We start from the raw sequence: 57,671 nt of genomic DNA on the forward strand, positions 1-57,671 counted from the left end.
ATTCATCGGGGGATGTGGTGGTGGCGGGTTGGCGTTGGATGATGGGGGTTGATGTTGATGTGGATGGAGTGGATGATGTTGGTGGAAGCGCTGGAGCGGATGCTGGTGCCGGCACTGGCGCTGGCGCGAAGAATTGATCGCGGCTGTTTTCCTGCGGCAGGAAGAACGGTGGTGCGGGGGCATTCCGGTGTGTGGGCGCGGTATTTTCTCTGACGGGTGTGGTCATGGGGTTATGATGGGGTGTTGGATAAATTTACGGAAAATTTCGGGTAAAAGGCGCAGTTGCCCTTCCAGTTCACCCATAAGCGGTGTACACTATAATTGTAACCAGACCAGGCGGCGGCTTTTGGAATTTTCGTGTTTAAGCGTGACCAGTGTATTCCCGGCTTCATCATAGTCCGCAATATCCAGGTAAGCAGGAAAGTGCTCGCCCCTGCCTGTACCCTTCCTGAATATATAAGAGCGCGGTGGAAATAAATCCGTTCCTTTTAGTGGAAAATAGAATGCGTCGCAATTATCCGTATCTCTGATGGTATTCAATTTTTTTCCTTTTTTTATATTTTCTTCATTTTCCGGATCATCGTTGAAGAGCACAGCCGGACGGGAGATGGAGTTGATGAACAACGAAACATTGAACTCTTTGCCAAAATCTTTCAGTCTTGATATGCCCGGCCTGCTTCCATGACAAAATCCAAGCCTCATATCATTATACAGATAGTGTTTTTTGGGTAATATGTAGCGGCTGCTCAGCTTACCACTATTGTCGTAATTGAGCATCACAAGCTCACAAAGCTCACTGTCGTGCTCATGAATGGTGCTACTTCCTATTTTGGAAGTAGTCCTATGCTCAATAACTTCTTCAAAAATAATTGTATAGCTTCCATCTTTCCTTATTCTCAGCTGTTGGGGTGAAAGCTTCAAATGGGCCTTCCTGCCAAAGTGTTCCTGGTAAAGCGGCTCAAGACCGTCCACCCGGATGAGCGTATCAGATTCAACCTTCCCCGTTGCAGCATCGATCGTTAGGAGGCAGGTTTTGGAACGGCTCCTGAAAGCCCGTTCGTAGAAATAGATCAGCTTGTTGGTAACCGGATTGTAGTGAAATACTCCATTCCATTGCTCCTCCTTGTTTTTCCATCCTTCCAATCCATGAATAATAGCCTCATCGCTGCCCGGAGCCAGTTCCGCCAGCACGATGTCCGACTCTTTTCCGCCGCTGGAACGTGTATTCTCGGCTTCAGCCAGTACAAATAATTTGCCCGCAGTACTCACTGCCATATCTTCATAACGCATGTATTTGAACTTGCCATTCTGCGGCGACTTGAAAAAGCTATGTGCTATTTCCTTATGCTGGTCATTAAATAATGCCAACTCAATGCGTTTGTTCCGGTCTTCCACAAAGCTGTTCATTGTGGCGACCGCATAGAATTTTTCATCAGGGCTGATGTCAAAATAAAAACCAGGCGACGGAACATTTCCGAACAGGCGGGCTGCCGCTGCATTTTTCGGTTCCTTGCCCCGTTCACCAATTTTCTCCATGTTCGTCATCTCGCCTGTTTCACTATTATATACCACCCTGTACAAAAATGGCGTATCGTTTTTCGTTACCTCGAAAGTTACCAACAGATCAGCGCCCAATTTATTGCAAGTCATCAGCTCGGAATCTTTATCAGAAAGCGCCGCAGGCTTTAATGGCTTTGTTGCGATGCGCTTATACGCCGTATTATAAAATTCCAGCTGGAAACCTTTCTTATCTGATGATAGCTCATAAACAAACGCGGTGTGCCCGTTGCTTAGCAGGAAAATTCCGGCCTGGCCTTTTCCACCTCCAATCCGGGAGCCTTCCGCAAGTTGCTTGAATTGTGCGGAAGCGGTGGATACATATGCGAGAAGGGTGATGAGGATGAACAATTGCTTCATGGAAATAGGGATTTGCGGATCAAATTATATATAATTATTCATATATACGGGAAAAATTCGGATTTTGAGTATGCTTTGCTGAAATCTCGATCTATACAGTGATTTGGATTTTGTCGGAATACTTTTGATGATCAGCGGTCCAGTCACAGCTTTCAGCATGGAATTTGGGCCACCTTTAGATAATAAAATATTGGGGTATGCTCAAAAGGAAAAGGCAACAAAAATATCTTATTAAAAGGTGGCTGGAAATACGGCGTCAGTTGTATGTCTTTGTCGGCTCCGGAGACCAGGAAGCGCTGCACAGGTTGCGTGTGGAAATTAAAAAAATAAGAGCATTCACAAAATTTGCGGAATCACATGAAGAGAAGAGTGCTGCAGCGCAGCTGGAAAAAGTAAGGAAAATATTCCGCCGGGCAGGGCTTATCCGGGAAGCCGGCATCCACCTTCAGATGATGAAGCAGTTCAATATTGACCACCCTGCGTTTAAGAACGAAGAGCTGCGTATTATTGATCAGGAATCCGGGAAGTTCCGGCTGCGCCTGACCCGTTATGATAAGCAGATCAGGCATGCCATCACATATCTTCTAAAAGCATTACACCCCATCCGGAATAGAGCTGTCAAACATTGGCTCCGCCGGCAGCTGAAGGCCACAGCCAAGATCATTGTTGCACCATCCACGGATAAGCTTCATCTTGCCCGCAAGAAAATAAAAAACGTAATATATGTTCATGGTATGCTCCACAAACGATTGGTGCTCATGTTGGGGATAAACACGTCCTATCTGGATCAGTTGCAGGAGGCCATCGGTAAATGGCATGATACGGCGATCGCTGTTAAATTGTTAATCTCCCAGAATGCGGGAAACAAAGCAACAATTAACAAGCTGGAAAGGGAACGGGATAAAGCGGGCGCCGCTATTCATATGATCAGTGACGGTTTTTGGAGGAAGGTCTTTATGGCGTCACATTGATACACCGCCGAAACACGATTTTTTCTGATGAAATTTGTATCGTAAAAAACGGTTGAACTACATAAATAAAACAGATCTGACTATGAGTAAAGTTAAAGTCGCGGCATTTTCAGTTTCCCTGGATGGATTTGGTGCGGGCATCAAGCAAGATATAACTGATCCTCTGGGAGTAGGCGGTGAGGAACTTCATAACTGGATCTTTCCGACAAAAATGTTTCGGAAGATGGGACGTAAATATGGCGGCACTGAAGGCCCGGATAATGCATTCGTGGAGAAGTCCTTCGAGAACGTTGGTGCCTGGATTATGGGACGAAACATGTTTGGCCCCATCCGTGGGAAGTGGCCGGATGATGAATGGAAAGGATGGTGGGGTGAGGAACCTCCTTACCATGTTCCGGTGTTTGTTTTGACGCATCACGCGAGAAAACCAGTGGCTATGAAAAGAGGAACAACGTTTCATTTTGTTACCGATGGCATCGGATCTGCGTTGGAAGAAGCTAAAAAGGCGGCGAACGGAAAAGACATCCGTATCGGCGGTGGTGTTTCAACTATAAAGCAGTATTTACAGGCAGGCTATATCGACGAGTTACATTTAGCATTCCCGCCCATCTTTTTAGGTTCGGGGGAACATTTATTTTCAGGAATTGATATGATAGCGCTTGGCTATAATCAGATGCAAAGCGTGGTTGGGGAAAACGCAACACACATCATCATAAGAAAGGAAGGCAACAATTTGATGCGTACAAGTGAATTTTTTGTATTAAAAGATATCAAAAAGTACAAAGAAAATAGCTTTTCAGATAAAGCCCTTATCTGATAGATACTTTAGTTTTGAAAAATATTATATTGAATGATAACCAAAACGCCTTAACGATGAAGCGCTGCTTATGCCTCTCCGTATGTTTTTATTTTCAGTTTGCATCTAAGCCTGTCCCTGCGACCGGAATAAGCCTTTCTTTAGGTTAGACCTCCCTTTCATTAAACATATATTTTTTCCAGGCATTTACAGCACCAGTTGCTTAATTAATATCTTTTTTTATATGTGCAGAAAAACATTTCTAACCATAATCTCGCTATTGATCCTGACATCAGTTGGTTTTGGACAAGCTGTAAAAAAAGCTGATAAAGGTTTGATGGGGCACCGGTATCTGACATTTAACACGGTGATCAGGGTCAATCAGATCGAAGTTTCAAGAACCAGAAATGTGGGAGCGGATGAGCGGCCCATGCACACACCTGCCAAGGTGAAAGCTTTTCGGCGTGCAGTAGCCGAAGGTTTTGCGGGTGGGAAAATGACCTGGGCATTCAGCTGGCTGGCACTGAATGATACCAGCGCAAATTACAGGGAGATCAGAAAGTTGGTGATCAGCTATCATCATAAGTATGGCGACGAAATCACTTTTATCCCGGGCGCTTATTTTGCCAATGCCTACAACACAGCAGCGCAAGTCAATAAGGATATTCATGATGCGTTAGATCTGATAACCGGGATGGTGGGTAACGGCTACAGGCCCAGGAGTATTGTAGCTGGTTTCATGTCTTCGGAAAATCAACAATATCTGGCGGAAAAGGAGAATATTCATGTTTGTCAGGGAAACATATGGAGCCAGTTCAGCATTGACAATCAGGATGGTGATGGATCTGTATCCTACCCCTTCTATCCTTCCAAAGAACATTTTTGCAAACCTGCTCAAAATGAGTCCGATTTCATCGACTGTGTAAACCTGGATGGCTGGTCTGTTGATTTTCTTGCCGGGAGGAGAGCCGGCTTTGCTGATGGTTTCAATAGCAGACTGAGCGTAGGTCCTATCGAGACCATTGGTAAATACGGAGCTGAAACTGGATTGAAGCAGATGATGCATGTCACTTCGGTTCATTTTGATGAAGGATTTAATCTGAATAAGTTCGCATGGGTTACCAACTGCTGGGAGTTATCGCTGCCCTATGATACTGAGTATCTTAAAATGTGGCTAAGCCAGATCAAAAGACGTTGGCCGGACACCCAATTAATAACACAAGGAGAGTTTGGTTTGATCTGGCGGGAACACTACAAGCGCAACGATTTCAATTACCGTTTTGTAGAAAAGGGCTCTGGCATTGGCGGCTCTGACGCAGATAAGGAAATCAGGTGGTTTATGAATAAAGATTTTCGATTGGCTTTGCTACGAACGGCCGGCGATCCGGGATCGGAAAAGGTGATTGACTTCACAAATTATACTCTCACGGCAAAGGAGCCGGGGGAAATGACCCGTAAATGGAGCCTGCTGGGTGACATCAATCAAAAACAGACACGCCCGCAAGATAAGCCGATACCGTTTGATTCGCTGCCGAAGGGAGCACGGTCATTGATTTTACGGCACTATCCGAACTTGAATAGCGCAACTAATAGCGACCTGTAAAATGATTAATCTGAAAGCAGGCGTGTTAGTAGCACCGAGTAAAAAAAAACGTTTGATGCAGGATTTGCTGGATTTTGTGGCCTAACGGAACAATTTAATGACTGGAATGGCATTTCAGGATTTTAAACGTTCCTTAACTATATGAGGCTGTCGTTTCAAGAGAGTAGCAACGGCATCAATATTATTAGATTGCTTAAATACTCTTTTCATTAGGTCGATTTCTGTAGCAGTCCAAGGGTCGTAAGCTCGTGGATAATTTTTTCTGATTTCCAATTCTTGTGATGTAAATTTTGCGTTTGTTCTTTTAGGGAGAGAATCGATAAGTGGCGCTTCCTTAGCTATTAGTTGGTCGATTTCATCTTGTGACAATTTGGGGGCATAATGTTTTTGCGAATCTTCTCCTGTTGTTCGTATATCACTAAGCTCCGCTCGGTCTTCCGAGGCAAGATAAAAATGCCACTCGTTTTGTCCCGAAGCTGATAGAGAATGCGCACATTGAGGTATTAATTTAAGCATTCCTGCATGTTTTAACTTATTAAGAAAACGTCTTAAAAATAGCCCATTGTGTCTGTCTGCTTTTATTAATCCTCTTCTAACTAAAAAGCTATAAATATCAGGTGTTCTTGCATCTTTTTGGCCTGTTGATAGGAGATATTCCTGTATCGCTCTGCTTATTCGACGAGCTTTTTGGATTTCTTCATGGGTTAAATTCATATAAGCAGGGTATGGATATCCAATATAATGAAAAAATGCGATAATCTCAACTGTTTGGATGTCCAATGGAGATAAAACAATCCCTGCATTCCTTCTCCAGGGCCTACCGTCCATGGACGTTCTGTGGTAATCGTAATGATTTCCCACACGTCTGCATCAATCCATTTCTTTATTATTTCACAGGCAATAACGCCCTCATGAGGATATGAACTATTTTCATCGAAACATTGGGTGATTATTTGAGGCAATAAAAAAGGCCGCCTGATGGCGACCTTTTTGTTTTCTGTACCGCGTACGGGAGTCGAACCCGTCATTCCTCCGTGAAAGGGAGGCGTCTTAGCCGATTGACCAACGCGGCATATGGTCATTTTTGGGATTGCAAAGGTAATCGAAATCCACACAATTCCAAATTTTTCCAACACAATTGTCAGTCAGGGCGGTTCAGGTTCCCCCAGTCAGACATGCTTTCAATCACCTGCTCGGCGGACATTCCCTTTTCCGTCAGTTCATATTCCACCCGCGGCGGCACCTCCGCATATACGATCCGCCTCACCAGGCCATCCGCCTCCATCTCGCGCAGCTGTGCTACCAGCATGCGTTCGGACACGCCCTCCACGGCCCGCAGCAGCTCGCTGTACCGCATCCGGCCCTGCAGCAGCCGGAACAGGATCGCGGGCTTCCAGCGGCCGCCCAGCACAGATAATGTATAGGCCATCCCGCAGCCGCGGACGATGGCTGCCTCGTTCATCGCATTTGTAGACCTCTCTTTACGCATATCTTACGTTTTTGTTAGTACTTAACAATTTAAGCAGTACATGCAAAAATAATACTTCCATCCTACATTTGCCATATGAAAAATCTCAGCAACAAAACAGCCCTGGTAACAGGAGGGAGCCGCGGCATAGGAGCGGCCATCGCCAAAAGACTGGCTAAAGAAGGCGCAAATGTAGCCATCACTTACAGTGCATCAAAAGAAAAAGCCCACGAAGTGCTGAAAGCCATTGAAGCCTGCGGCGTAAAAGGCATCGCCATCCAGGCGGACAGCGCGGATGCAAGTGCCCTGAAGGCCGCCGTAGATCAAACGGCGAAAGAATTCAACGGGCTCAATATTCTCGTGAACAACGCCGGCGTGGCATCCTACAAACCCATGGAAGAATTTTCCCTGGAGGAGTATGATCATGCCATGAACGTCAATGTAAAAGGCGTGTTCGTAGGCTCGCAGGCGGCTTTAAAATATCTCGGAGAAGGTGGCCGCATCATCAATATCGGCACCTGCATGGTGGATAAAGTGGCTTTCCCCGGCGCCACGGTGTACAGCATGAGCAAAACAGCGCTCGTGGGGCTTACGAAAGCACTGGCCCGTGAAGTAGGCAAGAAAGGCATCACGGTGAACCTGGTGCACCCCGGTCCCATTAACACCGATATGAACCCGGCAGACGGTCCCTCCGCCGATTTTCAGCGGACTTTACTGGCGGTGGACGATTTCGGCGAAACCGAAGATATTGCCGCTATGGTGGCATTTCTCGCCGGCGAACAGGCAAAAAACATCACCGGCACAGGCATCACGATCGACGGCGGAACGAACATTTAACAAAATAAATAGCGCCATAACCGGATATTTTGGGTATCATTATGTACAATGCCAACTGGTACAAAAGTGTATGAGACGCATTCATACCTGCTAAACTACCTGCGACGTTATACTGATTATGCCTAAAGTTTCCTTCAACAACAAGAACGCGCTTTTCTTTCCTTCGCTGAAAGCATCGGTGGAAGAGTATTTCAGGGAGAATGACCTGAAAAAAACCGGCAATCTTCACCTGCACATCAAAACGATCGTGCTGATTCCTGCCGCCATCCTGATCTATGTAAGCCTGCTGGTATTTCCGCTGCACGTGGTGCCGGCCATTTTTCTGAGCGCCCTGCTGGGCTTTACCCTGGCCTGTATCGGCTTCAACGTGATGCACGATGCCTGTCACGGCAGCTACTCCACCAAAGGATGGGTGAACGATACGCTCGGCCTTACTTTGAACGCACTGGGCGGCAACGCCTTCATCTGGAAACAGAAACATAACATCATCCATCATACGTATACGAATGTGGACGGGCTGGACGATGACATCGCCAAAAGCCCGCTGATGCGTCAGTGCAGCAGCCAGCAATGGGTGCCGATGCACCGGCTGCAACATTTTTACGTGGTGCTGGTATACGGGATCTCGTCCTTCGCATGGGTGTTCATCATGGATTTCGTGAAATACCTGAGCAGCAAGGTGTACAGAACGCCGCTGCAGCGCATGAAGTTCTCCGATCATTTCGTGTTCTGGATGAGCAAGGTATTATACGTGGCCTTTTATATTGTGCTGCCCATCCTGATCGTGGGCCCGCAGGCCTGGGTGATCGGTTTTGTAGCCATGCACCTGGTAATGGGATTCACACTGGCGATCGTGTTCCAGTTGGCGCATGTGGTGGAAGAAACGGAGTTTGAAGCAGTGGGGGAAGATGATAGAATAGTCGAAAACGAATGGGCGATCCACCAGATAAAGACCACCGCGAATTTTTCGCCGGATGATAAGGTGGTTTCCTGGTTCGTAGGCGGCCTCAACTACCAGGTGGAGCATCACCTGTTCCCGCGGATCAGCCACGTGCACTATCCCGCGCTAAGCAAGATCGTGGAGGAAAAATGCAGGGAGTTCAACCTGCCGTACAACAGCCTGCCTACCATGGGCGCGGCCGTGCGCTCCCATTTCCGCTTTATGCGGATGCTGGGCATGAAGCCTGAGGTGGTGCCGGCGTAGACGGGTGGCCTTAACATGTATTTAACGCCGATTTGCATTTTTCATCCTGAAATTGCAGACGATTGTTAAATCAGCCACTTTTCTCCGGTTTAGCTTTCGACAGCTTTCTTCGTATTACAGACCAGCTTTACATAACAAAAAGGCGCTCCTCCACCCGGAAAGAGCGCCTTTTTCATGCCCATCCCCCAAAAAAATCTTCCACACCTGTGTCTGCCCCGTACCATCGATCAAAATAAATCCCCCATTTTAGCACCATCATTATTAGAATAACAAACTCATTCACAAATTATTAACACCGGCAGAAAGGCGAATGAAGTATCTAACATCTTCAAAAACCTCCCATCTATGGATAAGCTACATCAACTGGTCGTTCAGCAACTTGGCCCGCGCTCGCTGCAGAATGATGCAAACGTGCTCGCTGCTTACCTCCGGCAGATTCAGGAGCAAAGGCAGCTGATGACCCGCGCGCTGCTCGACGCCACCTGCTCCAACGACGATAAAGACGGGAAAAGGATCATGGTGCGCCAGCACCAGGCGGCGCTCACACGTTTGCTGGACAGCATCTATTATTACATCAGCATACACCGGTCCACTTCCTGGCAGCGGCCGCAACAGGAGCCGGACCTTATCATGGACTTTTATCTGCAGGTGGAGGAAAACCTGCAGGACGTGATGATTGGGCTGGAACAGCACTTTTCCGAATTTATGGAGATGGACAAACCATTACCTTTCAGTTATGCCGTTCTCGCCCGCAAGCAGCTGGCCCTGCGGCTGAAGGAAGTAGACTGGCTGGCCCGTGCACCGGCGCTGGAACACGCCCTCGTGGCGCTGATCTTCCGGCCGGTGCGGGAACTGATCAACAATGCAAACGACCGCATCACCTTTCGCGAGCTGTTCTATCACCGGGACCTGCTCAGCCAGCTGGTGCAGCTCACCACGCTGGACCTTGTGCCGGTAGACCGTTTTTCCTGGCAGGTGCATTACATCCTGCAGCACATGAATTTCAATACGCTCGAATATTACCTTTATTGCACGGAACGCATCCGCACAAAGCTGCAGCAATATAAAAAGCTGACGGACCGCATCGCCTGCCTGAAATGGTTCATCAGGGAAGTGAAAGGTATTCCACCGGGAATGAACGGATCAGGGCTGGATATGACGCAGCCACCTGTCAGCAGGCAATTGCTCCGCTGGCTGGAAGACGAGAAGCAATACCTGCAGGAGCTGCACGCCGCCAGCAGGGAAGCGCGCATTCTTACCAATCTCACGCTCCCGCAGTTGACGTTGCTGGTGCGGCTGTTCGTTGACGAGGGCATCATTGCCAGCACTTCCACGGAACAGGTGCTGCGGTTTGTAGCCAGTGTGCTCACGGCTAACCAGGCCGGCGCCGCCACCGGCGATAACTTCGAAGCACGCTACCATCATCCCGCGCTTGCCACCATTCAGTCCTGCAAAGCCACCATCGCGCGGCTGGCAGCCCGTTTGCAGGAATACGAGATCAGCCTTCATGCATATGCTGGTTAACGAACTATTTACAAAATCCCAATGTAAAATCTCATCCGATGAAACAAGATTTTATCGCCATCCAGGAGGCGTTGTTTGAACAGCTCGCCCTGCATGAAACCCAAACGCCCAACCTGCTGGAGCGGACCAAAAGAGGCGCGCAGATAGTCGGCAAAGTGCTGGCGCAGCTGAAAGCGCATGTGCTGGAAAATGATTTTGAAAGCAAGGAAGAAGAGATCACATTTTACAAAATCATCTTCCCCAACATCCACAGCCAGAATGTTTACTACAGCCGTCTCTTCCGCATTGAAGCGGACAGTCCCCGTAAAGTACCGGCGGAATACAAGCGTTTCCTGGAGCAGGAGAACGAGCGCATCAACCTGTTTTTTGAAGAGCACGGCGCGTTGTTCATCTACCATCGCAGCAAAGCCAGTGATATGGATGAAGTGTATTTCCTGCGTAACAGTCTTTATAACAATAACTATCCGGATGACCTGGATGGCATGCTGGACACACGTTTCTGCAATCCCAATTCCATCCGGCTCGGTGAGCTGATGGGGCTCGAGCGCGTAAAGGAATACCTGGAAAAGGCGATGGAAAAAGCAGATGCCGCGCTGGAAGAAAGCAGGAGAGCGCTCAAACCGCAACTGGTATGGACCGCCCGGAAGGCGGACCTGGCGGAGCTTGGATATGCCATCTATGCGTCCAAAGCGCTGAACCACGGGCGCGCGGAGCTGAAGCAGATATTCGCATGGCTGGAAGCTTCTTTCAGCATCTCGCTGGGTAACCCCTACAGTATTTTCCGGGATCTGCGCGTGCGCAAAGGAGAGCGGGCCCGCTTTTCAGAAGTGATGAAATCAGCGCTTGAAAAGCTGATGGAAGAGATGGATGAGGATACTTCCCGCGCATTCAACGGTGGCAAAGCGCCGCGTCATCCATGACCTTTGCTTTTGCAGGAGAGGATTTTTAGCAATATCTTCGGTTTTTGCTAAAAAATCTGCTTCATGAAATATCTTGTATTTGCCGGCCTCATTCTGACGGCCGCAGCATGTAACCAGAGAAAATCTTCACAGTACACGGAGGCCGCCCAACCCGGCGCCAAAGACCTGCACACTTTATCCAACGCGGACAGCATCCACCTGCAGCACCTTCACCTTGATATTGCGGTGGATTTCAACGCGCACACCATCAGCGGCCTTGCTGCGTGGACTATCAGCAACAAGTCCGGCGCCACCGTGCTGCACCTGGATACCCGCGGCCTGTCGATTGACAGCGTGACGGTAGACGGCAGGAAAGCAGATCACAGCCTGGATGCCGCCGCGCCCATGCTTGGCAGCCGCCTTAACATCCCTGTGGAAGCAGATTCCAGGCTGGTCAATATCTGGTATAAAACCGGCAGCAATGCTACCGCCCTGCAATGGCTGGAACCTTCGCAGACCCTCGGCAAACAACATCCTTTCCTCTACACCCAATCCGAATCCATCTACGCCCGCACCTGGATTCCCTGTGCGGACGGCCCCGGCATCCGCTTTACGTACGATGCCCGCGTCACTGTACCGAAAGGACTGATGGCCCTGATGAGCGCCGAAAATACGCAGCAGCGCAGCGACAGCGGCATCTATCATTTTAAAATGGAACAACCCGTGCCAGCCTACCTGATGGCGCTGGCGGTGGGCGATATCGGTTTTAAAGCGATCGACGCCCGCACCGGCGTGTACGCGGAACCGGCCATGCTGGAGAAAGCGCACAACGAATTTGCGGAAGTGGGAAAGATGGTGACCACTGCAGAAGGATTGTACGGCCCTTACCGCTGGGGCAGGTACGATGTGCTCGTGCTGCCGCCGGGATTCCCGCTGGGCGGCATGGAAAACCCCCGCCTTACATTCGCCACGCCCACGATCATCGCGGGTGACCGCTCGCTGGTAAGCCTCATTGCGCACGAGCTGGCGCACAGCTGGAGCGGCAACCTGGTAACGAACGCTACCTGGGAAGATTTCTGGCTGAATGAAGGATTCACCGTATACTTCGAGCGCCGCATCATGGAAGCGATGATGGGCGCGGATTACGCAGATATGTTATGGGAGCTTGGCTACCAGGACCTGGAAGGCACCGTGACCGAACTCGGCACGGACAGTCGCGATACCTGGCTGAAGCTCGATCTCAAAGGCCGTGATCCCGACGAAGGACTGACGGACATCGCTTATGAAAAAGGCGCGCACTTCCTGCGGCGCATCGAAGAAACCGCCGGCCGCGCAAAGATCGATACGTTCCTGCGTCATTATTTTGATTCGCATGCATTCCAGACCATGAACACCGAACAGTTCCTGCAATACCTCAACGCAAAGCTGCTCAACGGCGATACCACCAAAGTGAATGTGAACGAATGGGTATACGGCCCCGGCATCCCGGAAGATTGTCCCCGTGCGAAACAAAAGCTCTTTTCAAAAGTAGATGAAGCGCGCAAACAGTTCCTCGAAAACGGCCAGTTGCCGAACGCGGAATGGTCTTCCCACGAGTGGCTGCACTTCCTGCGCAAAATGCCGCGGCCATTGACCATGCAGCAGATGACGGCGCTGGACAATGCTTTCCATTTCACACAGACCGGCAACAGCGAAGTGGCGGACCTCTGGTTCATCATGGCCGTGGCGGCGGAGTATACACCGGCGTATCCGGCCATGGAACAGTTCCTCAGTCAGGTAGGCCGCAGGAAATTCCTCACGCCGCTTTACACAGAAATGATGAAAACACCCAAAGGCCGTGAAATGGCCATCCGCATTTACGGAAAATATAAACAGAACTATCATCCGCTGGCACAGGAATCGCTGGGCAAGCTGATCAAATAAAACGGGGGGCGTGATGCAGATGAATTTGATGGGCAGATTTTTTGTTACATCTTCGTTACATGAACAGTCCATCCGCATCACGCCCGTTGTTGTTTCTGCGGTCACTCCAGGCAGCTTTCAAGGCGCTGTCCGCTTCCGATCCCTTACGGCTGGCCGGGGCCACGGCGTTTTTCACCACCTTCGCGCTTCCCGCCATCCTGATCATCATCCTCTCGGCTTTACGCCTGGTATTCATTCCAAGGAATATCAGCCGGCAACTGTTCACGCAACTGGAAGAGCTGGTCGGCCGCGAAACCACGCAGGACCTGATCCATACGCTGCGGGCGTTCCGCAGCATTGCGGAAAACTGGCTGATCGCTATCGGCGGGTTTATCTTTCTTTTGTTTGTGGCAACCACTTTGTTCAAGGTGATCAAGGATTCACTGAACCAGGTATGGGCCATCCGTTCCGTTCGCCGCCGGAGCTTTAAAAGCATCATGCGCTCCCGTTTACGCGGTGTGCTGGTGATACTTTTCACCGGCTTCCTCTTCATCCTCGGCCTTTTCTTCGAAACCGCGCTCGCCTTTTTGGGAAAATATATCCAGCAACTGGTGCCCGAACTGGTCACCTATTACCGCAGCGCATTCAGCTATCTCATTACTATCGTCACAGCTACTTTGTGGTTTGCCCTGGTATTTTACCTGTTGCCGGACGGCAGGCCGCGCTGGAAGATACTGTTCACCGGGGCATTGGTAACCAGCATCCTGTTCAATATCGGCAAGCTGGTGCTGCGCTGGCTGCTCACCTATAGCAATATCAACAGCATATACGGCGCTTCCGCGTCTATTGTGCTGTTGTTGCTGTTCGTGTTTTATTGTTCGCTGATCTTTTATTTCGGTGCGTCGTTCACGAATGTGTGGGCGGATGCGAACGGTGTGCCGGTGGAGCCGTTGCCGTATGCGAAGAAGTACAGGATTGCGGATGTAAAGGAGGAGGAATAAAAGATGAAATTAAAATCTACTGCTCATTTAATCGTGGCATAATAATTCGACCCGCTACGGTATGTTATACAGATTCTTCAAATCTTAAAATGTATCGTATGAAGGCGGCCGTTTTTCACAAAGCAGGAGATATACAGGTAGACACCGTAGACGATCCGGTCATCCAGGACAGCCGGGACGTGATCCTGAAAGTTACTTCCACCGCTATATGCGGGTCCGATCTGCACATCCTCAGCGGCGCCGTGCCGCAGGCTTCGAACCTCATTATGGGGCATGAGTTCATGGGCATTGTGGAAGAAGTGGGACAAAATATCACCCACCTGAAAAAAGGCGACAGGGTAGTAGTGCCATTTCCTATCGCCTGCGGCTCCTGTTTCTTCTGCACGCACGGTGCTTCCGTGAACTGCGAAAACTCCAATCATAAACATTATGGTCCCAATGGCGACATGCTGGATGAGAAAGGCGGCGCCCTCTTCGGGTACACGGACCTGTACGGCGGCTACGCGGGCGGTCAGGCGGAATATGTGCGCGTGCCTTATGCGGATGTTAGTCCGCGTAAAGTGCCGGACCATCTGACGGATGAACAGGCCCTTTTCCTGACGGACATATTCCCGACGGGATGGACGGCCATCGACTGGGCACAGCTGAAAGGCGGGGAGGTGGTGGCCATCTTCGGATCGGGACCGGTGGGCCTCATGGCGCAAAAGGCCGCCTGGCTGAACGGCGCTTCACGGGTATTTGCGATCGATCCGCTGGATTACCGGCTGGAAAAGGCCCGGCTCGTCAATAACGTGGAAACCATCAACCCGCATGATACAGATCCTGTAGAAGTGATCCGTGCCGCCACGGCAGGCCGCGGAGCGGATGTATGCGTGGATGCCGTAGGCTTTGAGCCGGAGCGCTCCTTTATGGATAAAGTGAAGGCCACCATCAATTTTGAAAAAGGTTCCATCAGCGTACTGGAAATGTGCTTCAAGGCGGTGAGAAGAAGCGGCACCGTCACCATCATGGGCGTGTACGGCAGCCCGTATGACAACTTCCCCGTTTTCCGGATGTTCGATAAAGGAATTACCATCCGGCAGGGACAGGCGCCGGTATTGAATTACATCGATAAGCTGATAGAGCTGGTCAGCACCGGCAAAGTAGTGCTGGACGATATTATCTCCCATTCGCTTCCGCTCAGCGAAGCGGCGCATGCTTACAAGATTTTTGACAAGAAGGAAGACGATTGTGTGAAAGTGGTATTGAAGCCATAGCTGGATTGAGAGGCCGGCAGGGAGGGTTTCAATGCCTTCCCTGCTCTGTTGCCAGTGTGGATACCCCCACCTTTTCCAAAGCCCTGTCCGCCGGCCCCGTCAATACATTTCCATCCACATCGTACCGCGCGCCGTGGCAGGGGCAGTCCCACGACCGCTCCGCGCTGTTCCATTTCACATCGCAACGCATATGCGTACACACCGGGTGAATGGCATGCACCTCCCCGCTTTCGCTTTTGTAGACCGCCAGCTTCTGATCTTCATATTTCACTACCTTGCCTTCGCCCGGCGCGAGGGCGGAAAGTCCGGGTATGTTTTCGGCCGGCAGGAATTTTTCCGCGAATTGTTTTACCACGTCCGCATTATGTTTGATAAAATTGGTAAACCCCGCCACCGGCTTGATGCGGTTGGGATCAAACAATTCCGTGTAAGGCGAAGGTTCCTGCAGGATCAGCTGCCGCAGCAATAACGCGGCCACGCTGCTGTATACCATGCCGTTGCCGCTATATCCGGTGGCAACAAATATATGTTCCTGTTCGCCAGGAAGGTGGCCGATGTAAGGCAGGCCGTCCGCCGGCTCAAAGTATTGTGAAGACCAGCGGTAGCAAACTTCGCGGACCGGGAAATGCTGGCGGACGATGGATTCCAGCTCGCGGAAACATCGTCCGGTTTCCTCTTCATGTCCTGTTTTATGGTCCATTCCCCCGGCTACCAGGTATTTTTGTCCATCTACCACCTGCGTGCGGTAGTAGTTGTAAGGATCATGCATGTCGTACGCAAGATCTTCCGGGTATTGATCGTTCTCGAGCGTAACCGCCATGGCGTAGCTCCGCCAGGGCGCGCAACGGAGGTGCAGCAGGTTGATGCCCGGTGGAATGTGTGTCGCGTAAACAATATCTACAGCGCTGAAGCGGCCTTTGATGGTGATCACTTCCATGCGGTCGTTCTTTTCTATTGCCTGCACGGGGCATTCCTGCACGATGGCGCCGCCGAGTTCTTCGAACACGCGGGCAAGGCCATGCACATAGAGAGTGGGGTTGAATTTCGCCTGCCCCTTTGCCTGCATCGCTTTGGTGAAAGGTATGGGCACGGGGATGCCGGTAGTATACCGCACGTCCAGTCCCGCCGCTTCCGAAGCCTTCCTGATATCTTCCAGCTCCCGCTCCTGCTTTTCATCCTGTGCAAACAGGAAAGCGTCCGCTTCCATGAAGTCGCAATCGATCAGGTAGCGTTTGCAATTCGTATTGATCAGTTCAATCGCCTCCTTCGTGGCGCGGGCCACGAGGGCGGCATTTTCTTCCCCGAAGTTTTTGCTGATAGTGGTGTATGGCGTGTCCAGCAAGGTGTTCAGGTGAGCCGTGGTGCCGCCGGTAGTGCCAAAGCAGAGATTACGGGCTTCCAGCACCAGGCATTTTTTCCCGGCCTCCTGCAGCAGCAGCGCAGTGCTGATGCCGGTGATGCCGCCGCCGATAACGATCACATCGTAATGGTGGTCCGCAACATCCCTGTCGCTTTTATAGATGCCGGTATGGTCCTGCCAGAGACTCGTGCAGTTTCCGTCGCGATGTATCATATGGGAAATTTTAATACATGGAAAATGTTCCAAATCACATGCCGGGAAAGTAACAGCAGTAAGGATTTTATGGTTTAATAAGGTATTTTCCTTACATTTATCTTACACTGTTAGTTAATTATTGCTCAGGCTATTAAGACGAAAGAAAATTGATGAAATCTACGATCACCTGTGTTTTGATCGATGACGATATAGATGATCAGGAGATTTTTTTGTATGCTATGCATGAAATTAGCCCGGATATTACCTGCCGCTTCTTTAGCGACGGTGATGTGGCTGTTCGGAAATTGAAGGAAGAAAAAGATTTCCTCCCTGATTGTTTTTTCATTGATCTTAACATGCCCAGAATGGACGGCCGTACCTGCCTTGCGGAAATCAAAAAGATTGACCGCCTGAAAGACGTGCCTGTAGCCATTTACACTACCTCCGCTGATCCGAAGGACATGGAAGAAACACGCAACGCGGGAGCGGATGATTATATTATCAAGGAAGCAAGTTTCGATGATCTTAAACCGCGGTTAGTTTCATTCCTGCAGCATATTGAAGAAAATGGTTGACATCTTTCCGCACATATACAGTTACCAGCAGTTCATAGACGATCTGCCGGTTGCAGCCTGCACCTGTGACCAGGGGGGATATATACAGCTGTTCAATGAGAAGGCGGTACGGCTTTTCGGACGGGCCCCGGCGCCGGGCGCGGAAAAATGGACGGACTTCTGGAAGGAATTCGGGGAGGACGGTTCCGGGCTGGAGCTGAATAAAATTGCACCGGTAGAAACCTTCGTGCGAAAACCCGACGGCAGGCACCGCCATGTGCGTATTTACAACCGTTCTCTCTCCGGCCCTGACGGATCGCCCGCCGGCAGCATTCACATTATCACGGACATCACGAAGGATAATAGTGAGGAAGAAGGAACCACCCACCGGGCGTTCATTGTGCAATCATCGTATGACGCCATCCTGAGCATCACGCTGGAAGGAATTGTAAAAAGCTGGAATGAAGGAGCTACCCGGATATTCGGGTATGCCGCGGAAGAGATCATCGGGCAACCGGTGACAAAGCTGCTCCCGCCGGACCGGCTGGACGAGGAGCCCGCCATCCTGGAACATGTGAAGAAAGGCGAGCGGGTAGATCACTTTGAAACAAAACGGCTCACCAAATGCAAGCGCCTCATTGATATCTCGCTGACCATCTCCCCCATAAAAGACAGCGCCGGCAATATCATCGGCGCGTCCAAAATAGCGCGGGACATCAGCGAGCAAAAAAGCATGGCCCGCATTAACCGGGAAAGGGAAGAGCTGTTCCGCATGGCGGTGGAATCCACCAATATCGGCAGCTGGGAATTCTATCCCCGGACATCCCATTTCATCGTTTCCGATGAAAGCCGCAAGATATGGGGCATTGAACGGGAGGCGGTTATCAGTATACCTTATCTGCAACATCTCGTGCATGAAGACGACTGGGAAATGCTGAAAAGAAACGCCTTGCATGCAATGGCGGCAGACGGCAAATTCCAGGCGCAGTTCCGCATTTACCGCGCGGATACCTGGGAGCTGCGGTGGGTCAAAGTGCAGGGCATGATATTTTTTTCAGAAAACCGGGAGCCGGAACGGTTTATCGGTACAATGCTGGACATCACGGCGGATAAAACGTTTACAGACAGGCTCGAAGAGATCGTGAACGAGCGCACCCGCGAGCTGATCACGCTGAACGAGCAGTTGAGAAGATCGAATGACGAGCTGGAACAGTTTGCCTACATCGCCAGTCATGACCTGCAGGAACCGATGCGTAAGGTGCAGACCTTCGCGGAACTGATCGAAAAAAACCTCGGGGAACCGGAATTGCTGGAACGCTACGCCGGCAGGATCAAGGCATCCTCTGCCCGGATGATCGGCCTTATCAGGGACGTGCTGGATTTTTCCCGTTTGTCGAAAGTAGCGGTACAGCTGCAGGAGGTAGACCTCAATATTGTATTACGGGAAGCCATGGAAACATGGCGGCCCGAAATGGAAAAGCGGAATGCCGCTTTGCAGTCGGACCTGCTGCCCGTTATCAAAGGGAATGCGGACCAGTTGTACCAGCTATTCCACAATCTGATCAGTAATTCGTTGAAATTCTGCGAAAAGCCGCCCCTTATCCACATTTCCGTATCCCGTTTGCATCACCAGCAGGTGATGATCGTTTTCAGGGATAACGGCATCGGCTTCGAACAAAAATATGCGGAGAAGATATTTCATATTTTCTCCCACCTGAATGCCGTTGAGCAGTACAGCGGTACTGGCATTGGGCTGGCGCTTTGCCGCAAGATCGTGGAGAACCATGGCGGCGCCATTACCGCTACCGGCATCCCCCGCGAAGGCGCTACATTCTTCATCTCCTTCCCCCTCTGACGGCCACGGCTGTTTCATTTGGCATTATTTTTACATGCTCATTCTCAAATGGATACCATTGCTCAAACCGTTTGATTATGGATGGAATATCTGCATGGATAGCACCTGTTTACCGGTTCTTTGCAGGTGCGGATATGGAGAATTGTTACTACAGAGAAAGCCCCGGTTTCATCTTTGAAGTTTTTAATACCGGAGATTCGTTATGGATCACTGCATCGTGGAGAGGCGGCCGGCGCCTGGCTTTCCGGGCAGCGTATGCGCCGGGAGGCGGCATGGAGCTTCAGCGCCGGGAGAAAGGCGCGGAACATGTAGTGTTTCACCTGAAAACATTGTTCGGCAACTACCGGGTACGGCTGGATTTTCCGCCAGCGGAGCCATCGATGTTCCACTGCGTGACCACGCTGGTACCTGATATTCCACTGCATGTTCCTTTCTGGCCCCGTGACTGTGTGCCGCTGCCGGGAAAAACACCGGCAACGGGAAAAGTGCATATCTCGCAGGAAGGCATCCGCTCCGGCCTGATGTATATGAGCTTTACCCAACCTGCCAACGGCAGCCTGCTTTATTTCCAGGACCTTTCTGCGCTCAATGATTATTGCAATGCCACGGAAACATCGCTGGGTGGCACCGTGGGCGGGCGCTGGCCTGAACTGGGCTTTTCATTGCCGCCTACCAAAGAAAAACCGTTGCCCGCGGGAAAAGAATTTGTATTGTCTGACGCATATCTTCTGCTGGATGCGCAAAAAGCCACGGGAGAATTTGGGCAGGCCCGGCAATTCCTGGATATGCTGTCCCGCGTATATGTACAGCTGCCGCCGGTAAAAACAACGTACCGCAACTGGCCGCACATCCTGAAAAAATCCCTGCATGACCTGGAACATAAAGCCGGATGCTGGTTGCAGGCAGATGGGAAAAGCTATCTCAACGCATATGTCAGTGATTATGCCACGCCGCCCGAGAGCATGGTGCAGCTGGCGGTATTATTGCCGTTGATGGATTATGAAGAATGGAGCGGAGAGAAAGTGAACATGACGGACGTTATTAAAGAGGGATTGCCGACATTTTATGACGACAGGATAAAATCCATTTCCCGGTGGCTCGTTAGCATGGAAGAGAAACTGGATGGCAGCGAAGAGCACAAGAAACCGCGTGTGATGGATTCCTGGTATCTCCATCATCCTTTACTGAATCTCTCCCGCATCGCCATGAAAGGCGATAAAAACGCCCGGCAGCTGCTGCTCGGCTCGCTGGATTACGTAATAAAGGTAGCGCGTCATTTTAAATACGACTGGCCGGTGTTCTATCATCTGGATACGCTGGAAGTGATCAAAGCGGAAGCTGCGCCGGGCAAGGGCGGAGAGCGGGACGTGCCGGGCATTTACGCGCATGTGATGTTGCAGGCTTATGAATTGACAAAAGAACAAAAATATCTCACGGAAGCGAAGCGGGCGGCAAAGGCGTTGCAGGGGCGGGGTTTCGATCTTTTCTACCAGGCCAACAACACTGCTTTCGCTTCCGGCGCCATGCTGCGGCTCTGGAAAATGACGGGCGATGAACTGTACCTGGACTTGAGCTATCTCTGCCTCGCCAATATCTTCAAGAACGTATGGCTGTGGGATTGCGATTATGGTCACGCACGATATTACCAGACCTTCTTTGCGCTGTTCCCGCTGAATAACGCGCCGTATACCGCGGTATATGAGGAGCTGGAAGGATTCTCGGCATTCCATGATTACCTGGCGCATGCGAAAGACCGCGTTATCATGCCCGCCGTCCGCCTGCTGCTGGCGGAATTCATCAAACATATGATGCACCGCTCGCTGTTCTACTATCCCCCCGAACTGCCGCCTTCCGTGCTCAGCGGGCAGGTGAAGTCCGGCGAGCTGGATAAAAAGCTCTGGATACCGGTAGAAGATCTGCAGGACGGATGGAAGACCTCGGGCACCGTAGGGCAGGAGGTATACGGCGCCGGATTGCCTTTTGCGCTCGTGCCAAGGCATTATTACAAGATACCGGAAGCCGCCATGATGATGTACATCGATTATCCTTCCTGCAACTATGTAAAACGCGGACAGTCCCTGTTCTTCACCGTACAGGGAGATGAGCGCCTGCACTGCCGGATGCTGCTGATACCGGTGGAAGGGGAAAACCTGAGCGGATATAACGTAACCGTTTCCGGAAAGGCAGTAAAAGGAAAACGCACGCCCGAAGGCTACGAGGAATTTATTCTCAACGGCAACCAGCGCATCGGCATCCGGTGGAAGGCCAAAGGCCGGAAGAAAAAGGCCGCCGCGCAGCTGATCAAATCATTATAAAATCATTGTTATGCGAACAAACACCACTACATGGCAGGGAAATTTCGGAACAGAAAGCATCACCGGGAAGGCGGTGCTGATCACCGGCGGCACTACCGGCATCGGCCGCACTACGGCTTTGCTGCTCGCTTCCATGGGCGCGCGCGTGATGATATTCGGCCGGGATGAAAAAGCGCTCAAAGATACCTTGCGCGATTTCAGGGAGGCACAGATGGAAGAGCGGGTGCACGGCATTACCGCGGATGTTTCGAAAAAAGAAGATATCGAAAAGGTGTTCAGCGAGGTGGACAAGGTGCTGGATGGGCTGGACGTTCTGGTGAACAACGCCGCGCTTGGCTACAACAGCGTGATGGAAGGGAGTTATGATGACTGGCAGTACGTGCTGAATATAAACATCCTGGGATATTTCGCCTGTACGCACGAAGCGGTCAAACGCATGAAAAAGAAAGGCGGCGGGCATATTGTGAACATCGGTTCCATGAGCGCGCATACCAAAGATGAAGGCAGCTCGGTGTACGTGGCCACCAAATCCGGCATCCGCGGGTTTTCCGAATCGTTGCGCAAGGAAGTGAATAAGGACGGGATCAAGGTAACGCTGATAGAGCCCGGTGCGGTGGGAACGGACATGCAGCCTTCAACGCCTGATGAGCAGCGCGGCAAGGAAGAGGATATGAAGATGCTCAAAGCGGAAGACGTAGCGGCCAGCGTGCTGTACGCGCTGACACAGCCGAAACGCTGCGATGTGGTGATGATACAGGTCAGACCGCATTTGCAGATCATCTAAAAGGAAGATCATGAAAAAACACACTTTTCTTTACCGCAACGGGCTGACGATCGCCTTTGTAACGATCATGCTGATCACACTCGGTGCGCAGTCGTTCACCGGCTGGAAGCAGTTCAATGCCGAAATGGAAGAGAAAGGGCGGCCGGGAGTTGAATTTGCTCCCTACCTGGTAAGCCCGCATTTCCTGGAAGCTACGTTCGAGAACTGGGAAAGCGAATTTCTGCAGATGGCCTTGTATGTATTGCTGACGGTGTGGCTGCGGCAAAAGGGCTCCGCGGAATCCAAGTCACTGGACGAAGAAGAGGAAGTGGACCGGCAGCCAAAGCCTTCCAAAGACGCGCCCTGGGCGGTGAACAAGGGCGGCTTCTGGCTGGTGCTGTATAAAAACTCGTTATCCATCGCCTTCTTTGCATTGTTCCTTTTTTCTTTCATCATTCATTTCGCGGGCAGCCACGCGCATTACAATATGGAACAACTGATAAAGCAGGAACCCACGCAATCGGCGGCGGAATACCTGCTCAATTCCAAATTCTGGTTTGAATCGTTCCAGAACTGGCAGAGCGAATTCCTTTCCGTGGCGTCGATCGTTTTTTTATCCATTTACCTCCGGCAGTGGGGCTCGCCCGAATCGAAGCCGGTGGATGCGCCGCATAGTGAAACAGGAAAATAGATCATTTAAAACAGATACATGAGCCTGAAAATATTTGACGACAAAGTGATCGAATCGATCCGGAGCAAGCTGATCCGCAACCGGCAAACGCTGGCCGTGGCCGAAAGCGTGACCGCGGGCATGCTGCAGCTGGCCTTTTCGCAGGCCGATGACGCCAGCGGATTTTTCCAGGGCGGTATTACCGCTTACAACCTCGGGCAGAAGGCGCGCCATCTGCATATAGACCCGATACAGGGGCAGGCGGTGAACTGTGTGTCCGAACACATCGCCTCGGAACTGGCACTGCAGGTCACCCATATGTTTTCCAGCCACTGGGGCCTCGGCATCACCGGTTACGCCACGCGCGTCCCCGAGTCCGGCAACAACCTGTTCGCCTACTACGCCATCGTATTCCAGAAAAATGTGGTGCTGACGGGAGAAATGCGCCCCTCGCAGGAAACAGCGCTGGAAGTGCAGCAGTTCTATGTGAACTACCTGTTGTCCGCCTTCAACAACGTGGTGGATTTTGCGCGGTGAATCATTTTATTTTCTCGAAGGCATACCGCCCCTTGATGAAGTGGTTGAGGAAAGTGCCTTTGGAGCTGGCAGCTTTCATGGCCCGGTACACATCCTCCGGCACGTCCTTGTAATCATACACCATCCCCGACACGAATATGATCCGCAGCGTGGCCGAAGCCAGGTCATAATGCATGGCTGCTACAACAGATGACGGCATAATACACCCTCATCAAACTTCATACCCCCCGGTTTTTTTTGTATTTTTAGCCTTCGGGATCAACCAATTCACCAGGAGGGGCTTGTTTTAATCGGGAATGTCAGATAATGTAAATAATGAACAGGAAGTAGCGCTGGGGGACCAGGGGGCTTTTCAGGCCGTGTTCCGCCAGCATTACCGGGCTTTATGCTACTTTGCCGTGTCCATCGTGCAGGACCGCGAGGACGCGGAAGACCTGGTGCAGGAAACGTTCTCCAAACTGTGGAACAAGCGCGGCGATTTCCAGGCCGCCGCACAGGTGCAAGCTTTTCTCTACATCACCACCAAAAATGCCTGCCTCAACCTCCTGAAGCAGAAACAACGGCAAAGCTCCCGCGAAGCGGCATTCAGCTATCTATATGAAAACACTTTCGATCCCATACTGGTAGACACCGAGGTCATCCGTGAACTGTACCGGGAGATCGAGAACCTGCCCACCCAATGCCGGCGCATTTTCAGGATGAGCTACCTGGAAGGCCGGAAAAACGAAGATATTGCCGGCGCACTGGCCATTTCCTATAATACCGTCAGGTCCCAGAAGCTCCGCGCCCTGCGGCTGATCCGGGCTTCCCTCCTCAAAAAGAATCTTTTGCCCGCCTTTTATGCGTATCTCGCTTTTATAAAGATGCATTCGTGATCCGGCACCCAAGCCCAGCTGTTATTGACGGCGTTTTCGGGCACCCCGTCACGCTATGGTTTGCAGGAACAAGCGCTTCCCCTGATATAGCAATTTTGAATAATCTCAAAAAAAGTTGCTTTTTCTTTTAATCGAAATGATGATCGCGTTGTTTTTATATTAAAACATCTAAATGCAAAGGATCTCTTACCTGATCCTCCGGCACCTGAGAGAAGAGCTCAGCGCGCAGGAGCGGGAAGAATTGCAATACTGGATACAATCCGCCCCGGAGAACCGCGATTTCTTTGAAAAATGCACGGATGACGAAAGGCTCCGGCAGCAATTACAGGAATACGGTAAAACGGACACGGACGCCGGCTGGGAACGATTTGCCGCCGCGCACCAGCTGCCCTCCGGAAAGAGCCGCTGGCCGATGATCTCCGGAAAGGATCGCGGGGGCATGTTCTCCGGAAACGCCCGCCAGCCGCAGCCCCCCGGAAAAACGGCAAAGCTCCGCTGGTGGATGGCCGCCGCTGCCGCCGTGCTGTTACTCGCCGTAACAGGCGTTTACCTGTTGCAGCGCCCCGCACCGCAGCCCGTGATCGTACAGCAGCAGGAGATATTGCCCGGCAGCAGCAAAGCCGTGCTCACACTGGCGGATGGCACCACCGTTCCGCTGGACAGCGCCGGCAACCGGATGATCCGCCCCGGCATCGTACAACAGGGCGGCCAGCTGCAATATGACAATGCCACCGAAGCCGTCAGCTATAATGTGCTGGCAACGCCCAAAGGCGGCCAATTCCGCCTGAGCCTGCCGGACGGCACGAAAGTATGGCTGAATGCCGCCTCTTCTCTGCGCTACCCCACTGCCTTCACCGGTGCCGAAAGGGCCGTGGAAGTAACGGGGGAAGCCTATTTTGAAGTAACGCCGGACGCCGGCAAACCCTTCCGCGTGGCCGCCGCCGGCCAGGCCGTCATAGAAGTGCTCGGCACCCGATTTAACGTGAACGCCTATCCGGACGAAAGCAGCATCAACACCACGCTGCTGGAAGGCGCCGTGAAAGTCAGCGCCGGGCAGCGCTCCACGGTGCTGAAGCCCGGAGAACAGGCGCAGGTGAACGCTTCCGGTCACATCAGCGTGATGGCGGACGTAGACCTGGAGGAAGCTATCGCCTGGAAGAACGAGCTGTTCTATTTCCGGAATGCGGACGTGCGCGCCGTAATGCGGCAGCTGGAACGCTGGTACGACGTAAAAGTCGAGTATGCCGGCGAGATCCCGGAACGCAGATTCCAGGGCGAGATACAACGAAACCTTCCGCTGGCTGACGTGCTGGAAGGATTAAAGAACACCGGCATCCGGTTTACCATTGAAGAAAGAACGATCATCGTAAGACCATAAAAAAAAGGAGGCGCCTGGACCGCGCCCCCGTAAAAAGAATGGAATAAAAGCGTATCAACCATTTGTTCTGACTAAATATTGATTTCTCTTATCCAAACAATGCAAATCTATGCAATTGAAATGTTATGGTAAGGCTCATTCTATACCTGGGCCTTTTTATCAAAAACTAGCACTCACTATGAGATTAACTGTTTTTCTCATGATTGTGGCGAGCCTGAAAGTGACTGCCGGCACCTATGCACAGTCGGTTTCCCTGTCTGTGAAGAACGCTTCGCTGGAAGAAGTGTTCACTGAAGTGAAAAAGCAAACGGGCTACGTGTTTTTCTATGAGCGGGAAGTGTTGCGCTCCACCAAACGGGTGAGCATCCAGGCGGATAATCTGGCGCTGAACGCTTTCCTCTCGCAGGTGTTCGCCGCGCAGCCGCTGGATTATTCTATCAAGGACAAAACCATCTTTATTAAACGAAAACCCCTCGTGGCCGAAATTGTCCAGGCCATGCAGGAAATCACCGGCACCGTACGCGATGGCGACGGTCAGGCGCTGATCGGTGTGACCGTGAAGATCAAAGGCACCAACACCGGCGCCGTAACGGACGCCGCCGGCCGCTTCCGCATCAACGCGGAACAGGGCCAGGTGCTGGTGGTATCTTATATCGGACATGAAACGCAGGAAGTAACAGTGAGCGGCAACGATATCTCCATCGTACTGCAACCCGCTGTCAGCGCGCTCGACGAAACCGTGATCATCGGCTACGGTTCCGCCATCCGCCGCACCAGCACCGGCAGCATCTCTACCGTAAAAAGCAAGGACATCGAAAGCCAGCCCGTGATGGACCCGCTGGCCGCATTGCAGGGCCGCGTACCCGGCCTGGTGGTCACCACTTCCAACGGTATGGCCGGTTCCAGCTTCCAGGTACGCCTGCGCGGACAAAACTCCCTGCGGGAAGAGGCCAATGATCCGCTGTATGTGATCGACGGTGTGCCCTTCTTTTCCGAACCGCTGAACACGTTCACCTCCGCCAACGGCAATCAAAGCCCGCTCGCTTCCATCAATCCTTCCGATATTGAAAGGATCGACATCCTGAAAGATGCCGATGCCACCGCCATATATGGCTCCCGCGCCGCTAACGGCGTGGTGCTCATCACCACGAAGAAAGGCAGCTCCGGGAAAACGAAGTTCAGCTTCAATGTGAACACTGGCGGCAGCAAGGTGGTGAACATGGTAGACATGCTGCATACATCGGATTACCTGAAAATGCGCGAAGAAGCCCTGGCCAACGACGACGTTACGCCGGATGAAGACAATGCGCCCGACCTCGTGTCCTGGGACAAAAATGCGTATACCGACTGGCAGAAGTACATGATCGGCGGTACTTCGAAGCTCACCGAAGCACGTGGTTCCGTGTCCGGCGGCAACGCGCAGACACGCTTCCTGCTCAGCGGCGCTTTCCGCAAGGAAACCTCCGTGATGCCGAATGAAGAGCCCTTCAGCCGCGGCGCTGTGCATTTGAGCGCGGACCATTCCAGCCAGGACGGCCGCTTCAATATCTCCGCTTCCGTGAACTACTCCGGTACCAAAGACCGCTCCATCGCCAGCGATCTGACATCGTTCTACAACCTGGCGCCCAATTATCCGTTGTATGATGCAGATGGCGCTTACTACTGGTTCGGCAACATGCAGAACCCCGCGGCGTACCTGCTGCGGAAGTCCACCACCCGCACCGATAACCTGATGGCCAACAGTGTGATCCGTTATACGCTGCTGCCGGGACTGAATATCAAGACCAACCTGGGTTACACCAATACCAATATGGACCAGGTGCAGATCTATCCCGAAGCAACGTTCAACCCGACCAGCAACAACGTCGGGAACATGTCTTATTTTGGGAACTCTAAAGTACAGTCCTACATCGTTGAGCCGCAGGCAGATTATCAGCTGACGCTTGGAAAAGGTAACCTGCAGTTGCTGGCAGGCGCTACCTGGCAGGAAAATCAACGTAACATTAATGGCCTTACCGGCTACGGCTTTCCCAGCGACGGGCTGCTCGAAGATCCCAGCGCTGCTTCCGAAGTGGTAATAAGACAGCCTGCGTATGCCCTCTACCGTTATACCTCCGTGTTTGGCAGAGCCACCTATAACTGGGATGAAAAATATATCCTCAATGCCTCCTTCCGCCGGGATGGCTCTACACGCTTCGGACCAGGCAAACGTTTCGGTAACTTCGGCGCTATCGGCGCCGCGTGGGTATTCACCAACGAATCCTTCCTGTCCCCTTCCTCCGTGCTCACCTTCGGTAAGCTGAGAGGCAGTTACGGGATGACGGGCAATGACATCATCGGTGACTATGCCTACCTGGAAAGCTGGAGCTCCGGTTCCTATCCCTACGACGGCACCATTGGTTTATCGCCCAGCCGTATTCCCAACGGCGACTACCGCTGGGAAGAGAACAGGAAGCTGGAGTTCGGTCTCGAACTCGGGTTCCTGAAAGACCGCCTCCTGTTCAACACCAATTTCTACCGCAACATTTCCGGCAACCAGCTGGTGGATTTTGCGCTCTCGCCACAAACCGGCTTCGGCAGCGTAGTGGCCAACTTCCCCGCAAAAGTACTGAACACAGGCTGGGAGTTTGATCTGACCTCTGTGAACATCGACAAAAAAGATTTCCGCTGGTCCACCTCTTTCAATCTGTCCCTCGCTAAAAACGAGCTGAAGGAATATCCTGATTTCGAGAACTCCACTTACAAGGATACCTACCAGGTTGGCCAGTCCTTATCGATCGTGCGCGGCTATCAATTCACCGGCATCGATCCGGAAACCGGCGAAGCTACTTTCCGGGATTTTGACGGCAACGGCACCATCGATGAATTTGTGGATTATGTAACGCTCGGCGAAACCATGCCCGCATATTACGGCGGCCTGCAGAACAGCCTGAGCTATAAAGGGCTGACGCTTGATTTCCTCTTCCAGTTCGTGAAACAGGAAGGGCCGCAGCTGAACTACGGTTATTTGTCCGGCACCTACGGAGCGCTGGCGAATAAAGACCTGAGCGCGCTGGACCGCTGGCAGAAAAAAGGCGACATCACCCACATCCCGAAAGCTACGCGCCTCGCCGCCAATGCGAATTATGATCTCTACCGCCTTTCTTCCGGCGTTTGGGGCGACGCTTCCTTCATCCGCCTGAAGAACATTTCACTCGGGTATGATCTGTCGAAATACACCAAAACCTGGAAACTCAGCAACGTAAGGGTGTATGCATCCGCACAGAACCTGCTGACCATCACCAGCTACGACGGCTTCGATCCTGAAACCAAAGGTCTGGCCATGCCGCCGATGAAAACCATCACCGCCGGCCTGCAGGTTGGATTCTGATTTAAAGACTAACATTATTCATCAATATATATTAACAGATGAAACGAACTTATTTACCGATCATACTTGTATCCGCCGTGCTGCTCGCATCCTGCAGCAAGTATGTGGATACGCCGCTGCCAAAGAACGAACTGGCGCCGGAGCAGGCTTTTGCAAATGATAAAGCCGCCACGGCCGCGGTAACCGGGCTGTATGCCGACATGAACGTGCTCAACTATTTTTACGGGAATATTCAAATGAATTATCTCACGGCGATGCAGGCGGACGATCTTTTCTATTTCTCCTCATTCGCCAACTATGACGTGTTCCGCAACAACACGCTGCTGCCGAACAGCCAGTATGTAGAGAGCATGTGGCGGGACCAGTACTCCTACATTTATCATACAAATGCTTGTATAGAAGGGCTGACCAAATCTTCAGGCGTTACGCCGGCAGTAAAAGACCAGCTGATGGGAGAAGCGTATTTCATGCGCGCTTTCATGCACTTCTACCTGGTGAACATGTACGGCGATGTGCCGCTGATCACCTCCACCAACTACCAGGAGAACAACCTGAAGCCGCGTGAAAAGACCGAAGTGGTGTACGCCCAGATCATCAGCGACCTGAAAGAAGCAAAGAACCTGATGGGCGCGGATTATCCCACCGGCGCGCGCGTTCGTCCGAATAAAGGCGCCGCTACCGCTTTGCTGGCAAGGGTATACCTGTATACAAAACAATATGCGCTGGCCGAACAGGAAGCCACCGCAGTGCTGGACGACAGTCATTACGAACTGCTGGACGACCTGAATACGGTGTTCCTCGCCAACAGCCGCGAAGCGCTCTTTCAGCTGCAGCCGGTGAACCTCGGCGGCGGCCGCAATACCTGGGAAGGATTTGTTACCGTTCCTTCCACGCCTACCAGCACCACGCTCTTCCGCCTGGATACCACCCATCTCATCGAAAAATTTGAAACAGGGGATAAGCGGCTTGCCAACTGGACGGGCCACATGATCAAGAACGGCGCGAATCATTATTACCCTTTCAAGTACAAGGTACGTTTCGTAGCCGGCGCTGATGTAACCGAATATTCCATGGTGATGCGCCTTGCCGAACAATACCTGATCCGCGCGGAAGCCCGCATCCAGCAGGAAAAGCTGGATCTCGGCCGCCAGGACCTCGATTCCATCCGCCACCGCGCCGGGCTGGACCCACTGCCGGTATCACTGGGCAAACCCGCCCTGCTGCTGGCCGTAGAGCAGGAGCGTAAAGTGGAGCTGTTCTGCGAATGGGGCCACCGCTGGTTCGATCTGAAACGTACCCAGCGTGCTACCGCCGTGCTCGGTGCTATCAAAGGCGTGAACTGGCAGCCGGACGATACCCTCTACCCGATTCCCAGCGAAGCCCGCAGCAGGAACATATATCTGACACAGAATGATGGTTATAACTAATTGACGAATGATGACGAGATTATTGATATTGATGCTGTTATCCTTTACTGTTGCACGCGCGCAGGTGACCATCGCTCCGGCCTTCCCGGAGCGTGGTCAGACTGTGACCGTGACGTACAGGCCGGACGGCAAAGGGATTCCGGCGGACGCCGCAGCCGTGACGCTGGTATTCCCGTACTCCACTTTCTATGATGTGCCTTACCGCGTAAATATGGAAAAAAAGGACGGTGTATGGACAACTTCGTTCAAGCTTGCCCGTTATGCCACCTTTGCTTCCTTCTACCTGCAAAGCGGTGAGGCCGTGAACAGGCCGGCGCCGGGCACATTGTATGAAGTATGCGTATACAGGAACAAGGTGCCGGTATTCAATGCGGAACTGCACAAGGGCTACAGCCTCGGCTCCGCCATGGGCAAATCCCCGCAGCTCGGCGCCCGCCAGGAAGCGCAGTACCGCAAGGAACTGAAGCGCTACCCGGACAACTACGAAGCAAAGCTCCGCCTGCTCGCTTCCCAAATGAAGAATGCCAAAACACCGAAACAGAAAGCCTCCTTCCGCCAGCAGGCCCACAGGGTCATCGAGGACAAATTCAAAACCGCCGCCACCGTGCCTGGGGACATGAACAAGGTCACCATGGGCTACCTGATCATCGGCGAGAACAGCCGCCTGGATTCCATCCGCAAAGTAGCGCTGGAGCTGTATCCCGAAACCAACCTGGGCCGGGACCTGCTCACCTCCGCCATCGCAAGGGAAAAGGACACGACGAAACAGATCGCGTTGTATGAAGCAGCGCTGCGCAAGGAAAATGCAGGCAATGCAGCGGATTTCGACGGCATGCATGAAAGGCTCTTTAACCTGTATGCCGCCCGGAAAGACAGCGCCAAAGCATTGTACCACGCGCGTTTCTTCTCCTTCCCGAAAGATGACAGCCCGTACTATCCCACTACGTTGAAAGACATCGCGCAGACCTTGCTGGACAACGGCATTGCGCTGGACTCTGCCCGGATGTACGCTTCCCGCTCGCTTGCCATGGCGGAAAAGTTTCCCGTAGGCATCATCCGGTATTTCCCGGAGACAGGCTACATCTATCCTTATGCGACCGACAGCGCCCGGCAGTCCGTGTACAGCATCGCAAAAGGCAACCTGCAGTCCATGTTGGGGTTGATAGATATGAAGCAGGGCCGGTACGAAGATGCGGCCAAACGCATGGAACTGGCGATAAAATCGTCTATAGATAAGGAAACGGTAGACAATGCCACGCTGTTCTACACCACTGCCGGCCGGAGCGACAAGCTCGAAGAGCTGCGGGTGCTGCGTGAAAAGGACATGGAGGCGAAGATCGCGAAGCAGGAGATCCGCAAGCCCGCACCGCCGCTCAACACTTTTGTAGACATGCAGGGCCGCCCGCTGGACCCGGCTTCGCTGAAAGGCAAGATCGTGGTGATCGATTTCTGGGCCACCTGGTGCATTCCCTGCATGCAGGAAATGCCCTACCTCCAACGGTTATACGATCAGTACAAAAATGATCCGGAAGTGGTGTTCATGATCACGAACAGCGGCGCCCGCAATACACTGGCGGACGCGCAAGGCTGGAGCGGCAACAAGAAATACAGCTTCCCGGTATATTACAACACGGACCCGGAGATAGGGGACAAGTTCAAATTCACCGTGATCCCCGCCACGTATGTGATCGACAAAAGCGGCAATATCCGCTTCGGGAATATCGGGTTTGAAGGGCCGGACGTGGAAATGAAGCTCAAGCTGCAAATTGAAATGGCGCGCCATAATTGATTACTGAAAACCCTGGTATATGGGACATGGGTAAACCGCTGCGGCAATAGCCGTGGCGGTTTTTTTATGCCGGCCGCCATATCCAGCCGCCCGCGCCCGGCCGCCCCCGCCCGTGCCGGATGGCGTTGGAAATGCTTTTGTGACTGACGCCGGCTTTTTTCGCCGCGTCGGAAATAGCGTGGAACGTAGCGACCAGGTTGCCCGCGGCATCATATTGCATCACCTTCACGCCTTTTTTCTCTTTATAGGAGATCTGCCGCTTCCGGATGATCTCCTGCACCTGTTTGAGATTGATCTTGTTGGCATCGCCTTTCCGCCAGTAATATCCGCCGGCCTTCCGCGCCGGCAGCCTTGCCGCATAGGCAATGGAAGCATAGCCGATGCCGGTTTGCCGCGCCGCCTCCGTGATGCTGTGGAAAGTAGACATATAGTGGCCGTCCGCATCGTACTGCGAAACCATGATGTTCGTTTTTTGCCGCGATGCTTCAATGGCGGCAATGAGCTTGAACTTGTTGGTGGCGAGATGGCTGCTTTGCCTGCCGGTGCTGTAAGGGCGGCGGCATTTCTCCGCCTGCGTCAGCAGCACAAGATTGTCCGGCCGCACGTCCAGCCCGTCTACATTCAGCGTAGACACCACCAGGGAGGTATCTTTCAGGTCGAATTGCCGCACAAAGCAATAGTAGACCAGCCGCGCCACCTGGAAGGAATATTTTTTGTTCTTGTACTGCAGCACGATCTGCAGGCGGTAGGTCCAGTCCCGCGCATGCATATTGAGGTCCTTGTTCACCACCGCCTTGCGGATCATGGCCGGCAGGGTATATGTCCCGCCCTGTGTATCGCGCACCTGCCGCTCCTTGCGCTTCACCCTTCCGAAATTCGATACCTGGAAATACTTTCTGAACCCGGGAATATCTTTCCAAAGTTCACCAGGCCGGTCTTCCATGCTGAGGTCCTGGTGCGCAGGCAGGGATGTGTTCATGCGCAGGTTCACGATTGCGCGTATTTGAGGTGGGAAAGGAATTTTGGTCAATTGTAAGATAAGCCACGGTACTGCTTTAGCTCCGCAGCCGGGGAGAAATTCCGTATATGGTAAAAACTACTGGAACGAGTACTACCGCCAACGGGATGTTTGCCTTAATTTTATTATCAGCAGAGAAGACCCGCTTGTTGATCCAATAGCCCGGAAACCCATATCAGTTTATCACCCGCAAATCATCGTTATGAAATCATTGTATTGCTTCGGCGCATGCATCCTGCTGCTGGCGGGCTGCATCAAAGACCCTCAAATGCCCGCTCCGGATACGGAACCACCCGCGAAACCCGACTGGCTGCTGGAAAGTATTTCCGTTATCGACGCGATCTCCGAAACACCGATATTCGGCGGCCCCATGCGGTACTATAAATGGTATCATGAATTTGAATATGACGAAAATTACAAGCCGCGCATCCGCAGGGAGTTTTACGGAGCGGAAGACACAGTGAACCTGGCGCTGCTCATGGTGGATACCCTGCACTATGACGAGCAGTTGCGGGTAAAGGAAGCGGTGACCTGGTCGCAAAGGTCCGGCAGGGTAACAGTCGGTAAAAAATTCTCCTATAACGGAACGGACACATTACCCGCCACGTACGAAAATTACGGCTACACATACCCGGATACCACTAACTTCACATTGCAGTACAGGCTGTCTTTCATCTACGACAACGCATCCGTCCGGCAGATCTACGCCAACCCGAAGGGCGGTTTCGATACAACTGTGAATGTTTATCTGACAGGCAATTACACCCACAGCATCAGCCCTTCCGGTGTGCGAACAGACCACTATTTTGCATATGACAATGCACCGAACGTAGAACAGTTCCTGAATATCGATAACGGACTGATATTCCTCATGCCGGAGGCCGTCGCGCAGCTGCCGAGAATGTCCCTCAACAACTGGACGGAGCGGTGGGACTATATCTATGGGTCCAGGGACAGAAGCCTGACCTACAATGAAGCCGGCCTGCTGAGCAGCACGCTGACCATAAATTACGACGCCGTCACAAAATATATGGTGCGGTATACGTACAGAGCGGTGGAATGAATGCTGCGGTGAAGAAGAATGTAAAAAATATTATATAGATTTATTGTATGGAAAAATGCCTTCTTCTCACCGGAGCCCTGTTCCTGTCCACCGGCCTGTTGTACGCACAGGAGCGGCAAAATATGGACTTCGAGCAATACGATCCTGTTTCCACGCTGGTAGTGCCGGAACACAAGCTCACCAAAGCTAAATTCCCTTTCATAGATGTGCACAATCACCAGCGGAGCCTCGGGTCGGGGAACCTCAGCGGCCTGCTGAAAGATATGGACGCGCTCAACATGAAAGTGATGGTGAACCTGAGCGGCGGCTACGGCAGCGGGCTGAAAAGCCAGACGGACAACGTGAAAGCGCATGCGCCGGACCGCTTCATCGTTTTTGCCAATATCAATTTCAGCGGCATAGGAGAAGAGGGATGGACGCAGAAAGCGGTGCAGCAGCTGGAAACCGACGTGCAAAACGGCGCCAACGGCCTGAAGGTGTTCAAGAACCTCGGCCTGAGCGTAAGGGATAATACCGGCAAACGGGTAGCGGTGGATGATCCGCGGCTGGACGCCATCTGGGAGAAATGCGGGCAGCTGAAGATACCGGTGCTGATCCATGCCGCCGATCCCAAACCTTTCTGGCTCCCGCAGGACGATCACAACGAGCGCTGGCTGGAGCTGAAAACGCATCCCGGCCGCAAACGCGGGCCGGACAATCCCGCGCCCTGGGAGCAGATCATAGAAGAGGAACACCGCATGTTCAAAAAGCATCCGCGCACCACCTTCATCAACGCGCACTTCGGATGGTATGCGAACGACCTGGCCCATCTCGCCAAACTGATGGATGAAATACCGCACATGTACGTGGAGTTCGGCGCCGTGATCGCCGAGCTGGGCCGCCAGCCCGTAATGGCGCGGCAGTTCTTTGAAAAGTACCAGAACCGCATCCTTTTCGGCAAGGACTCCTGGCAGCCGGACGAATACAGTACTTATTTCCGCGTGCTGGAAACCGGGGACGAATATTTCCCGTATCATAAGAAATACCACGCTTTCTGGCGCATGTACGGCATGAACCTGCCGGATGAAATACTCAAAAAGGTATATTATAAAAACGCGCTGAAGATCATTCCGAATATCGACAAAAGCCTGTTCGAGTGAGGTATATATCTTACTTTCTTTATTACTGGTGGCACTGGGGCTTCGGCCTGGCCTGCTTTGTGATCTGGCACGAGATCGCTGGGGAGCGGAAGTATGGCATCCGCACCATCGGCACCGATAACCTCAAAGGTGTGGTCAGCGAAGAAGACCAGGATTTTATTACGATATACGAGCCCGTTAATTACTATTCCGCCAACTGGCTGTTCAGCCAGCTGAAGCCTGAAGACCGGCAGACGGGTTTCCTGGACGTGGGCTCCGGCCTGGGCCGCGTGCTCGCCATCGCCGCCGGTAACGGCTTCACCGACATTCACGGCGTAGAGTTTGCGCCGGAGCTGTGCAGCGCCTCCTTTGCCATGAAAGACACCCTGGAAAAAAGGCATCCGGGCGTGTCCGTTACTATTAATTGTACAGATGCCCGTTATTATTCCATCCCAGAATCGATCGGCGTTATTTTCCTCTTCAACCCCTTCAACGACCGGATCATGGAAGCGTTCATACAGCAGGTGCTGGACAGCCTGAAAAGGCGGGAGCGGCCCCTGAAGATATTGTACGCCAACCCTGTATCCAAAGAGCTGTGGCTGAATGCGGGGTTTAAGGAAACGGCTTCCTTTGAGAAAATGACGTTTCTACAGGGGAGCATGATGGAGCGGGTTGCCCAATTCCCTTAATATGCTATTTTGCGGGTAGTTATTTTTCATAATTTACATTATAAAGTAGCTGTTTCCTTGTCAACATCGCCTTATACTGACCAATTATTGCTCCACGAGATGGCAGCCGGAAGCGATGCCGCTTTCTGCACGCTGTTTGACCGTTACTGGAACAAGGTGTATGCTTCCGCGCTGGTATTGACCAAGTCCCCGCAGGTGGCGCAGGACATCTCACAGGAGATCTTCCTGCAGCTGTGGCAGAACCGGGAGAAGGCCGCGGACATTAAAAGCCTGGACGGTTTTCTATTCATCAGCGCCCGGAACCTGATCTTCAAGAAAATGAGCCGCATGAAGCTGGAAGATGCCTACCAGCAATATCTCAGTTCCCGTATGGAAACCGCCGCCAGCGATACAGAGATACCCGCCGCCCTGAAAGAGCTGCAATCCCTCGTGGAAGCCGGTATCCGCAAACTGCCGCCCCAGCAGCAGAAAGCTTTCCGGCTGAGCCGGGAAATGGGGCTGAGCCACGAGGAGATCAGCCGGCAGATGGGCGTCAGCCGGGCCGCGGTAAAAGATTATATTGTACGTTCCATCGCTTTCCTGCGGAAATATATGCATGAACATGCGCTCCTGGTGGCAGGCGCCCTTATATTGGCGTTATCCCTGCTGCGCTAAAAAAATTTTTTCTTCCCGGCACTTCCTTTTTCTTCATTTAACGGTCTTTATACTGCAAGACGTTTAAACTGCTGTTCAATGATGCATAACGAGCTAAGGCGTTTACTGGAAAAATACCTGGCGGAAGAGCTTTCCGCCGAGGAATTCGGGCGCCTGTGGCAAGCCTTGCGGGAACCTTCCAACCGGGAGATATGGAAAAGCTTCATGGAGGATGTATGGAATAACCCGCAATACAGCAACCTTGGGGACGACGCCACCAAACATGCGGTGCTGGACCGGATTCGTCCCGTTTTAAGCAATACGCCCGCGCCACGGGGCTTTTTCCGGCGGCGTTACCTGTGGTGGTCCGCTGCGGCCTGCCTGGTGCTCGCTGTTACAGGGCTGATGTTACTGCAAACTCCCAAATCGCAACCACAGCCGGTGGCGGTAAAGCCGGCGCCGCAGCAGGAAGTGCTCCCCGGCGGCAACAAAGCTATTCTGACGCTGGGAGATGGTTCCAGCATTACGCTGGACAGCGCGTCCAACGGTATGTTGAGCATCCAGGGCAACGCAAAGGTGATCAAGCTTGCGAACGGCCAGCTGGCGTATGATATGGGAGATAGTAAAACGGCTACCGTGATGTATAACACCGTACGCACACCACGCGGCGGGCAATACCGCATCACCCTGCCGGACGGTACGGAAGCCTGGCTCAACGCAGCCTCCTCCATTACTTATCCGACGGCGTTCACCGGCAGCGAAAGAAAGGTGAGAGTGAGCGGCGAAGTTTATTTTGAAGTGGCGGCCATGCAGCGGGCTTCCCGCAAAGTGCCTTTCATGGTAGACATCACGTCCGCCACGGGGGAGCACAAAGGAGAAGTGGAAGTGCTCGGCACGCATTTCAATATCAATGCTTATGATGATGAAGCCGCGGTAAAAACAACATTGCTGGAAGGAGCCGTGAAGGTCCGCAAAGACGGCGCAGCGCCGGTGACACTGCAGCCGGGGCAACAGGCTGCGCTTAATACGCCCATTAAAATAACCGACGACATAGACCTCCACCAGGTCATCGCCTGGAAAGACGGATATTTCAATTTCTCGCAGGTAGACGTGGGTACCATGATGCGCCAGGCGGAAAGGTGGTATGACATCAAGGTGGAATACCCGAACGGAATACCCAAAGATCTGTTCAGCGGAACACTGCCCAGGACCGTAAACCTGTCGCAGTTTCTCGAAATACTGATATATAGCGATGTGAATGCCAAAATCGAAGAAAGGGTGGTAACGATCAACCCTTAAAACAGGCGCTGCAAGAGCGCCGGAGTAGTGAACATTAAAACCTAACGACTAAACCAAAATGCATTACCAGCCTGCCACGCGGGGATATAAGCGGGCAGGTTCAATAAAAGTTTGAATACTGTTCAGGAAAAAGCCGGAAGTATGAGGGTACTTTCCGGCCGGTGCCTGGGCAGTAAGACATAATACAATTGGCTAAAACTGATTATTCCGCAAACCCAAACAACCACAAAGTTATGAAATTTAAGCAATCGATTTCCACGGGGGCTTTGGGGCCTGACCACGCTCAAAAAACCAGCCGGCGGCCCTTCCGAAAAACATTCCTTATTATGAAATTAACGGCCATCATTCTTCTCGTAGCTTGCCTCCAGGTGAGTGCGGAAGGCTTCAGCCAGCAGATCACGATCCACGTGAAGAACGGTTCGCTGGAAAAAGTGTTTGCCGAGATCGGCAGACAGAGCGGCTATCATTTCTTTTTTAATGAGCGGCTGCTGAGGGGTGCAAAGAAAGTATCGCTGAATCTGCAGGAGGCATCGCTGAAAGAAGCGCTGGATGCCTGCTTTAACGGGCAACCGTTTAACTATGTGATCGTAAAGCAGATCGTAGTGGTGAAGAAAAAAGATGAAGCGCCGGAACCTATCGTGCTGCGGGCCTTGCCGGTGGTGATCACCGTGAAAGGCCGGATTACCAGCGAAGCAGGAGAGCCGCTGCCCGGCGCCAGCATCAGGCTGAAGAACAGCACCACAGGCACCACCACCAATGCCAATGGCGAATTCACCTTGTCCCTGCCGGATGGTACGGACGTGGAACTGGAAATATCCATGCTCGGCTATAAGACCATCACCATTAAGCCGGAGAACCTGGCGAATGTTGTGGTAGCATTAAAAGAAGAATCCACCACGCTGGAAAATTTCGTGGTGATCGGTTATGGTACGGCGCGGCGCCAGGACTTCACCGGGTCTGTGAGTTCGGTGAAGCTGGAAGGTTCGCCGCTGGCGCAGATGCCGAATATGAGCGCGCTGGAAGCGATCAAAGGCAATGTTTCCGGTTTGAGCGTAGGGGCTGTTAACTCGGCGGGAGGAGAGCCTTCCATTGATGTACGCGGACAAAATTCGATCAGTGATGATGCGAACAGGCCGCTGATTGTGCTGGATGGCACCATATACATGGGAAGCCTGGCAGATATCAATCCGAACGACATCGCCAGCTTCGACATTTTGAAAGACGCAACCTCCGCGGCGGCCTACGGCTCCCGTTCCGCCAACGGCGTAATTGCCATCACCACAAAGAAAGGCCGTCAGGGTAAGCCGGTGATCTCTTTCAATACATCCACCGGCTGGCAGACCTGGCAGAATAAACCGGTAATGATGAAAGGGGAGGAATGGCTGGAAGTAGTAAACGCGCGCAACCGTTATACACCCGGCTCTACTAACTGGCTCAAGCCCGGAGAAGTGGCCAACAGAGATGCCGGCAAAGAAACAGTATGGCTGGACGAAGTGACCCGCACCGGCGTCATTCAAAGCTACCAGGCGTCTGTTTCCGGCGCTACTGAGAACGTAAACTATTATCTTTCCACTTCCTACGATGACAATAAGGGCATCATTTATGGTGATAACTTCAATCGCATTTCCGTACTCGCTAAATTGAAAACCAATATCACCTCCTGGCTGGAAGTAGGGATAGACGGCAGCTTTAACAAGCGGGACTATTCCGGCGTAGCCGCCAACGTTGGATCGGCACAGACAATGTCACCATACGGTGTAATGTTCCGCGACGATCAGGGCAACCTGGAAAAATACCCCTATACGCAGTCATCAACAAATCCACTCTGGGATGCCAACAGCGGTACCCGCGACAATGACGATGTTCGAAATAACTACCGCATGAACGCCTACGCAGTAGTGAAGGTTCCCTGGGTGAAAGGGCTCAGCTACCGCGCTACTTACCTGATCAACCAGGAAAAATGGCGCTCTGGCAACTTCTACTATGAAGGGTACTTTGTACAGGAAGGAGAGGGACTTGCCAGGTATTCACCTGCCACCATACAAGGTTTCCTCGCCCGCGCGAACGGATACATGCAGAATGACAATACCTACAGCTATGTATTCGACAACATCATTAATTACAAAAACGACTTTGGCAACCATGGTGTAGACGTAACATTGGTTGCCACGCGGGACTATACGAAATGGGATCGCATCAATACTACCGGAAGCGATTTTGCTGCCAACGGGAATACTGCCCTCGGCTTGTGGGGACTCCACAAGGCAACTGTGCAAAGGGTAACGCTCGATGCGAACGAACGCGCCAACATCGGCTACCTCGCCCGTCTAAGCTATTCCTTTAACAGCAAATATTTCTTCACTGGTTCCTTCCGTCGTGATGGCGCTTCCGTTTTCGGGGCCAACAACAAATGGGCACACTTCGGGGCCGCCGGCCTCGCCTGGCGTATCACGGAAGAGAACTTCATGAAGAACATCAAACCGCTGGATAATCTGAAACTCAAAGTTTCCTGGGGCCAGAACGGCAACCAGAGCATCGGGCCATACGGCACCTTGTCAACCATCGCCAACGCTGCTTCAGGAGGTGTTCGCTATGAGTTTTCCAATACCCCGGGAGTGATCAACTACGGTCTCTTCCAGAACGCCCTCGGCAATGCGGACCTCGGCTGGGAAACTACCTCCGCCTGGAATGCCGGATTCGAATCCGCCTGGCTTGACGGAAGATTATTCGTGGATGTAGATATGTATTCTTCTAAAACTACCAACCAGATTTTTACCCGCAACATCCCTGTAATGACCGGCTTCAAAACCATCAAAACATCATTGGGGCAGGTGAATAACAAAGGGATGGATGTAAGTGTGCGCTCGGTGAATGTGCGGCAGCGCGACTTCTCCTGGAGCACCGGCCTCAACTTCTGGATCAACCGGAACAAGCTCGTGAGGCTCTATGGTGAGGATTTGGACGGCGACGGCAAGGAAGATAATGATCTTGCCAGCGGGTTGTTTATCGGAGAATCGTTGGATGCCATCTTTGGATATGAGCAGATCGGCATCGTACAGGAAGATGACGCAGAATACATTGCACAGACCGGTGCTGCGCCCGGTGCGCCCAAGTATAGGGATATTGACAAGAACCCCGGCATTTCCGCAGACGACCGGAAAATACTGGGAAATGGGAAGGAAAATTTCCGCCTGAGCATCAATAATACTTTTACTTATAAAGATTTTGACCTGTACGTAATGTTTGCCGGCGTATTCGGCGGCAACGGATGGTACATGGCCAGCAACGATGAAGCTTACCTCACCTCCGGCACCGGCCGCTTTAACGACAACATGACCTCCAAGCCTTACTGGACCCCCGAGAACAGAAGCAACGTCTATCCCTCCGCGTACTTCGCCGGAGATGGCCGCTTTCTGGGCCTGCAATCCCGCGCCTTTGTAAGATTGCAAGACCTGACGCTCACCTGGCGGGTAAAACAGGATTGGCTCAAAAAAATTCGCGTGAACAGCGCAAGAGTATTCCTCAGCGGAAGAAACCTGGCTACGTTCACCAACTGGTTTGGCGGAGATCCCGAAACAGGTACGCCGGTAAGAGTGAACACCCTGCCGGTACCCACCACTTTTTCCATCGGCGCCAATCTCAGTTTCTAACCACTAATCCACGCAAACATGAAGAAGTCAATATTCAAACATACATCCACCTGGGCCCTGCTGCTTTTGATGAGCGCCGCCGGCTGTAAGTCGGACATGGATTTTCTGACGGAAAAACCCAAGACCTTTTACACCGTAGACAATGCCTTTGCCACCTCTTCACAGGTAGACCAGGTGCTCGTTTCCATCTACTCCCAATTGCGCGACCTCTGGGCCAATCCTTCGGAAGAAGCCTGGATCTTCGTATTCCGCGGCAATGGTACCGATATGTTCGATGTGCCCAGCATCCGCAGGGGTAACTCGTTTAACAACTACGGCAACATCAACGCCGATCACGGCCATTTTAATAACGCCTACAGCACCTGGTACCAGATGATCTCCAAGGCGAACCTCGCCCTTTATGCGTCAGAATTGCCGCAGATCGCCTGGTCAACTCCCGAAGAAAAAGCTTACACCGTAGCACAGGCCCGTTTCTTCCGCGCATTCGCCTACCGCAATCTCGGTGAGCTGTTCGGCGGTGTGCCCATCGTAACAGAGATCACCACCACACCGCGCTACGATTTCAAAAGAGCCACCCGCGTGGAAACCTACCAGTTCGCCATCGATGAGCTGCTGGCCATTGAAAATGATCTCCCTGAAATCACCGTTAAAGGCGGACGCCTGGTAAGAGGCGCCGCACAGCATAACCTCGCGGAACTCTATCTCGCTTTAGGCATCCAGCTCGCGGCAGACGGTAGGGCCGCCGACGCGCAGACCGCTTACGGCGAATCCGTAAAATTCGCCAACAAGGTAATAGACGGCGGCACCTATTCCCTGATGAATACCCGCTTCGGTACCCGCCAGAATGAAGCACAGGGAAATGTGTACTGGGACCTCTTCCAGGAAGGGAATGTGAACTACCAGGACGGTAACAGGGAATGCATCTGGGCCATCCAGATCGATTATGCCGCATACCGTGCGGAAGATGGTAAATCCAAACTGCCTTATTCCCGCACCTATAGCCCCGTATTCCGCGATGGCGCTAAAGACCACCTCACCGGCACCGGCGTGGACGTTGGCGGCAGGGGCATCTCACAGATCATGCCCACCATGTATACCCGCGACGAGATCTATGCGGACAAATGGGCCGATGATATGCGCAACTCTGATATCGTTTTCCGCAGGATCTTCAACGGCAACGTGGCCTCTTCTCCATACTACGGCGTACCCGTTCCCTGGTCCGTCATGTATGAAGGCAGCGCAGATCCTACCACCAACACGAACAACAGAAGCCTCTGCTACCCGGTGTCCTGCAAGATCGCGACGGACAAATATACCGGCCTCGCGGATGGTGAAAATATGAGCAACCTCTTCCGCGATGATTATTTCATCCGCCTGTCCGAAACCATCCTGCTGCGCGCGGAAGCCAAACAGCGCATGGGCAACAAACCCGGCGCCGCGGCAGACATCAACCTCCTGCGCGACCGCGCGCAATGCACCTACAAGGTCAGTGCCGCGGACATGGACGACAATTTCAACATGATCCTCGACGAGCGCGCACGGGAACTGGTATACGAAGAATGCCGCTGGAACACCCTCCTGCGCATGGGCGGCACCATCGCAACAACCCGCATCAAGCAATATGCATACTGGCCTGAAGCACAGGCTACGCTGACCTTTAACTACAACCTGTGGCCTATCCCGCAGGGCGTTATCGATACGAACAAAGATGAACCTTTGGCGCAGAACGAAGGTTGGATTAGATAAACTGGCTGAAAGTGAACATGAGGTTGACTAAAAAACGGGTCAACCTCATGTTTCTTTTTTTAAGCAGCCGCGAATATCTTTATTACCATGCACAAAAAACTCGTTCACTTCATCGCCGTTATCATTTTCGCGTTACCCGCTTCCGCACAGGTGCCCGCACCCGATGGCCTTTTATGCGATCTGCTCGCGTATACGGACATGCAGGTATTACACGGCTATCCCGTGCAACCCATGCAGGCGGCGCCTTCCGTGCGGATCGCCAACCGGCAGCCTGCCTTCAGCTGGGCCATCCCCGGCTATGCCGCCGGCATGCAACAAAGCGCTTACCGCATATTGCTGGCCGATCATCCGGATACATTGTTCCGCGACCGCGGCAATCTTTGGGATTCCGACAAAGTGCCCGCCGCAACATCCGCCGGCATTGTATACAATGGGCAGGCATTGCAGCCCAACAAACGTTATTACTGGAAAGTAAAAATATGGGACGATAAAGGCCGCGAAAGCAGCTATTCATCTCCCGCCGTTTTCTTTACGGACAGCGTGCTGACGGATTACGCCACCGCAAAATATCCTTTGCAGAAAACCGATCAGCTGCCGGTGCGATTGTCCAGCTCCGCCGGTACCTACCGCGCGGATTTCGGCAAGGCCGCCTTCGGGCAGATAAAGCTGCGGTTGCAGACCGCCGGTCATCATGATACCGTGCTGGTGCATCTTGGCGAAGCCGTTCTTGAAGACGGCAGCATCAACCGAAAACCCGGCGGCACCATCCGCTACCAGGTCTACAAGCTGCCGCTGCGGCCCGGCTTGCATACTTACCAGGTGCAGATCCGCCCGGACCGCCGCAATACCGGTCCACAGGCCATTAAAATGCCCGCTTACATCGGAGAGGTGTTGCCGTTCCGGTATTGCGAGATAGAAGGATACAAAGGAACCTTGCAGCAAACGGATGTAACAAGGGCTGCCGTCAATTATCCTTTTAACGATTCAGCCGCCATGTTCCACAGCGCGGATACCGTGCTGAATGCCGTATGGGAGCTTTGTAAATACAGCATGAAGGCTACTTCCTTCGCCGGTATTTATGTGGATGGCGACCGGGAGCGCATTCCCTATGAAGCGGATGCGTATATCAACCAGCTCGGGCATTACGCGGCGGACAGGGAATTCAGCCTGGCCCGCGCTTCCCATGAATACCTGCTGCACCACGCTACCTGGCCCACGGAATGGATATTGCAATCCGTGCTGATGGCCTGGCACGATTACCTCTACACCGGCGACATCCGTTCCGCCCGTCATCATTACAACGACCTGAAAGCCAAGCTGCTCATTCCGCTGGAAGGAGAGAACGGCCTCATCAGCACGCGCACCGGCAAACAGAACGCATCGCTGATGCAGGCGATACACTACAATGGCAAAGAGCTGCGCGACATTGTGGACTGGCCGCATTCCGGCATTCTCGGGTTAGGGAAATCGGAAGGCGGGGAAACTGACGGGTTTGTTTTTACCGATTATAACACCGTTGTAAATGCCTACTACTACAAGGCATTGACCGGTATGCAAGAGATCGCGGAGGCGCTGGGAAACAGGGAAGACGCCGCTTCGTTCGCCGCGCGCGCCGCGCGGGTGAAGAAAAGCTTTCAACAGCTGCTCTGGGATAAAAAGAAAAAAGTCTTCCGCGACGGCACTGGTACAGAACATGCTTCGCTGCACGCAAATATGTTCGCCATGGCGTTCGGACTGGTGGATGAGAAAAACCGGGAAGCTGTTGCATCGTTCATCCGTTCCCGTGGAATGGCCTGCAGCGTGTATGGCAGCCAGTTCCTGATGGATGCCGTGTACGACGGCGGCGACGCGGATTACGGACTGTCGCTGCTCACCTCGCAGCAGGAACGCAGCTGGTACAACATGATCCGCGCTGGCAGCACGATCGCTATGGAAGCATGGGATAACAAATACAAGCCGAACCAGGACTGGAATCATGCCTGGGGCGCAGTGCCCGCGAACGTCATTCCCCGCAAGCTGATGGGCGTTGAACCGCTGTCACCCGGATGGTCCACCTTCCGCATCAAACCGCAGCCCGGCAACCTTCCCTGGGCCTCGCTGCAATTGCCTACCATCAAAGGCACGATCCACATGGCGTTCCGGCAATCCGCCGGAGAATTTTTGCTGAACGTATCCGTTCCCGCAAACACCACCGCACAGGTAGAGTTGCCATTAAAGAAAGGTGCGGTGATCCGCGTGAACGGGAACGTTGTGAAACAACTGACGACGCTCGGCAGTGGTGAGCATGAGATCAGCGTGATTTATTAACCGATTAAAACAGATGCATGAAACCGGGCATGATACATTTTCCACACAGGGCATGTTAATGCGAGGTTTATCTCGGGCATGTTTTAATCTTATTAGCCTCGATGCATCTTCGATGTCATCTGGCCCGTAAAAAAGTCAAATATTAACAGATGAAACAACCGCTTTATAAATTCCTCCTCCTCGCCATATGTTATGTGCTGAACAGTTGCTCCACCGGTAAAATGACCGGAACGGACGGCAACCTGGAAGCCGGTTTTATCAACCCGCCGGATGATGCGAAACCGCGTGTGTTCTGGTGGTGGCTGGAAGGAAATATCAACAAAGAAGGCATTCTGACAGATCTCGTTGAAATGAAGAACGCCGGTATTAAAGGCGCCATCATTTTCGATGCAGGTTCTTCCTCCTACAACAAAATGGAGAAAACGGCCGCCGGCCCCGTATTCATGAGCCCCGAATGGATCGATCTGTTCGATTACACCTGTCATGTTGCAGACAGCCTGGGACTGGAACTGAGCCTCAACATCGGCAGCGGCTGGAACGACGGCGGCCCCTGGGTTACGCCGGGGCTTGCATCAAAAAAACTCGTGTGGAGCGAAATAGATGTGCAGGGCCCGCGCAAGTTATCAGATACCTTGCCCATGCCTGCCAAATTGTACACACCCGAAGGCGGCGCGCCTTATTACCGGCCCATCACCGTGCTGGCCGTGAAGCTGAACGAGAACAGCGATAGCGTGAAGCCTTTGGAGAATATGGACATCAAGGCCGTGCACAGCATTTACAGCATTCCTTTTACGAAAAACGGACTGGGGTACGACTGGGACATCTTCATGAAAGAAGAACCGCTTCCGGTCAATGAAGCCAATGCCAGTCTTGAGAATATTACAGATATCAGCTCGTTTGTGGATAAGGACGGAAAGATCGACTGGGACGTTCCCGAAGGCAGGTACCTCATCATGCGCTTCGGGTACACCGGCACCGGCATCAAAGTATCCACCCACAGCCCCGGCGGCGGTGGCCTGGCGATCGATTATATGAGCACGGAAGCGATGGATGTGCAGTATGACAGCGTGGTGAGCGTGCTCACAAAAGGCAAGCCCTCCAAAAGCCTGAAATATTTGCATGACGACAGCTGGGAACTGGGCGCTTCCAACTGGACGCCCACGTTTGTAGAAGCATTCAAAGCGGCTAACGGTTACGACATTACGAAATTCCTTCCCGTGCTTACCGGCAGGATCATTGGCAACCGCGATGCATCTAACCGTTTCCTGTACGATTTCCGCAGAACGATCGCGGACCTCATCTACAAGAACCATTATCAGCGGTTTGCGGAGCTGGCGGCAAAGGAAGGGCTCGGCATCCATTCGGAGAGCGGCGGCCCGCATCCCGCGCCCATTGATGCTTTGAAGAATTTAAGCCTGAACGCCATCCCCATGGGAGAGTTCTGGATCAGGGCGAAAACGCACCGCGTAGAGGCGCACCGCCGTTTATATGTTAAACAGCCCGCTTCCGCGGCGCACATCTACGGTAAAAAGTTTGTACAGGCCGAAGGCCCTACCAGCATCGGCCCGCATTGGGAAGAGGACTTCGCTTACATGAAGCCTACGCTGGACAGGGTGTACTGCGAAGGGCTGAACAGGCTGGTGATACATACTTTCACGCATTCACCGAAAGAAGCCGGCGTTCCCGGTAATGAATATTTCGCCGGCACGCACTTCAACCCGAACGTCACCTGGTGGAAGCAGGCGCCCGCTTTCCTGCAATGGAACGCGCGGAACTCGTTCATGCTGTCGCAGGGATTGTTCGTGGGAGATGTCTGCTATTATTATGGCGATAACGTGCCCAACCAGGTGCCGCTGAAGCATATTGACCCGGATCTCGGAGAGGGCTACGATTACGATGTCTGCAATTCAGACGTGATCCTCACGCGCATGGACGTAAAGGACGGCCGTATTGTATTGCCGGACGGCATGCGTTATGAAGTGCTGGCGCTGCCTGATTTTAAAGTGATGGACCGCGCTGTGCTGGAGAAGATCGCGCAGTTGGTGAAGAAAGGCGCTACGGTCATCGGCCCGCGGCCGGTTTCCTCCGTTGGCCTGAAAGACCGCGATGCCGCGGAAAAAGCGGTGCAGGCGCTGGCTGCTGAACTTTGGGGGAACATCGATGAAAAAACGGTTTTTGAAAATAGTTATGGCGATGGGAAGATCGTATCCGGCAAAAGCATCCGCGAAGTATTGCTTGCCAAAGGCGTGCAGCCCGATGTTGAATACAAAAGCGGCAAACAGGGTGCGCTGATCGATTACATCCACAGAACAACCCCTGATGCGGAGATATATTACATCGTGAACAGGAATGAAAGGCCGGAGTATATCCAGGCAACTTTCCGGGTGAAAGACAGGATGCCGGAGCTATGGAACCCGGAGGACGGCGCGATCACGCCGCAGCAGGTATTTTCTATCAACGAAGGCCGCGTGCAGATGCCGCTGTTCCTCGATCCCTTCGGCTCGGTGTTCGTAGTATTCCGCAAACAGCCTTCAGTCGCACATTACACCGCCATCAGCCGCAACGGACAATCATTGTTCCCCGAGTTACCGGCGGATACATTTGACATCCCGCCATTTACATCCCTCCAAAACGGACAGATCCTTTGCGCATTGGACGGTAACTGGGAGCTGACCAAAAACGACGGCGGCAAAAGCACCGTCAAGGCAGATGTGCCGTTCATGCAGGAGATCAACGCCCCCTGGCAGCTAAGCTTCTCCAAAGCCTGGGGCGGCCCCGAAAACATACAGTTCGATTCACTGGCGTCATGGACCACTCACAGCGATCCCGGCATTAAATACTATTCGGGCACCGTGGCATATGAGAACACCTTCACCGTTGACGCGGCGCAATTGCAGCACAAACGTGTGTACCTGGACCTCGGCGAAATGTACAACCTCGCAGAAGTGACGATCAACGGCAAGGCCGCCGGCGTATGGTGGACGCATCCTTTCCGGAAAGATATCACCGCATTTGTAAAGGAAGGAACGAACCGGCTGCAGCTGAAAGTAGTGAACCTCTGGCCGAACCGGATCATCGGTGATCAGCACCTGCCGGAAGAAAAACGGCTTACGAAAACGAACGTACGAAAATTCGATAAGGATTATCCCCTGCGGGAATCAGGACTGCTGGGGCCGGTGAGGATACAATATTATCCGGTGCAACAATAGATGAAGCAAAGGGCTGATGGCTACCATCAGCCCTTTGTATATTAAAAAGCATAGTAGGCCCCTATACCTATATTCGCTGATTTCAGCCCTGTTCCATCACCGAGACCGGATATCCCCGCATTATACCGCAGGTTAAATCCGATACCGGCTTTCAGCTGCCATCCGAACCCGAATGCAAGATGTGTTTCCAGTTGACTGCGAACATCTTTCGCATTGATGTCAGGCTCGCCATTCTTTTGATATGCCCAGGTGCTGAGCAGCCATCCCAACTGCGGGCCTGCTTCCAGGAAAAAGCCGCTCGGATGACGGTATTGCGCCAGCAACGGCAGACGGATGTATTTGTCTTCGTACTTCATGGCGATATGATCGGTGCCTTCTTCAGAATACATCAGCTCCGGCCGGATAATAAAATATTTGCTCACGGGAACCGCTACAAATCCTCCGGCATAAAATCCGGTTTTGAATTTCGCTCCCTGTGATCCTTCGCCGGTCCATACAGAGAAATTAACACCTGCCTTCGGGCCGTACTGGATTTTTGTTTGTGCTTTGATGATACATGCCGGTGCCAACAGGGCTGCCAGGATCATAACTTTTTTCATGGGGCTTGTTTTTTATGATCACAAAGATGTGATCTGCCCATGAAAGCGGCAGCGGCATTTAACGAATGCGGGTGTTGGATTAATGGACCGGCAGCTTCAGCACATAGCGCTTCCCCGGCCGGATCGTCAGCGAGCGGCCTTTGATCCAGGGATTCATCAGCTTCAGTACTTTATAGGTGGTGCCATTGTCAATGGCGAATGTGGCGAGGTTCGGGATGGTGCGGGTGACTTCCATTTCGCGGAAAGGAAGCGGTTGATACGCATCCTCATCGCTCAGGGCAAACCCCAGCGTGTCCGCATTGGACAGCAGATGCTTGAAGGTCAGTATCCGGTAGATGTAACGGTTCGTTTCTTCCGGCAGGTGCAGATCATAATAATAGCTGGTCTTTTGAAATGTCACCTGCTTGTTATACCCGCCCATGCCACAATTATAGGACGCGGCGGCGGCCGTCCAGCTGCCGAAACGTTCGTATGCCTGTTTCAGGTATTTACAGGCAGCGTCCGTGGATTTTTCCAGGTCATAACGCTGGTCTACTTCGTGATTCACGGTCAGCTGGTAGAGCGGGGCCGTGCCGTCCATGAACTGCCAGAAGCTGACGGCGCCCGCCCTGGAGATAGCGGCTGCCACCAAATTGCTTTCCGCCACGCAGAGGTATTTAAAATCGTCCGGTACGCCGTTGGCTTTCAGCCGCTCGGAGATAGCGGGAAAATAACGGTTGGCCAGTTTGAGTGTATAGAGCACATTCGGCTTGTAGTAAAAGTTGTAGATCAGCTCTCTGTCCAGCCGCTCCTTCACATCCCACCGCTCCAGCGGCACGGCTTCTCCCGCAAAATCTATTTGCGCCGGCAGCTCCGGCAGGAGCGGAGTCGTATTTTTTTCGCTGATGGTGACGGGTTCCGCCTCTGCTTTGAAGGATAGCTGGCTGACGATCATCAAAGTAAAAAGTCCGCCCGCCAGGAAAACCAGCGCGCTGGATAGTATTTTATTCATAAGTAAGTATTTTATTTTACCCGCATCTCTACAAGCATTTGCTGAAAGCCAACTTTCTCGTATGCTTTAATGGCGGCAACATTTTCCGAATATACCTGCAACCGTACCTCATCCAGTCCTTTCGCCGCGGCCCATTTTTTCAGCTCGCCGATAATGCTCTGGATGATCCCTTTGCCGCGATGCTCCGGCACTACATACATCCCGCCGAGAAAGGCGTACCGCTCAAACCGGTTATAAGGCATGCCCGTTTTGATCCGCGCGTTCCCGCATCCGGCAAATACGCCGTCCAGTTCCGCGATCAGCACTTCCGCTTCTTCGCTTGCCATCATGCCGGGCAGATCATAATAACAGAATTGTTCAGGCGTGAACGTTGGGTCGAAAGGTCGTTCGTTTTTGATAAGCTCCTGCTCGGCATGTAACAGCAGTGGCAGGTCTTCTTTTGTAGCTTTTCTGATGACGATATCCTGCATGATCCCGGTTTTTACAAATTTACATTTTCTGAGCGGAGATACCAGAGTAAGTATTATTTCCATTATGTTTACAATAACTTTCGCGCAAATATTGGAGGATAAGAGTTTATATACTGACGAATACCTGTTCGCCCGGATCGCCGAGGGAAATGAGGCGGCCTTTGAACAACTGTTTTACCGCTATCTGCCGAAGCTGCAGACCGTCATCCGCAAGATCGTGAAGCAGGAAGCGGTGGTGAATGATATCATCCACGACATCTTTCTCAACATCTGGGTGAAGCGGGAAGAGCTGCCGCAAATACAGGCCCCGGCCAGCTGGATTTACCGGGTGATGTACAACCGCTCGCTGACCTGGGTGGAAAGGCAGCGGCTGCGGGAGAATAAGCAAAAGAACATGCGTATTGCCACCTCCGCCAACAACACCGAGGAAGCGGTGTTTTTCGCGGAAACTTCCCGGCTTGTACAGGAAGCCATCCGCCGGATGCCGCCGCAAACGCAAAAGATCTACCTGCTCAGCCGCGAATCCGGCCTCCGGATACCTGAAATAGCCGAAACCCTGCGGCTTTCCCCGAACACCGTCAAAAATACCCTGGTACGCGCCGGCAAGCTCATCCGCGATCATCTTCAGCGCAATGGCATTCTGCTGCCCCTCCTGCTGTTCATCTACCGCTGATTTTTTTTTGATGCCGTTAGTCCTGAATGATACTTCGCGGGACTTTATATAAAGAAGATTTATTTACCCATTAAAATTGTGTTGTGTCTAACGAGGAAACAATACTATATCTGCTGGAAAAGCTCCGCAAAGGCGACGCTACCAGTGAAGAATGCCGGCAGCTCCGGCAACTGATCACGGACGATGAAAGCGGGGACATGGCCGCCGCGGCGAACGTCTTTTTCAGCGGCCGGGAAGATATCACCAGCGGGGAAGGTGAGCGTACGCCTTACTGGCAGCAGGCTTTGCGGGATATTCTGCAGGTGGACAAGGTGCAGCCGCCTGCGCGGCCTTTGCGCAGCCTGCGCCGGTTCTGGATAGCTGCCGCGGCCGTTATCCTGCTGGTGGGCATGGCGGGTATCTATCTGTGGAACGCGCGCCCGGTCGTGCAAACACCCGGCCCGCAAACGGTGGCCGACATTGCGCCGGGCAGGGAAGGCGCGGTGCTCACCCTGGCCGATGGCACCGAGGTAACGCTGGACAGCCTTGGCAATGGCGTGGTCACCAACCAGCAGGGTACACAGGTAATGATCCGGAACGGGCAGCTGGTCTACGATCCCACGGGCGAAGCGGCGAGCGGAATGGCCTATAATACCGTCACCACGCCTAAAGGGCGCCAGTTCAGCCTGCTGCTGCCGGATGGTACGCAGGTATGGCTGAATGCCGCCAGCTCCATCCGTTTCCCTACGCTGTTCAGTGGCAGGGAGCGCCGGGTGGAGGTTACGGGCGAAGCTTATTTTGAAGTGGTCAGGAATGCGGACATGCCTTTCCATGTAAAGGTCAATGAGCAAACGACCGTGGAAGTGCTGGGTACGCATTTCAATATACATGCCTATAAAGATGAAAGCCGCATACATACCACGTTGCTGGAAGGAAGCGTAAAGGTCGGCGGCGTGACGCTGCAGCCCGGCCAGCAGGCGCAGGTCAGCATGGAAAATCCCGCCGCTGTGCATGTAGTGAACAACGTAGATATGAATAAAGTAATAGCCTGGAAGAACGGTTTGTTCGATTTCAACGGCGCTTCGTTACAGGAAGTGATGAAGCAGCTGGAACGCTGGTACGATATAAGGGTCGTATACGAAAAAGGTGTGCCCGATATCACTTTCGGCGGCAAGATGACGAAGGGCGTTTCTTTGAACGGCGTGCTGATAGCATTGAAAAAATCAGAAGTGCATTTCAGGCTGGAAGGCAGAAAACTGATCGTAATGCCATGATAATTTAAAATAAAACCTATGCCGGATCAGTAAAACAAAACCGGAAGTGTTGGTCGCACTTCCGGGGGATTGTTCAGCTGATCTTAAAACGGTCTCGACAACCAATTTCATTAACAACCAAACACTACTAAGGTATGCAAAAAATTGCTACTGGCGGCCTGTGCTACCCGGTCCCGTTGTCTTACGGACCGGTCCCCCGCCACCCGGGGACCTGGCTGCCCGCTCAAATGCTGAGAATTATGAGGATGCTCACTATTATGCTTTTCACCGCCTGTTTATCTGTTCATGCCACCGGTACGGCGCAGAACGTAACGCTGTCCGGCCACTCCATTTCCATCAAACAGGTGTTTGCCGCTATTGAGCAGCAAACGGGATATGTGGCCTTTTACAATGAAGATATTCTTTCCGGTACAAGACCGGTAACCGTTTCGGTAAACGACATGCCGTTGAAAAGTTTGCTGGACATGGTATTGAAAAATCAGCCGCTGGATTATATGATCCAGGACAAGACCATCATCCTGTCACGCAAGGCCCTGCCCGCAGCGGTTACGCCGTCCGTGGCGCCGGCGGCAGCGATCCCGCCGGTGAGGCTGCGCATTACCGACACAAGCGGGCAGCCTTTGCCCGGCGCTTCCGTGAGTATCCGGAACAGCAAGATATCCGGCATTACGGATGCGGATGGTGTGTTCAATGCCGATGTAAAAGAGGGGGATGTGCTGCTGGTATCCTTTGTGGGACATGAAACCAGCACCATTACCATTACGCCGTCCATCCTTAGCCGCGCCACCCTTTCCATTGCCCTGCAACCATCGGTAACGCGGCTGCAGGAGATCGCTGTAACGGTGAACACCGGTTACCAGGTTGTGGCCAGGGAAAAGATGACGGGCGCAACAGTGTCTGTCGGCAGCGGGGAACTGGAAAAAAGATATACGCCCAATATACTCGACAACCTGGAAGGCAGGGCGCCGGGGCTGGTGATCTACCGCGGCACCACTTCTATCCGCGGGATCGGCACCATCAACGCCAACAAGAACCCGCTCATTGTACTGGATGGATTACCGGTGGAAGGCAGCGTGGCGGACATCAATCCGTATGACGTAGCGAACATTACGGTGTTGAAAGATGCCGCCGCCGCGGCCATCTACGGAGCACGCGCCGCCAACGGCGTGATTGTGATCACCACCAAAAAGGCCAAAGGGAAACGCACCACTGTGGAGTTTTCCAGCGATATGACCGTTACGCAGAAGCCTGACCTGGACTTCAACCTGATGACGCCCGCGCAGCAGATAGATAAAGAAGGCGAAGTATTTGCCTACCTGTACGCCAATACCGGCGGCGCATATCCCAATACCGCCGCGGCAATAGCGGCCACCGACGCCGCGATCAACCGGGGCAGCTCCATGTCGCCCTTATACTATGCTTACTACCGTTTAGCTAAAGGGGATATCACCCAAAGCGAATTTGACCAGGAAGTAGCCAGCCTCAAACAAAATAACTTCCGCCGGCAGTTTAAGGATAACGCCCTGCGGAATGGCTTGCTGCAACAGTATAACCTGGCCGTACGCAGCGCGGGCGACAAGTTTCAGTCCAACCTCGTGCTGAACTACAAAACCAGCAATACGGGCATCATCAATGCGTACGACCGCCAGCTGAACCTGTTCTATAAAGGTGCATACGAGGTCGCTCCCTGGTTGAACGCCAACTACGGCGTGAATACGGTGTTGGGATATGGCAAAGAAAGCAACAGCAGCTTTGCCACCAGCGGGCTCAATGCGCCATCTTACCAGCCGCTGCTGGATGCCGGCGGCAACCGCGTGTATTACGCCACCGCTGACTACAACAGCTACAATACCAACCCGGCCAGCCAGCCATTGTATGATCTCAAAGTCAATCATCTGGATGAACTGGGAAAAGATTTTAAACGTACCAACAGCCAGCACAACCGGTACTACCTGAACCTGACGGCGAAGGTAATACCCGGCCTCACGCTCACGCCGCAATTCCAGTATGAAAGCGATGCGATCAATACGTCCGCCTATTCCGAAGAAGACAGCTACATCATGCGCTACCTGAAAAGCGTGTATACAACGCTGTTACCCACCAATGGCGGCAAGCTGGCTACTACCCATACCAGAGGAGATTACTGGACGGCGCGCGGCCAGGCGCAATACCAGCGCAGGTTTGGAAAGCATGCGGTGGATGTGATCGCGGGTACGGAATTCCGGCAGACGCGCGTCCGGGGAACGGGTGGCCTGCTGCTGGGATATGATGATCAGTTGCAGTCACATGCCACTACCTCCGTAAGCTTTCCGGCGCTGAATGCATACAGGAACACCACCGCGTTCAAACCCGGCTTCAGCACCGTTCAGCTATATGAAACCTACCTGTCCGATCCTTTCGCCGTATTCCCTGAAACCGTGCACCGCTTCAATTCCAACTATGCGAATGCCACCTATACGTTCGACGACCGCTACAACGCTTTTGGCTCTTTCAGGGTGGATTACGCCGATGTATTCGGGCTGGATGAGCGGTTCCGCGGCAAGCCGCTGTGGTCCGCCGGCCTGGGCTGGAACATCCATAACGAATCGTTTATGGAAGATGTACAGTGGATCAACTTCCTCAAGCTGCGCACGACCTACGGCGTAACCGGCAATATTGTACAGGGCGTGAGCAGCTTTCTCACGGCCAATTCCACGCTGGTGAACACGATCACCAGCTTCCCGATGTCCGTCGTTACCAATGCCGCAAACCCGGAATTGCGCTGGGAGAAAACAGCCACTACCAATGTGGGCGTTGATTTTTCTTTGCTGGACAACCGGCTGAACGGCTCGCTGGACCTCTATCGCAAAAAAGGCTCCGACCTGCTGGTGACCACCCGTCTTGATCCTTCCGAAGGCTTCACCAGCCAGATCATTAACAATGGCAGGCTCCTGAATAAAGGGATCGAGCTGAACATACAGTACGAATGGTTTTCCGCAGCAAAGCCGGGCGATCTGCGCTGGATGACCGGCGTAGTGCTGAGCAGGAACAAGAACAGGATCACGTATATCGACGAAGTGGCGACTACACCGGTAGCGCTGGCACAGGGCGGATATAAAGTTGGTTATCCCGTGAACGCCCTCTATGCGTTCCAGTATAAAGGACTGGATGCGAACGGGCAGCCGCAGTGGCTCGCCGGCAACGGGGATCTCACCACGCTGGCGTTAACGGCCAATGATATGAATGCCGTGATCTATGCAGGCACTACAGATCCGCAGATCAACACTACGCTGACCAATGAACTGTACTACAAAGGATTCAGCCTGAACGTACTGGCTGTTTATTACGGCGGGCAAAGCCTCCGGGCGGTAGTTCCGGAAGTAGTGAGCGGCGTGTCTTACGGCTCCATGCCGGCATATCTCGCCGACAGCTGGGAACCCGGCAAGACCAATACCATCATACCCGGCTATGGTAAATATTCACCCGGCCTCTATCCCGGCACCCGCAGCGCACCGGCTTATCACCTCGGTTTCTCGGATGCATTCGTGCGGAAAGGCGATTTCATAAAGATACGCAGCGCCACAGTCGGCTACCAGCTGCCGCAGCAGTGGACCCGTAAAATAGCGGCGCAATCTGTAAGACTGCGTTTCCAGGCAAACAACCCGAAAGCGCTGTGGACGCGAAATGACATTGGTATAGATCCCGAAACCGGCGGCGCCCGCGTGCCCGCTTCTTACGTGTTCGGTATTAATGTCAACTACTAAACTGAATGAACATGAAAAAGATATTAGCTATTATACTGGTCATCGCGGCATTCCCGGCCTGCCAGCGATTCACGGAGATCACGCCGAAAGGCGCGAACATCCTCAGCCGCGTGTCTGACCTTGACCTGCTCCTGAACTACAATTTTTCTTCGGGCGATGCGAACAGCGCGCAAACCGCATTCTCCCCCAATGATGTGGGTAACCTGGTGAACGACATCTATGCCTACACCACCAACATCCCGTCCCTGATCACCACCAGGCCGCAAACGCTTAACTATGCATACACCGTGTATGACGCAACGGTGGACAGAAAGCTGCTGGCCGTTACAGATGCGAAGTATGAGAAGATGTATTTCATCATCAACAACGTTTGCAATGTGATCATCAAAAATGCGGACAAGGCGACCGGCGACCGCGAGAAGGCGGATCAATACAAAGCCGAAGCATATATCCTGCGCGCCTACATGCATTACCTGCTGGTAAACCTCTACGCCAAAGGCTACGATCCTGCTACAGCGGCTACAGATCCAGGCATACCTTATGTGAAGGAAGACAACGTTATTTCCGAGCCGAATAAAAAAAGTACGGTTGCGGAAGTATACGCCAATATACAGGCGGACGTGGACGCGGCATTCCAGTTGAACAGCCTGCCGCGCATCCCTGTGAACAACATGCGCGTTGGACTGGCGTTTGCTTACGGCGTGAAAGCGCAGGTATTGCTGACCGTGCGCCAGTATGCGGACG

Annotated in this window: 44 protein-coding genes and 1 tRNA gene (2 of these 45 running past the window's edge); 34 read left to right on the forward strand and 11 right to left on the reverse strand. The window is 52.7% G+C overall.

The genetic code is table 11. The annotated features are described in order from the left end of the window. Nucleotides 1-226, reverse strand: the start of a protein-coding gene (locus tag CCY01nite_RS10500; protein WP_146860422.1) for a hypothetical protein. It extends 1,769 nt beyond the left edge of the window; only the first 226 of its 1,995 coding nucleotides appear in the window; the start codon lies at nt 224-226; its stop codon lies off the left edge, out of view. An 89-nt stretch (nt 227-315) separates the two neighbouring features. After that, nucleotides 316-1,917 (reverse strand): hypothetical protein, encoded by a 1,602-nt coding sequence (locus CCY01nite_RS10505; protein WP_146860425.1) that lies wholly within the window; start codon nt 1,915-1,917, stop codon nt 316-318. 197 nt (nt 1,918-2,114) lie between these two features. Between CCY01nite_RS10505 and CCY01nite_RS10510 the strand changes: the two genes are divergently transcribed. The 3 genes from CCY01nite_RS10510 (at nt 2,115) to CCY01nite_RS10520 (ending at nt 5,287) form a co-directional block, all read left to right on the forward strand. Then, on the forward strand, nt 2,115-2,888 hold the full coding sequence (locus CCY01nite_RS10510) for a CHAD domain-containing protein (RefSeq protein WP_146860428.1): 774 nt from the start codon (nt 2,115-2,117) through the stop codon (nt 2,886-2,888). A gap of 82 nt (nt 2,889-2,970) precedes the next feature. After that, nucleotides 2,971-3,705, forward strand: a complete 735-nt coding sequence (locus CCY01nite_RS10515; protein ID WP_146860431.1) for a dihydrofolate reductase family protein — start codon at nt 2,971-2,973, stop codon at nt 3,703-3,705. A gap of 259 nt (nt 3,706-3,964) precedes the next feature. Beyond that, entirely contained in the window at nt 3,965-5,287 is a 1,323-nt protein-coding gene (locus CCY01nite_RS10520; protein ID WP_222614338.1) for a DUF3863 domain-containing protein, read from the forward strand. Between the two features lie 114 nt (nt 5,288-5,401). Here the strand turns inward: CCY01nite_RS10520 and CCY01nite_RS10525 are convergent, their stop codons facing one another. From CCY01nite_RS10525 to CCY01nite_RS10535, 3 genes are all read right to left on the reverse strand, one after another. Beyond that, the gene (locus CCY01nite_RS10525; RefSeq protein WP_146860437.1) at nt 5,402-6,115 is read right to left on the reverse strand and encodes a hypothetical protein; all 714 of its coding nucleotides are present in this window, start codon (nt 6,113-6,115) and stop codon (nt 5,402-5,404) included. 172 nt (nt 6,116-6,287) lie between these two features. Beyond that, nucleotides 6,288-6,359: transfer RNA gene (locus tag CCY01nite_RS10530), tRNA-Glu, on the reverse strand. A 69-nt stretch (nt 6,360-6,428) separates the two neighbouring features. Beyond that, nucleotides 6,429-6,776 carry a winged helix-turn-helix transcriptional regulator gene (locus CCY01nite_RS10535; RefSeq protein WP_146860440.1) on the reverse strand — a complete coding sequence of 116 codons (348 nt, stop codon included), beginning with the start codon at nt 6,774-6,776 and terminating at the stop codon, nt 6,429-6,431. A 75-nt stretch (nt 6,777-6,851) separates the two neighbouring features. Here CCY01nite_RS10535 and CCY01nite_RS10540 point away from each other — a divergent pair, with 75 nt between their 5' ends. The 7 genes from CCY01nite_RS10540 (at nt 6,852) to CCY01nite_RS10570 (ending at nt 15,378) form a co-directional block, all read left to right on the forward strand. Further along, nucleotides 6,852-7,592 (forward strand): SDR family NAD(P)-dependent oxidoreductase, encoded by a 741-nt coding sequence (locus tag CCY01nite_RS10540; protein WP_146860443.1) that lies wholly within the window; start codon nt 6,852-6,854, stop codon nt 7,590-7,592. A gap of 118 nt (nt 7,593-7,710) precedes the next feature. Further along, on the forward strand, nt 7,711-8,796 hold the full coding sequence (locus tag CCY01nite_RS10545) for a fatty acid desaturase family protein (RefSeq protein WP_146860446.1): 1,086 nt from the start codon (nt 7,711-7,713) through the stop codon (nt 8,794-8,796). Nucleotides 8,797-9,141: 345 nt separating this feature from the next. Next, complete coding sequence (locus tag CCY01nite_RS10550) at nt 9,142-10,320, forward strand: hypothetical protein (protein ID WP_146860449.1); 1,179 nt, start codon at nt 9,142-9,144, stop codon at nt 10,318-10,320. Nucleotides 10,321-10,358: 38 nt separating this feature from the next. Next, nucleotides 10,359-11,240 (forward strand): RteC domain-containing protein, encoded by an 882-nt coding sequence (locus tag CCY01nite_RS10555; RefSeq protein ID WP_146860452.1) that lies wholly within the window; start codon nt 10,359-10,361, stop codon nt 11,238-11,240. Between the two features lie 63 nt (nt 11,241-11,303). Beyond that, nucleotides 11,304-13,142 carry a M1 family metallopeptidase gene (locus tag CCY01nite_RS10560; protein ID WP_146860455.1) on the forward strand — a complete coding sequence of 613 codons (1,839 nt, stop codon included), beginning with the start codon at nt 11,304-11,306 and terminating at the stop codon, nt 13,140-13,142. A gap of 59 nt (nt 13,143-13,201) precedes the next feature. Further along, nucleotides 13,202-14,122: a YihY/virulence factor BrkB family protein gene (locus CCY01nite_RS10565; RefSeq protein ID WP_146860458.1), complete on the forward strand. Its 921-nt coding sequence runs from the start codon at nt 13,202-13,204 to the stop codon at nt 14,120-14,122. Between the two features lie 98 nt (nt 14,123-14,220). Then, complete coding sequence (locus tag CCY01nite_RS10570) at nt 14,221-15,378, forward strand: zinc-dependent alcohol dehydrogenase (protein ID WP_146860461.1); 1,158 nt, start codon at nt 14,221-14,223, stop codon at nt 15,376-15,378. Between the two features lie 28 nt (nt 15,379-15,406). On the opposite strand, the gene CCY01nite_RS10575 is transcribed toward CCY01nite_RS10570, so the two are convergent. Then, entirely contained in the window at nt 15,407-16,951 is a 1,545-nt protein-coding gene (locus tag CCY01nite_RS10575) for an FAD-dependent oxidoreductase (RefSeq protein ID WP_146860464.1), read from the reverse strand. Between the two features lie 152 nt (nt 16,952-17,103). Between CCY01nite_RS10575 and CCY01nite_RS10580 the strand changes: the two genes are divergently transcribed. The 6 genes from CCY01nite_RS10580 to CCY01nite_RS10605 all read left to right on the forward strand — a co-directional run bounded on the left by CCY01nite_RS10580 (nt 17,104) and on the right by CCY01nite_RS10605 (nt 23,627). Beyond that, entirely contained in the window at nt 17,104-17,508 is a 405-nt protein-coding gene (locus CCY01nite_RS10580) for a response regulator (protein WP_146860467.1), read from the forward strand. After that, entirely contained in the window at nt 17,501-19,342 is a 1,842-nt protein-coding gene (locus CCY01nite_RS10585; protein ID WP_146860471.1) for a PAS domain-containing sensor histidine kinase, read from the forward strand. Before CCY01nite_RS10580 ends, CCY01nite_RS10585 begins: the two co-directional genes overlap by 8 nt. Nucleotides 19,343-19,419: 77 nt before the next feature. Continuing rightward, on the forward strand, nt 19,420-21,657 hold the full coding sequence (locus tag CCY01nite_RS10590) for a hypothetical protein (protein ID WP_146860474.1): 2,238 nt from the start codon (nt 19,420-19,422) through the stop codon (nt 21,655-21,657). Between the two features lie 10 nt (nt 21,658-21,667). Then, a complete protein-coding gene (locus CCY01nite_RS10595) occupies nt 21,668-22,441 on the forward strand; it encodes an SDR family oxidoreductase (protein WP_146860478.1) in 774 nt (257 codons plus the stop codon). 10 nt (nt 22,442-22,451) lie between these two features. Beyond that, the gene (locus CCY01nite_RS10600; RefSeq protein ID WP_146860481.1) at nt 22,452-23,111 is read left to right on the forward strand and encodes a DUF6766 family protein; all 660 of its coding nucleotides are present in this window, start codon (nt 22,452-22,454) and stop codon (nt 23,109-23,111) included. Nucleotides 23,112-23,129: 18 nt separating this feature from the next. Then, nucleotides 23,130-23,627, forward strand: a complete 498-nt coding sequence (locus tag CCY01nite_RS10605; RefSeq protein WP_146860484.1) for a CinA family protein — start codon at nt 23,130-23,132, stop codon at nt 23,625-23,627. A gap of 1 nt (nt 23,628) precedes the next feature. On the opposite strand, the gene CCY01nite_RS10610 is transcribed toward CCY01nite_RS10605, so the two are convergent. Continuing rightward, complete coding sequence (locus CCY01nite_RS10610; RefSeq protein WP_146860487.1) at nt 23,629-23,826, reverse strand: KTSC domain-containing protein; 198 nt, start codon at nt 23,824-23,826, stop codon at nt 23,629-23,631. Nucleotides 23,827-23,923: 97 nt separating this feature from the next. Here CCY01nite_RS10610 and CCY01nite_RS10615 point away from each other — a divergent pair, with 97 nt between their 5' ends. The 5 genes from CCY01nite_RS10615 to CCY01nite_RS10635 all read left to right on the forward strand — a co-directional run bounded on the left by CCY01nite_RS10615 (nt 23,924) and on the right by CCY01nite_RS10635 (nt 32,466). Continuing rightward, complete coding sequence (locus CCY01nite_RS10615) at nt 23,924-24,502, forward strand: RNA polymerase sigma-70 factor (RefSeq protein ID WP_146860488.1); 579 nt, start codon at nt 23,924-23,926, stop codon at nt 24,500-24,502. Between the two features lie 172 nt (nt 24,503-24,674). Next, on the forward strand, nt 24,675-25,880 hold the full coding sequence (locus CCY01nite_RS10620; protein WP_146860491.1) for a FecR family protein: 1,206 nt from the start codon (nt 24,675-24,677) through the stop codon (nt 25,878-25,880). Nucleotides 25,881-26,058: 178 nt separating this feature from the next. Beyond that, nucleotides 26,059-29,250 (forward strand): TonB-dependent receptor, encoded by a 3,192-nt coding sequence (locus tag CCY01nite_RS10625; protein ID WP_186830998.1) that lies wholly within the window; start codon nt 26,059-26,061, stop codon nt 29,248-29,250. A gap of 38 nt (nt 29,251-29,288) precedes the next feature. Then, the gene (locus tag CCY01nite_RS10630) at nt 29,289-30,677 is read left to right on the forward strand and encodes a RagB/SusD family nutrient uptake outer membrane protein (protein ID WP_146860497.1); all 1,389 of its coding nucleotides are present in this window, start codon (nt 29,289-29,291) and stop codon (nt 30,675-30,677) included. A 7-nt stretch (nt 30,678-30,684) separates the two neighbouring features. After that, the gene (locus CCY01nite_RS10635) at nt 30,685-32,466 is read left to right on the forward strand and encodes a TlpA family protein disulfide reductase (RefSeq protein ID WP_146860500.1); all 1,782 of its coding nucleotides are present in this window, start codon (nt 30,685-30,687) and stop codon (nt 32,464-32,466) included. Nucleotides 32,467-32,530: 64 nt separating this feature from the next. Here CCY01nite_RS10635 and CCY01nite_RS10640 read toward each other — a convergent pair whose 3' ends face one another. Further along, nucleotides 32,531-33,457 carry an NUMOD1 domain-containing DNA-binding protein gene (locus CCY01nite_RS10640; protein ID WP_146860503.1) on the reverse strand — a complete coding sequence of 309 codons (927 nt, stop codon included), beginning with the start codon at nt 33,455-33,457 and terminating at the stop codon, nt 32,531-32,533. Nucleotides 33,458-33,686: 229 nt separating this feature from the next. Between CCY01nite_RS10640 and CCY01nite_RS10645 the strand changes: the two genes are divergently transcribed. From CCY01nite_RS10645 to CCY01nite_RS10685, 9 genes are all read left to right on the forward strand, one after another. Continuing rightward, complete coding sequence (locus CCY01nite_RS10645; protein WP_146860506.1) at nt 33,687-34,547, forward strand: hypothetical protein; 861 nt, start codon at nt 33,687-33,689, stop codon at nt 34,545-34,547. 47 nt (nt 34,548-34,594) lie between these two features. Continuing rightward, complete coding sequence (locus CCY01nite_RS10650; RefSeq protein WP_146860509.1) at nt 34,595-35,686, forward strand: amidohydrolase family protein; 1,092 nt, start codon at nt 34,595-34,597, stop codon at nt 35,684-35,686. Then, complete coding sequence (locus CCY01nite_RS10655) at nt 35,683-36,354, forward strand: class I SAM-dependent methyltransferase (RefSeq protein WP_146860512.1); 672 nt, start codon at nt 35,683-35,685, stop codon at nt 36,352-36,354. Before CCY01nite_RS10650 ends, CCY01nite_RS10655 begins: the two co-directional genes overlap by 4 nt. Nucleotides 36,355-36,453: 99 nt before the next feature. After that, on the forward strand, nt 36,454-37,008 hold the full coding sequence (locus tag CCY01nite_RS10660; protein WP_146860515.1) for an RNA polymerase sigma-70 factor: 555 nt from the start codon (nt 36,454-36,456) through the stop codon (nt 37,006-37,008). A gap of 78 nt (nt 37,009-37,086) precedes the next feature. Further along, nucleotides 37,087-38,286 carry a FecR family protein gene (locus CCY01nite_RS10665; protein ID WP_146860518.1) on the forward strand — a complete coding sequence of 400 codons (1,200 nt, stop codon included), beginning with the start codon at nt 37,087-37,089 and terminating at the stop codon, nt 38,284-38,286. A gap of 326 nt (nt 38,287-38,612) precedes the next feature. After that, nucleotides 38,613-41,936, forward strand: a complete 3,324-nt coding sequence (locus CCY01nite_RS10670) for a TonB-dependent receptor (protein ID WP_222614339.1) — start codon at nt 38,613-38,615, stop codon at nt 41,934-41,936. Nucleotides 41,937-41,954: 18 nt separating this feature from the next. Beyond that, complete coding sequence (locus CCY01nite_RS10675) at nt 41,955-43,682, forward strand: RagB/SusD family nutrient uptake outer membrane protein (protein WP_146860524.1); 1,728 nt, start codon at nt 41,955-41,957, stop codon at nt 43,680-43,682. Nucleotides 43,683-43,769: 87 nt separating this feature from the next. Then, nucleotides 43,770-45,989 (forward strand): alpha-L-rhamnosidase-related protein, encoded by a 2,220-nt coding sequence (locus tag CCY01nite_RS10680; protein ID WP_146860527.1) that lies wholly within the window; start codon nt 43,770-43,772, stop codon nt 45,987-45,989. A gap of 149 nt (nt 45,990-46,138) precedes the next feature. Beyond that, nucleotides 46,139-49,198 carry a glycosyl hydrolase gene (locus tag CCY01nite_RS10685; RefSeq protein WP_146860530.1) on the forward strand — a complete coding sequence of 1,020 codons (3,060 nt, stop codon included), beginning with the start codon at nt 46,139-46,141 and terminating at the stop codon, nt 49,196-49,198. Between the two features lie 41 nt (nt 49,199-49,239). On the opposite strand, the gene CCY01nite_RS10690 is transcribed toward CCY01nite_RS10685, so the two are convergent. From CCY01nite_RS10690 to CCY01nite_RS10700, 3 genes are all read right to left on the reverse strand, one after another. Further along, nucleotides 49,240-49,797: a porin family protein gene (locus tag CCY01nite_RS10690; RefSeq protein ID WP_146860533.1), complete on the reverse strand. Its 558-nt coding sequence runs from the start codon at nt 49,795-49,797 to the stop codon at nt 49,240-49,242. Between the two features lie 79 nt (nt 49,798-49,876). Further along, nucleotides 49,877-50,788 (reverse strand): lytic transglycosylase domain-containing protein, encoded by a 912-nt coding sequence (locus tag CCY01nite_RS10695; RefSeq protein WP_146860536.1) that lies wholly within the window; start codon nt 50,786-50,788, stop codon nt 49,877-49,879. Between the two features lie 11 nt (nt 50,789-50,799). Next, the gene (locus CCY01nite_RS10700) at nt 50,800-51,258 is read right to left on the reverse strand and encodes a GNAT family N-acetyltransferase (RefSeq protein ID WP_146860539.1); all 459 of its coding nucleotides are present in this window, start codon (nt 51,256-51,258) and stop codon (nt 50,800-50,802) included. 64 nt (nt 51,259-51,322) lie between these two features. Between CCY01nite_RS10700 and CCY01nite_RS10705 the strand changes: the two genes are divergently transcribed. From CCY01nite_RS10705 to CCY01nite_RS10720, 4 genes are all read left to right on the forward strand, one after another. After that, a complete protein-coding gene (locus CCY01nite_RS10705; protein WP_186830999.1) occupies nt 51,323-51,931 on the forward strand; it encodes an RNA polymerase sigma factor in 609 nt (202 codons plus the stop codon). 83 nt (nt 51,932-52,014) lie between these two features. Beyond that, nucleotides 52,015-53,184, forward strand: coding sequence for a FecR family protein (locus tag CCY01nite_RS10710; protein WP_146860545.1), 1,170 nt, complete (start codon nt 52,015-52,017; stop codon nt 53,182-53,184). Between the two features lie 239 nt (nt 53,185-53,423). Beyond that, complete coding sequence (locus CCY01nite_RS10715; RefSeq protein WP_186831000.1) at nt 53,424-56,927, forward strand: SusC/RagA family TonB-linked outer membrane protein; 3,504 nt, start codon at nt 53,424-53,426, stop codon at nt 56,925-56,927. An 11-nt stretch (nt 56,928-56,938) separates the two neighbouring features. After that, a protein-coding gene (locus tag CCY01nite_RS10720; protein WP_186831001.1) for a RagB/SusD family nutrient uptake outer membrane protein crosses the window boundary here: on the forward strand, nt 56,939-57,671 show its 5' portion. Its footprint extends 686 nt past the window's final position; only the first 733 of its 1,419 coding nucleotides appear in the window; its start codon is at nt 56,939-56,941; its stop codon lies off the right edge, out of view.

It is taken from the genome of Chitinophaga cymbidii (assembly GCF_007992715.1).
Lineage (GTDB): Bacteria > Bacteroidota > Bacteroidia > Chitinophagales > Chitinophagaceae > Chitinophaga > Chitinophaga cymbidii.

What these genes read in the sequence shown, in the direction of transcription:
- CCY01nite_RS10505 (WP_146860425.1), bottom strand. Translation starts at nt 1,917, where the DNA reads ATGAAGCAATTGTTCATCCTCATCACCCTTCTCGCATATGTATCCACC.
- CCY01nite_RS10510 (WP_146860428.1), top strand. Translation starts at nt 2,115, where the DNA reads ATGCTCAAAAGGAAAAGGCAACAAAAATATCTTATTAAAAGGTGGCTG.
- CCY01nite_RS10515 (WP_146860431.1), top strand. Translation starts at nt 2,971, where the DNA reads ATGAGTAAAGTTAAAGTCGCGGCATTTTCAGTTTCCCTGGATGGATTT.
- CCY01nite_RS10525 (WP_146860437.1), bottom strand. Translation starts at nt 6,115, where the DNA reads ATGGACGGTAGGCCCTGGAGAAGGAATGCAGGGATTGTTTTATCTCCA.
- CCY01nite_RS10535 (WP_146860440.1), bottom strand. Translation starts at nt 6,776, where the DNA reads ATGCGTAAAGAGAGGTCTACAAATGCGATGAACGAGGCAGCCATCGTC.
- CCY01nite_RS10540 (WP_146860443.1), top strand. Translation starts at nt 6,852, where the DNA reads ATGAAAAATCTCAGCAACAAAACAGCCCTGGTAACAGGAGGGAGCCGC.
- CCY01nite_RS10545 (WP_146860446.1), top strand. Translation starts at nt 7,711, where the DNA reads ATGCCTAAAGTTTCCTTCAACAACAAGAACGCGCTTTTCTTTCCTTCG.
- CCY01nite_RS10550 (WP_146860449.1), top strand. Translation starts at nt 9,142, where the DNA reads ATGGATAAGCTACATCAACTGGTCGTTCAGCAACTTGGCCCGCGCTCG.
- CCY01nite_RS10555 (WP_146860452.1), top strand. Translation starts at nt 10,359, where the DNA reads ATGAAACAAGATTTTATCGCCATCCAGGAGGCGTTGTTTGAACAGCTC.
- CCY01nite_RS10560 (WP_146860455.1), top strand. Translation starts at nt 11,304, where the DNA reads ATGAAATATCTTGTATTTGCCGGCCTCATTCTGACGGCCGCAGCATGT.
- CCY01nite_RS10565 (WP_146860458.1), top strand. Translation starts at nt 13,202, where the DNA reads ATGAACAGTCCATCCGCATCACGCCCGTTGTTGTTTCTGCGGTCACTC.
- CCY01nite_RS10570 (WP_146860461.1), top strand. Translation starts at nt 14,221, where the DNA reads ATGAAGGCGGCCGTTTTTCACAAAGCAGGAGATATACAGGTAGACACC.
- CCY01nite_RS10575 (WP_146860464.1), bottom strand. Translation starts at nt 16,951, where the DNA reads ATGATACATCGCGACGGAAACTGCACGAGTCTCTGGCAGGACCATACC.
- CCY01nite_RS10580 (WP_146860467.1), top strand. Translation starts at nt 17,104, where the DNA reads ATGAAATCTACGATCACCTGTGTTTTGATCGATGACGATATAGATGAT.
- CCY01nite_RS10585 (WP_146860471.1), top strand. Translation starts at nt 17,501, where the DNA reads ATGGTTGACATCTTTCCGCACATATACAGTTACCAGCAGTTCATAGAC.
- CCY01nite_RS10590 (WP_146860474.1), top strand. Translation starts at nt 19,420, where the DNA reads ATGGATGGAATATCTGCATGGATAGCACCTGTTTACCGGTTCTTTGCA.
- CCY01nite_RS10595 (WP_146860478.1), top strand. Translation starts at nt 21,668, where the DNA reads ATGCGAACAAACACCACTACATGGCAGGGAAATTTCGGAACAGAAAGC.
- CCY01nite_RS10600 (WP_146860481.1), top strand. Translation starts at nt 22,452, where the DNA reads ATGAAAAAACACACTTTTCTTTACCGCAACGGGCTGACGATCGCCTTT.
- CCY01nite_RS10605 (WP_146860484.1), top strand. Translation starts at nt 23,130, where the DNA reads ATGAGCCTGAAAATATTTGACGACAAAGTGATCGAATCGATCCGGAGC.
- CCY01nite_RS10610 (WP_146860487.1), bottom strand. Translation starts at nt 23,826, where the DNA reads ATGCCGTCATCTGTTGTAGCAGCCATGCATTATGACCTGGCTTCGGCC.
- CCY01nite_RS10615 (WP_146860488.1), top strand. Translation starts at nt 23,924, where the DNA reads ATGTCAGATAATGTAAATAATGAACAGGAAGTAGCGCTGGGGGACCAG.
- CCY01nite_RS10620 (WP_146860491.1), top strand. Translation starts at nt 24,675, where the DNA reads ATGCAAAGGATCTCTTACCTGATCCTCCGGCACCTGAGAGAAGAGCTC.
- CCY01nite_RS10625 (WP_186830998.1), top strand. Translation starts at nt 26,059, where the DNA reads ATGAGATTAACTGTTTTTCTCATGATTGTGGCGAGCCTGAAAGTGACT.
- CCY01nite_RS10630 (WP_146860497.1), top strand. Translation starts at nt 29,289, where the DNA reads ATGAAACGAACTTATTTACCGATCATACTTGTATCCGCCGTGCTGCTC.
- CCY01nite_RS10635 (WP_146860500.1), top strand. Translation starts at nt 30,685, where the DNA reads ATGATGACGAGATTATTGATATTGATGCTGTTATCCTTTACTGTTGCA.
- CCY01nite_RS10645 (WP_146860506.1), top strand. Translation starts at nt 33,687, where the DNA reads ATGAAATCATTGTATTGCTTCGGCGCATGCATCCTGCTGCTGGCGGGC.
- CCY01nite_RS10650 (WP_146860509.1), top strand. Translation starts at nt 34,595, where the DNA reads ATGGAAAAATGCCTTCTTCTCACCGGAGCCCTGTTCCTGTCCACCGGC.
- CCY01nite_RS10660 (WP_146860515.1), top strand. Translation starts at nt 36,454, where the DNA reads ATGGCAGCCGGAAGCGATGCCGCTTTCTGCACGCTGTTTGACCGTTAC.
- CCY01nite_RS10665 (WP_146860518.1), top strand. Translation starts at nt 37,087, where the DNA reads ATGATGCATAACGAGCTAAGGCGTTTACTGGAAAAATACCTGGCGGAA.
- CCY01nite_RS10670 (WP_222614339.1), top strand. Translation starts at nt 38,613, where the DNA reads ATGAAATTAACGGCCATCATTCTTCTCGTAGCTTGCCTCCAGGTGAGT.
- CCY01nite_RS10675 (WP_146860524.1), top strand. Translation starts at nt 41,955, where the DNA reads ATGAAGAAGTCAATATTCAAACATACATCCACCTGGGCCCTGCTGCTT.
- CCY01nite_RS10680 (WP_146860527.1), top strand. Translation starts at nt 43,770, where the DNA reads ATGCACAAAAAACTCGTTCACTTCATCGCCGTTATCATTTTCGCGTTA.
- CCY01nite_RS10685 (WP_146860530.1), top strand. Translation starts at nt 46,139, where the DNA reads ATGAAACAACCGCTTTATAAATTCCTCCTCCTCGCCATATGTTATGTG.
- CCY01nite_RS10690 (WP_146860533.1), bottom strand. Translation starts at nt 49,797, where the DNA reads ATGAAAAAAGTTATGATCCTGGCAGCCCTGTTGGCACCGGCATGTATC.
- CCY01nite_RS10695 (WP_146860536.1), bottom strand. Translation starts at nt 50,788, where the DNA reads ATGAATAAAATACTATCCAGCGCGCTGGTTTTCCTGGCGGGCGGACTT.
- CCY01nite_RS10700 (WP_146860539.1), bottom strand. Translation starts at nt 51,258, where the DNA reads ATGCAGGATATCGTCATCAGAAAAGCTACAAAAGAAGACCTGCCACTG.
- CCY01nite_RS10705 (WP_186830999.1), top strand. Translation starts at nt 51,323, where the DNA reads ATGTTTACAATAACTTTCGCGCAAATATTGGAGGATAAGAGTTTATAT.
- CCY01nite_RS10715 (WP_186831000.1), top strand. Translation starts at nt 53,424, where the DNA reads ATGAGGATGCTCACTATTATGCTTTTCACCGCCTGTTTATCTGTTCAT.